Below are 57,671 nucleotides of genomic sequence, written 5' to 3' on the forward strand. Positions count from 1 at the left end.
GTATTTTCCATGAGGCTTTATACAAATCCGTAAATGTTACAAGCGGCTTCAATCCTAATGGCGTCATCTTGGTGAACTCAACTAGAGACTTTGATGCCGTAAAAAAAGATCTCCATTTAGAGTATGGAAAACTTGCTATTGTTGATGCACTGCAAATTGCAGTAAAGGAAAAAACAAAGGTTAATACCGCAATGCTTGGAGCATTATTTCGGATTTGTGATTTCCTTGATCCTGAGGCAATGAGAAATGTAATTAGAAAAACCTTTGAAAAGAAGTACCCTCACCTTGTAGAATCAAACATTCGAACATTTGATAGAGGGTATAACGAAGTAAAATTTCAATCTTATGAAACTCCTCCAGATGCTCACTCATTATTATTTTCACGTCCACGCTCATCACTTGGATATGATACGCAGCCAATTGGCGGTGTTATAACCGCACAAGGAAACAGTCTGCTGAAAGATTTAAGTGGTTCTCGGCAAGGTTTTTTACCCAAATTCGATAAAGAAAGCTGTATAAGCTGTGCTTCCTGTGATGCGGTTTGTCCAGACCTTTGCTTTGTTTGGGATAAAAGAGTAAATAAAAAAGGACGAACAATAATGTCTCTTGCTGGAATCGATTACCAATATTGCAAAGGTTGTTTAAAATGTCTGGAAGCATGCCCAACTAGTGCACTCAGCTCGGTTCGTGAAACTGATGGCTTTGCAGAAACAAATCAAGTAAAGCAGAAATTTCCTTATATAACTTCTGGAGGTGTCTTATAATGTCCATTTTAGAGAATGATTTGCTCGTTAAAAATGCACCCGTACAAGTAACAACATTTGAATCTGGAAATGAAATGGCTGCAATGGCGGCTGCTCAAATCAACTATCATATTATGGGTTATTTTCCTATAACTCCTTCAACAGAGGTTGCTCAATATTTGGATCAAATGAAAACACGCGGAGAACATGATATTAAGCTGATCCCCGCTGATGGGGAGCATGGTTCTGCTGGAATATGCTATGGAGCCGCTGCTACAGGCGCTCGTGTTATTAACGCAACAAGTGCTAACGGCTTTATGTATATGTTAGAACAAATGCCTGTTCAATCAGGCACACGTTTTCCAATGGTATTAAACCTTGTGACACGTGCTATCAGCGGACCACTAGATATTCGCGGAGATCATTCCGATTTATACTATGCTTTAAATACTGGCTGGGTAATTATTACAGCAAGAACACCTCAAGCAGTTTATGACTTGAACATTATGGCATTAAAAATTGCAGAACATGCAAAAGTCCGTTTACCGGTTATTGTAGCGTACGATGGATTTTTCACTTCTCATCAGAAAAGAAAAGTAAATTATTTTGAAGATAAAAAAGTAGTACAAGACTTTGTTGGTCCTTGTCCAACCGATTATCCGGCGATCCGTGATGTGAAAAAACCGGTAACAATCGGCGCTCATATGAATGGAGACGACTTGCTGAATAACCATTTCCAACAATCAGAAGCAATTTATCAGGCAAAAGAGGTTTTTGCAGAGATTTCCAAAGAATTTGAAAAGATATCTGGTCGTTCTTATCCAATATTAGACCTGTATATGATGGAAGATGCGGACGTTGCTTTATTCCTTCTGAATTCAGCTGCTGAGACAGCTAAAGATGTGGTGGATCGCTTACGTAAAAAAGGCATTAAAGCAGGTGTAATCAGTCCCAATATTATCCGTCCTTTTCCATCTGAGGAAATTAGAAACGCATTAAGCAATGTAAAAGCTTTATTAGTAGGGGAACGTGCGGATTCATATGGTGGCAATGGACCAAATTTAACGCATGAAGTGAAATCTGCTATTCAAGAAGATAAAAACAATAAAACAATCGTACTAAGCAGAGTATTTGGTTTAGGCGGAAAAGACTTTTATGCAGATGATGCAGAGAAATTTTTTCAAATGACATTAGAAGCTTTAGATAATGGGTTTGCCGAGAAACCTTTTGATTATTACGGTCATTATATAGGAAAACCTAAAAATGATTTAACTCCTGTCATTGAACCACAATATGGGGACGTCTATAACACAGGGTTAATTCAAGTTACACCTGATGAAGAAAGTGATCAATTAAAAGTAAAAATACCACCATTACGCTCTCTTGCAGCAAAACCAAAAAGGCTTGCTCCAGGACATGGTGCATGCCCAGGATGCGGGATTTTAACTGGTTTAGAATTATTCTTTAAAGGTATTGAAGGAGATGTGGTTGTTTTATTTCAAACAGGCTGTGCCTATGTAGTAACTACTGCCTATCCACATACTTCACATAAACAAACAATGATTCATAATCTATTCCAAAATGGTCCAGCAACTCTTTCTGGAACAGTGGAGGCCTTTTTAGAACTGCAGCGTCGTGGAGAAATAGAAATACAAGAAAACACCACTTTTGTTATGATAACAGGGGATGGCGGTATGGATATTGGAATGGGGTCTGCTATTGGAACAGCATTAAGAAATCACAATTTAATTATGCTTGAATATGACAATGAAGGTTATATGAATACCGGCTCGCAAATGTCTTATTCTACTCCAATTGGCCATATGACAAGCACAAGTGGTGTTGGACGTGCTCAAAAAGGAAAAGCGTTCCATCACAAAGACACTGCTCAAATAATGGCTGCAACCAACATTCCATACGTGTTTACTGCATCAGAAGCTTTTCCACAAGATTTAATTAAAAAAGCAGCTAAAGCACAATGGTATGCACAAAATGTTGGAACCGTGTATGGAAAATTACTTGTAACTTGTCCTCTAAACTGGAAATCAGAGGATCGTTTCGGAACAAAAATAGTAGAAGCAGCTGTAAACTCTTGTTTCTTCCCTCTATATGAAGTGGAAAATGGAATGACTACCATTACTTATGATCCAGAGGCAAAAGAGAAAAGAGTACCTTTAACAGAATGGCTAAAATTTATGGGAAAAACAAAACATCTATTAAAAGAAGAAAATAGCGAAATGTTAAATGATTTTAATAAAGAAGTAGAAAAAAGATGGAATAAGTTAAAAATCAAACATGAAAATCCATTATTATAAAATGTATCTTCCTTCTTTTCACGTAAGGCAAGGGTAATCACTCCCTTGCCTTTTTTATGAGCTCTATAATAAAACGAAATCCCTCTTCTTGTAGATAGAAAACTATATGACCTTTGGTCCTGCTATCACTAAATTCTTTTCATACATATATAATAGAAGAAACTCGGATTTTTTATTGTTAGCTACTCTAACCTATTCATCCCCCTTTCTCTTTTATAAATAAATTCTTATTTTTTTATTCATGAAGTAACCTTCTCTTCGCATACCTATATAATGTGACGCATCCTCTTTAAATGAACACTTGTTGGATAATAATTTAGAATAAAATTCACTATTATGTGATTTCAGTTGAGATGTAATCAATTATTAGAAGAATTTGAGGTGGCAATTTGAGTAATAAAGAAGCTCTCGAAAAGGAAATAGACAAAAGAAAACAGGAATTAATCAAGGAACAACATATAGATGGTTCGTGGAGGTTTCGATTTCAAGGGAGTTTAATAACAGACGCCTTTTTTATTATTACTTGTAGAGCATTAGATTATTCGGAAGAGGAAGAAAACATAAGGCTGTTAGTCAATAGTTTAAAAGCTTCTCAAGATAATAATGGTTATTGGAAAGCTTATTTTGATGAGCCAAATGGGAATTTATCTGCTACTATTATTGCTTATACCGCCCTATTATATTCTGGTTATGTTGATAAAAGCGATGAAAAAATGGAAAAAGCGAAAGCCTTTATTCTTGCTAATGGCGGGTTAGCAAAAGCCCATTTTATGATTCGCTGGATGCTCTCCGTCAACGGCATCTATCCTTGGTCTAATATGATTTATATTCCGATGACATTTTTACTTCTCCCAACTTATCAACCTATTAACTTTTTTCAATTTAGCGCATATGCCCGCATCCATTTTATTCCCATGTTAATTGCATCTAATAAAAAATTTTCCGTTCACTATGAACCTATGGCTGATATGAATGATTTATTTGACAGGAATATCCCACTCTATCCTTCCTTTTCAGCATTAGATGATACTCGCTCGCCATTATCATTTATTTGGAAAGAGATAAAGAAAATGGGGGAGTATCCAGCGTATTTGCATAATCTCGGATATGCATATGCGGAAAAATATATACTGGATCGCCTGGAAAAAGACGGTACTCTCTACAGTTATGCTAGTGCAACATTTTTTATGATATATGGGTTGCTTGCACTTGGCTATAAAAAGAATTCAGTTGTTATCCGAAAAGCAATGTATGGGCTCTCTTCCCTTATTAATAAAAAAGGAGACTATGCACATTTAGAAAATTCTACTTCAACTGTATGGGATACCGGATTAATCTGTTATAGCTTACAAGAAGCTGGAATGTCAATCGATACAACAACTATAAATCGTTCTTTATCTTATCTGTTAACAAAACAGCATACTAAAAAAGGAGATTGGGTTATTCATAATCCGCATATAAAACCAGGAGGCTGGGGATTTTCCGATATTAATACCAATAATCCAGATAATGATGATACCGCCGTTGTTCTGCGTGCCTTAACAGAAAAAGCTACTAGAGATAACAGCATTTATCAATCCTATCAACGCGGTATGAATTTTTTATTGTCTATGCAGAATAGAGATGGCGGCTGGGGTGCTTTTGAAAAAAATACAAACAGGGAGATTCTCCGACATATTCCAATTGAAAATGCAAAAGATGCAGCAGTTGACCCGTCCACAGCAGATTTAACGGGGCGCATATTAGAATACTTAGGTAATTTTGCTGGATTAACTAAATCACACATCCCTATTAACAGGGGGATCGAGTGGTTATTAGAACAGCAGCAAAAAGATGGTTCTTGGTATGGACGATGGGGTGTCTGTTATATATATGGGACATGGGCAGCAGTAACTGGACTACGAGCAGTTGGTGTGAAGCAAACTGATTCTTGCATTATTCAGGCTATTCAATGGTTAAAAGCAACGCAAAGGCAAGATGGTGGTTGGGGAGAATCTTGTCAAAGCTGCGTGAAACTTCAATATATCCCGTTATCTTTTAGTACTGAATCTCAAACTGCTTGGGCAATTGATGCTTTGATTGCAGCTGGGGAGGCACAAAGTGAAAGTGTTTCAAAAGGGATTTCTTTTCTTTTACATGGAACGAGAAATTCTAAAAGTTTCCATTATCCGACTGGAATCGGTCTTCCAGGTCAATTCTATATCCACTACCACAGCTATAATAAAGTATTTCCTTTGTTGGCATTTGCACATTATTTAAAGAGCTTTTCTAATTAATCTATTAATTTAATGGGTATTCCAGTATTACCATACTAGTTAGTTTCCTTCTTTGATAAAGGTTACCCTGAAAAGTGGTTTTTGGCTCTCTTGAATAGTCAGCAGTCAGAATACACTTCGCTTTCCTTGGGCTACGCTTGAGCCTCCTTGGAGCTTTGCTCCTGTGGGATATCGACTATCCCGCAAATCCCACGGGAGTTTTCGTATATTCCATCTGCTCTGCTTTAAACTTAGTTCATAAAACAGAATAGAATGCTGCTTCTTTTCATGGTCATAGTACCAATTTGTTTGTATAGAGTGCTTAGTCTGATAAGCCCTGTTCATAAATGATGCTATCTTTTGAGAGCTTTTTATATTCTTTATGTGTTATGAATAGCTTTTGTTTCTTCCTTCGTTTTTCCAATAATAAATGTTAGCGGCAGTAAAATAAGGCTAAGCAACATTAACAACATAAATACATATCCATTATTATTTGTTGCATCACGGATGATTCCAGATATTATAGGCAGAGTTCCACCTAAGATATATCCTCCTGCTTGCATCATTGCCGTCCATGCACTTGCATCTTCTGCCGTATCTGTCTCATTTAATGGAAACATTAAGGATAATGGGAAAAGTCCTCCTATCCCGATGCCAATTAGAATGGAAGGAAGCCAAGGAGTGGTTAAAGAGAATGCCATAAGGAATAAACCGATAAAGGTAGCTAAAATACTAACAAATAAAAACATATTTCTTCCTTGTAAATAATCTACTATAATAGGAACAATAAAGCTGCATGTCATTTGAATAAAGGAAAAAACCGTAATAAGCGTACCTGCCTCCTTAATAGTAAAACCACTATTTTGAGCTGCTGGAGCAAGCCAAGTAGTAGCAGAATAAAAAATACCTGACTGAATACCAAAAAAGATGGTAATGGCCCATGCCTTTTTTGTTTTTAATGGCAGCTTCACTAAAGTAGTGCTGCCCTTCGACGTCGTCTTTTTCACTCCCTTAATTATGGCAGACCAACAAAATAATGCGAATATTGCTACTCCTCCCCAAATAGCGAGAGCAAGATTCCATGAATTAAAAGCATGCTGAAATTGCACGGTTAATCCAGCACTTACAGATGCACCTAACCCCATACCAACTGAATAAATACCAATCATTAAGCCAATTTTTGATGGAAATTGCTTTTTGATAAACCCCGATAACAGTGGACCTGCAAGTGCAATGCCGATGCCAATTAATAAGGAAGTTAAAAGGAGAAGCCAAGTGAAATAAGCAACACCTCTTATAAAAGTTGCCGTCCCTATTAATAAAATACACCCTGCAATCGCCTTTTCTGTTCCCCATTTTCTTGTCACATAGCCCGTAAATAAAGCAAATACTCCCATGCACAAAACTGGGATTGATGTTAAAAAGCTGACAGTGAAATTGCTTAATTGCAAATCATGACGAATCGTTTCTAATACAGGAGAAATAGAGGTAATTCCTATTCTCAAGTTTAAAGAAACAGCAAAAAAAGCTACTATATATATAAATATGTCCTTCTTTTGTTTCAATGTTTATACACTTCTTTCTATTAATAGCTTCTAAGGGTTGTTCAAAAAGTTCGGTAAAAGTGACATGTTGATGAACTTAACAAGGCTAACATCAACCATTAAATCTTCCCATAATAATAGTATTATAGTATTTACCGTCTGAGAGAATTTTGTCTTTTTTTAATATACCTTCTATTTCAAATCCAAATTTCTGATAAAGTTCAATGGCTTTAGTATTCGTTTCTAAAACATTTAAGGTGATTTTTTTAATGTCGTTGGAATCAGAGTCTGCCCAAGAGATAGATTCTCTCAATAGATTTCCTCCTATACCGTATCCCCAATATTCTTTTAATATGCAAATTCCAAATTCTACTTTATGAGAAAATCTATTCAAGCTATTTCCTTCACATCTTGAAAACCCTACAATCTTTTCATTAACTACCGCTACTAAAAATAAATTCCTGCTATTTTCGGTATCTGTTTTAATAATCCGTTCAAAACCAGGAATATCTATGAAAGCTTCCCCTTTTTCTCTATCTAAATTTTCCGTTTCTCCATCAATCTGCAGTCTTATTTGCGATAAATCTTTTGCATCCATTTTCATTGCAGTTCTGATTATAAGCTTATGCTCATTCACAAAACATTCCTGTTTAATCTTCTTCATCACATACTCCTTTCCTTTATATTAAGCGGATGAAACACACGAGAAATCTGAAGTTCCCTTATAGAAGGAAGCTAGTTCTCCCTTGCTAAATATACATTTACTTCTGATAACCTTAGTCTATCATAGGTTGCAACCGTTTCGAATAAACATCTATTTCATTTAGAATATTTTCTATAAGAATGTTGTTTTTAGGTAGGTGTTGTCATAACGTGAAAACGTTAGAGTCGGCTAAAAAAGGATTTTCGGAAGCTTATAATGAAAAATTAGAAGAAAATGATAACAATCTGTTCTATTTTTTCCATATTAGATTATACTATTGGGCAGAGGTGAAAAAAATGTACAAATTATTATCGCATAATGATTTAGATGGCATCGGTTGTGGAATTTTAGCCAAACTCGCTTTTGGGGAAAAGGTGGAAGTTCGTTATAATTCTATTTCCAGTTTAAATCAAGAAGTAGAAAAGTTCCTTCAACAGGACGGAGAGCATCCTTTTTTATTCATAACAGATTTATCTGTTAACGAAGAAAATACGAAAAGATTAGATACCTTTTATAAAAAAGGCGGCAAGGTACAATTAATTGATCACCATAAAACAGCGTTTCATTTAAATGATCATGAATGGGGCTATGTATCGGTGGAAGATGCTGAAGGAAAGTTAACATCAGCTACTTCTTTATTATACGAATATCTTGTTCAGCATGAACATCTTTCTCCAACGGATAGTATTTCTGAGTTTGTGGAACTCGTCAGACAATATGACACTTGGGAATGGGAAAAAAATAACAATCAACAAGCCAAAAAATTAAATGCTCTCTTCTTCCTTATCTCGATGGGAGAATTTGAGGAAAAAATGATAACTAGACTTCAGAATAATGATCATTTCTTTTTTGATGATCTTGAAGGAAAAATATTGGAAATGGAAGACAATAAAATTGAAAGGTATATTCGCCGCAAAAGACGGGAACTTGTTCAGGCAAAAATCGATGGATACTTTGCAGGTATTGTCTATGCGGAATCTTATCATTCCGAACTTGGTAATGAACTCGGCAAAGATTATCCTCATTTAGATTATATCGCAATCCTTAATATTGGCGGAAAAAGAATGGGTTTCCGTACCATTCATGATCATGTTGATGTTTCCAAGGTTGCCGGGCATTACGGCGGCGGCGGGCACGCTAAAGCATCTGGCTGTTCCTTAACTCCAGAAGCATACAAAAAATTTGTAACAGATACATTCCCGCTTGATTCATTAAGAGAGGATGCTCGAAAAAACACATTCAATATTAAGGAATCTCCTTTAGGTTCTTTATATGAAAATAAAGGGGAAGAGACCTTCTTTCTTTATCCTTTAACGAATAAAGAATGGGCAATTGATTATAAAAGGCAACAGCTTCCTGAAACATTCTCTTCCTTCACAGAAGGAGAAAGCTTCATTAAAAGAAATTATGCTGCATGGCTGGCAAGAGATTATAAATTTACAAGCTATTTAATTTCCTATGTAAAAAATAAAAAATAGTATGAATGCTTTTCAACCCAACTACATGTTCTGATGGGATAGAAAACTACCTTACACAGGTGATTTTTCTTATTAATAGCACCGATTTCGCTATCAAATTAACATTAAAAATGAAGTTGGGACATAAGTATTCCAGCCGAAAATAAACCCGAACAATGATACGAAGATGTAAAAAATATTTCGTATCATTGTTCGGGTTATTTATTCTTGTAAAAAAGAAGGTTTGTGGATATCACCCGCAGCCTGAATACACTTCGCTTTCCGTGGGGCTCGGCTTTAGCCGCTTCGGCCCCTTGGCCTGCAGGGTCTCAGCTGTCTCGCTAATCCCACCGGAGTCTTCGTGTATTCAGGCTGCTCCATTTTCCAATCTATTTCATTTTTTTCTTGGTAAAAGAATTGGTTTTTTGAAAATAGTCTTTAAAAATGAAATGGAACAACATAGTTTTTATACTTAACTATATTAAATAAATAAATAAATAACCAGTTTAGGGAAGTAACCATTTAAATACTACATTAGAGCTTGTTCATCTTTACCTATTATCTATTTAGTTATGTCTCAGCCTCATTTTATGATTTATTTTCAATAAAATCGTTTAGAGAAAAGGATGGTAAAACAGAAAATAACCTATTAAAGTGACAACGATTATGGTTACTAAATAAATCAGTTTATTATTTACTTTTTTATAGAACCAATAGCCTACTATTATTAAACTAATGGAATCAAAAATGACTTGAAACAAAAAGGTATGGTTGTTATATAAATAGATAATAACGCCAATTGTTTCCGCAGCTAATCCGCTTACTGGAAGTGCGTACAAAAAGTTACTCATTTTGTTCTCTTTGTTCCAAAAATAAAGTACATAACTAATAGCACTACATACTAAGGCAAAAACATTATACAGTATAAACAGATTCCATTGAATTCCTTCATTGTAAAACATAGGAACGAACAAGCCAAATAGATATTTCAAAAAGTAAAAACTAAAATTCATACCGAATAGGTACAATAGAACATTAATAGCAGCATTTTTATTTGAAGAACTATAATATATAATTAATGTCACTGTTAGCATCCAAAAGCCAAATAAAGTGGCTATTGAGCTAAAACTCCATAAGTCATCATTTGGGGAAAAATCAGATAATCTAGTTATAATACCCCCAACTAATCCAAATCCAACATAAAGTAAGTAAGATTTAAAATGGACTTGGATACCTTTGTTATGTACTTCTAATGCCATTCAAACTCTCCTTCTTGATATGTAGTAAAATTACAAACAATTTACTATTTCTTTTATAAATTATTTTAACACAATTTTCCATTATCCATTTTTAAAAAATAAGTTCGCTTCATATGAAGCGAACTACCTCAGATAAATTATATCCTTTAAATCAAACTTTTCATCTATAATTCCCAATCATTGTGCAGGCGTCTCCATTATTCTGTTAGATTTAAAGAAGAAATAAATCCATATACGAATTATGCCTCCCATTTGATTGTGATTTAATGTTTTCTCCTCATCAACCGAACCCGTTACTTTTCAACAGCCGTCTCTATTATTAAAAGTTAATCATCGCTCCTCTTTCATCAAAAACAGAGGATGGATTCCAAGCCACTTCCCATACATTATTTTCAGGATCAGCAAAGTAGGCAGTACGCCCACCCCAAAAAGCCTCACTTGGTTCTCTTAATACTTTTCCTCCAATTAATTTTACTTCCTCTATAACAGCATCTACTTGTTCAGATGTATCCACATTAATTGCCAACGTTATATTTTTATATCCTGTTTTCGGTGAAGCGAACTCAACTCCAGCATCTTTCTCTAGTTCTTCTAAAGGAAAAAGCGTCAGCATCACTCCAGCGGTTTTGAAAACCGCATATTGATCAGAACTGATTTCTGTTTCTTCCCATCCTAACTTCCGATAAAATTCGCGCAATAAAGGCAATTGAACTGCCCCTAATGTGATTAAAGATATTCTTTGTGGAATCATCAACTTTCCTCCTGATAAAATTTTTTTTAGTTGCTTGGTAATACACCCTTTCAAGTTATCATAAAAGGGTATAAATAATTTATTATTCTATCTAATCATCTTGATTCCCCGTTATTTTTTTAAGAAATTCTAGTTTACTTTTTGCATTATCACTTGTAATTATATCAACATCACTATCAATATTCTGAATTACTTTCTCCCCATTTATGGCCTTCCAAGCATTTACTGCACTAATATAGCCCATATCATAAGGATTTTGAGAAATAGTAGATTTCAAGATGCCCTTTTCAATTAATTGGACCATTTTTATAATGCCATCTGCTCCAACAACAGGTATATTTATTTTTTTTTCTTGGAGAATCTTCATTACTTCAAGAGCCATAATATCGTCTGTTGCAAATATTCCCTTTAATTTAGGATTCTTTTGCAAAACGCTTGTAAGCATTGGTCTTATTTCAGTCAATTCGGATTGCTCCCTAATTATTGTCTGAACACCAGCATCTGTTAACGTTTCATTTGCTCCATCGATTCGATCTCTGCCGACATGATCAATAGATTTCCAGCCTAAAAGTAATATTTCATCATTCGGTTGTACCATAGATGACAATAACTCCCCTGCTTTTACACCTAATGTACTATTATTTGTGCCGATAAAAGAAGTCTTATCGAATTCTTCCATATCTGTATCAACAAGTAACACAGGAATATTTTCACTATTATACTCCTTTAATATAGATATGGAAGCCTCGGGGTTCTCTGGTGAAAATATTAACGCATCCGGTTTTTCCTCTAATACTCGCTTTAATATAGTTAGCTGCATTTCCTTCGTATTGTCCGTAGCCAATATGCTTCCCTCTATACCATAGTGATCAAAGGCATTTTGGAAACCAGTAATCATCATTTTCCAGTAATCTGGTTTTGTCGCTTTTAAAACTACCATTATTTTTGGTTTTTTTTCATACTTTTCTTTTATCATATAACCTAATATTCCACTAGAAAAAACGATACACACCATTAGGATGAGCCATTTTTTTCTCAATTAATAATCTCCTATCCTCGATATTTGTAATTATACTATTTTAAAATAAATAGAAAAGGTTGTTCCTTTATTACTTGAATTGATTTTAATTGTTGCTTGATGACGATCTGCAATGCTATAGCAGACAGCTAATCCTAACCCTGTTCCATTTTCCTTCGTTGTAAAGAAAGGTGTTCCCAACTTTTCTAAAATCTCTTCCTTAATTCCTTCTCCACTGTCTTTGATTTGTAAAACAACATGTTCATCTTGCTCATATGTTTTTATAAGAAGAAGACCTTCATGAATCATAGATTCAAGTCCGTTTAATGCAATATTTAACAAAAGCTGACGAATTTCTTTTTCATCTAAGTAAAGCATTGGACATGTTTCTAATTCCAGCACCACTCTTTTTCCAGCTAAAAGGGCTTCTGCATTTAAGAGTGGGAAGATAATTTCAATAATTCCATTAAGCGAATGGTATTTTTTATCGCTTGTCTTGTTTTTCGCTAACGTTAAAAATTCTTTTATGATTTTATTTGCCCTATCTAATTCATCGATCATTAAATCCATATGGTCCACTGTTAGCATCTGCTTATCCATCTTTCCCATTTGCAAAAAACCGTGCACCGTTGTCATTGGGTTTCGAATTTCATGAGCAATCCCTGCCGCCATTTCCCCTACTAAATTTAACTGATCCAATTTATACATTTCTTTTTCCATAAGTGTTCTTTCTGTAATATCATTTAATACAAGGAGCACACAATTTCTATTTTCAATCATTATTGTTTCTGTGGACAATAAGGCATCTCTTATTAAGCCGGATTTCGTATGATAGGTTACTTTCTTATTATTCATTGGAGTATTCCATTCATACTCTGTAACGCTTACATATTGCCCATTTTCTTTCTCTTTAAAGATTCTTCCTGAATGATCATCGCCTTTCCACTCCTCCATTTCATACCCCATGCTATTTATCCAATTATTATTGACGGCAATAAATCTTCCTTCTTGTATCGAGCGAATGGCCATTAAACATGGGCTTGCCTCAAAAATCTGCCGAAAGCGTCCTTCAGATAATAGCAGATCGTCCATTACCTTGTTCCGCTCTTCCATTTCCTGTTTTAACTTCTTATTAACCAATAATAAGTCCCTTGTTCTCTCTTCCACTACTTGTTCTAATTTATCTATTTGCAGCTTTCTGATCTGCTCTATTTCTTTACGTTCTGTAATATCACGAATGGTGCATACAAAAATATGATATTTCTCTAACATAACATCACCGATATGAATATCTGCCGGAAACACGCTATCATCTTTTCGTTTTACAACACCTTCACTAATTTTTCCAATACAATGAAAGAAAGAATCCATCATAGAAGTCGTTTTCTTTTCGTCCTTTCCAATTGAACACAGAAGAGAATCTATCTGTTTTCCTATTAATTCTGCTTCGGTATAGCCTAGTATTTTCTCCCCCATTGGATTAACAGATAATATAATACCATCTTCATTAAACGTAATAATAATATCCAGCAATGTATCTTGTATAACCTTTGTTAGTGCCTCTTGTTTAGATAAATCTAATTTTGTAAGATTCAGCTCTAAATTTATCTTTTCTCTTTCGAGGGTGCGATTCTTTTCCATCTCTTTAAGATTTTCTGTATGACGTTCGTATATACTTACAAATTGTTCAACCTTATTCTTTAGTACCTCTGGATTAAATGGCTTTACAATATAATCAATTGCTCCTACTTCATACCCTTCGATAATATGGTTTATGTCGTTACTTATCGCCGTAAGGAAAATAATTGGAATATCCATTGATCGCTTTCGTTTTTTTATCAACTTTGCTGTTTCAAAACCGCTTAATCCTGGCATTTGTACATCAAGAAGGATTACCGCAAAATCGTGTTGCAAGATACATTTTAATGCGTCTTCTCCTGTTTTTGCACTGACTAAATGATATTTCGGAGAACTCAATACCGCTTTTAACGCAATCAGGTTTTCTTGAAGATCATCTACCATTAAAATATTTATGGCCTCTGGTCTTTTCGGTTCATTTGATTTCACAGTATTTTTTTTCTTAAGAATTATATTCTTCATAATGTCCGGCATATTCTGTAAACCGGACCTCCTCTCTCTTGCCCAATCCAAGAAAACCTGATGGAATGAAGCGATTTTATAATAGACCCATAACCTCGAATTTGCAGCAGCTAAATTAAAAACATACACGGCTTCGGCTTTTCTTCAGTTGACGCCATTCAAAAAAGAAAACACCTAACTTCTATACAGCCATACTTGTATTAAAGAATATAGCTGCTCTAAGTTTATTGGTTTTCTTATATAATCAGATGCACCAGCGTCTATACATTGTTCTCGATTATGCTTCATTGCTTTAGCAGTCAAGGCAATAATTGGAATACTTTGAAACTTTGGCATACTTCTGATTTTTGATATCGCCTCCAATCCATCCATTTCCGGCATCATAATATCCATTAAGACAAGATCTATATCATCATGTTCTATTAATTTCGCAATTCCTTCTTTTCCATTCTCTGCGAATAATACGTCTATCTCATACTCTTCTAATGCCGCCGTTAATGAGAAAATATTTCTCATGTCATCATCAACTATTAAAATTTTCTTTCCCTTAAAGGAGGATTCGCTTTGTAAATCTGTTCTACCAACATTTAAACTTTTCTTTCCATCAATCACGTTCTCTTGACCTGTTGCAGATCTTCTTTCTAACAAAACGGGATTCTCTATTTTCTTTTTTTGCTTATATGGCAAATAAAGTGTAAAGGAACTTCCTACTCCTACCTCACTTTTCAGCCTAATTTTGCCCCCCAACAAGCTAGAGATCTGTTTACTTATCGAAAGACCTAGGCCAGTCCCTCCATATTTACGGCTAGTTGTTCCATCTGCTTGATGAAAAGCTTCAAATATAAGCTCTTGTTTATCCAGTGCAATGCCTATTCCAGTATCTGAAACAGTAAACAAGATTACTGAATCTTCATGTAACAATGGGCCAGATTCAAACTTGGATTCCGTTTCAAGTTGTATAAATAATTTCACGCTCCCCTTATTTGTAAATTTAAAGGCGTTAGCTAATAAATTGGTTAAAATCTGTTTTAAGCGATGTACATCTGTGTATATGGATAGTGGTAAATCTTCACTTGCAATCACTTTAAAATGAAGGCCTTTTTTATCAGCCAAGTGTTGAAAATATTTTTCTGCAAATATGCGAATATCTTCAAGCATTACATCCTCTTCCACAATATCCATTTTCCCTGTTTCTATCTTTGCCAAATCTAAAATTTCATTTATTACATGCAGCAAGTCATTGCCTGATGTGTTTATTGTCTGCAAGTATTCTAATTGCGTTGCTGTTAAGTTATCATTCCTCTTTTCTACTAACATCTGTGCAAGTATCAACATACTATTAAGTGGTGTACGAAGTTCATGAGACATATTTGCGAGAAATTCTGTTTTATATTGAGAACTAATGACAAGTTGCTGTGCCTTTTCTTCTAATATCACGCTAAGTTTTTTCAACTCTTCATTTTTTTGCTCAGAGGATTTATATTGTGCTTCCAATTCTTCATTGATCGCTATCAGTTCTTCTTGTTGTACTTGCAGCTCTTCTGACTGGCTCTGCAGTTCTTCTGTGAGCATCTGTGAATCTTCTAGCAATCTTTTCACCTGCATCCGATTCTTCATACTATTGATGGCTATTCCTAAATGTCCAATTACAGTAATTAGTAACTTTTGCTGCATAGGACTGAATAATTTAAGAGAAGCAAACTCTATTACCGCAAGCACTTCTCCTTCATATTCGATTGGCAGAATATAAATATTTTTAGGCATGGATTCTCCTACGCCTGTCTCTATTTTCACATAATCATTGGGAATCTTTGTTATATATATTGGCTTATTATCTAAAGCACATTGCCCTACTAGCTTTTCTCCAAGTAAAAAGCTTTGTTTTCCTTTTTTGTTTATAAATCCATATGAAGCAATTTCATCTAAAGTCTGCTGTTCTTCCAGACCTGCTTTGATATAGAATACTCCATACTGTGCCTCGATTGCTGGGGCAATATGGGCAATAAATAAATTTGCCAACGACTTAAAGTCATCAGCGCATGGATAAGTAGACGTAATATCTGCAATTTTTGAATCAAGCCAGCTCTGTTCCTCTGCTTTTTTCTTTAGCACCGCTTCATGCTTTGAATGCTCTTCTAATGCTAATGCCATTTCATTATAGGCTTCCGCAATTTTCCCTATTTCATCTTTTGCCGTTACTAGTATTCTCGGGAATTGCGTTCCATGATGATAGGCAACACTTGACATGACAGAAGATACCCGATTAAGATTTTGGGTTATTCCTTTTATAATCCAGACTGCTATGGCCACACTAATGAAAATTCCTATAAAAACATAAATATAAATCATTTTCACTGCCATCGTATATGTTTCTTTTGTACGGAAAAGTTCATCCTTCATTTCTTGTTCCTGTAACGTATATAGTAGATTAATAATTTGTAATAGCCGTTCCTTTTCTTGATTAGCAGAAATATTGGAAGAATCCAATTCACTATTCTCATCTCTTTGATACTCTGTTACAATTTCTTCAGCTCCGAGGAGTAAACTTTGATAAAAAAATGTGAAAGATGTTAAAGTAACTTATTCACATGTAAAAATTTACCATTGTCATTTTCGTCCTTTTTACCAAAAAAGACAAGCCAATTTCGTCATTTCCATTGTGAAATTGTGGATAACTACTTTTCTCTTTCCCAACACCACATCCTTTTGTTATAATTATGGCACTAGGTAAATCTAATTTGCATTGGTTTTCCCAGTTGTACTATATCCTCGTTTGTTAGTGTTTGCCCGCGCAAGGCTTCTAACAGTCGCGAGGATATTTCTTTTACCGTTTTTTTGACGCGCTTCAATGCTTTCGACCCTTGCTCATGAAGCACCATTATGATTTCTGTAATCTGGGCCAATAAATAATGATTTTTCATGGCATTGTAATTTTTACTGCTTGCGTGTTGAATGTGATAGCGTAGGTTTTTTTGTCTGTTAAATCCCTCGTTTTCTATTTTCCAACGGCTTCGTCCAGTGTTAACGAGCCTTTTGGCATTCTTTTTTGTGATTTTTATGTTGGTAAGGAAAAGAAACTTTTGTTTTCCCTTTTTCGTCTCCATTTCGTATTCCAGCACACTTTGTTGATGTTCCCTATAAACAATTCCGTTCACCCAAGTAATTCTTCCTTGTTGGCTATCTTCATTTATATTCAAGACATTGTCTTCCATATTTTTTAATACCTGAAACTCACTGGCAATACTTTTGATGCGATCTTCCTTGAATCGAAATAAATAGTTCCACTTATATTTCTTGCATTGGTTAAAGACCTTTTCACACGCATAAAGACTATCGGCAATGATACAGATGGGCAGCCGTTTGAATGTGTCTTTAAGTCTTGTAGCCAATCGATAAAAAGCATTTAGTTCACAATCTTGTTTCTCCACGTCTTCCGATTCATTTTCAATAAATTCTGAGTCAACACTCAGCACCATATCTCCAACAACCAATTTAGCTTCTAGGACGTGATGCATATAGATGGTCTTTGTTTTTTCTTCACCCGTTTCCTTATCCTTTTCCTTGTAATTTCGTCTCAAGCAGTGGTCACAATGCTTTTCATTAAACGTGAAAATGCCTGTACCATCAATGATAACGCCCCAATATTTCCCCTCAATCCGATAAGAATCAAAGCACCTCTTTTTCAATAATTCTTTGATCATGTACGTTCGGATATGTTCAAGTTCTGCTGGTTTCAACCGAGAAAGAAAATTATTGATTGTGTCATAGTGGGGTAATTCTTCCAAATGTTCAATCCCTAAAATTTTTCCTATATTTTCAATGCACTCGTCCTTGTTGAATTCATTCGTCATTTCACGCATGCTTTTTAGATTACAGGTGTTTTTTAAAATAACCATCATCAAAAGGACTTCTGGGTCATAAATGGTATAGCCCTGGTGTCTTGGATCCTTTACTTTTTTAAGCAACTTATTAAAATCTTTAAAAAAGTGTTTCTGCGTTTTCAGAAACTCGAATAAAAAGTTTATCCCTTTTTCTTTATCACGTTTGTCTTTTCTAGTTATCATAAAAAAAATCCTCCCAAATATCAATATAATAGGGTTTTGTATATCCTAATTATCCTATATTTGGCGAGTGTTAGGTGGAATTATCTCGAAAAACTTTTACTCTTCAGAGCTGCAATTTCTTGTCCATTTTGTTCAAAAGTCTTATAAATGGTGAAAAATTTCATGAGCAATTCTTGAGATTGTTTTCGCTTATCCATTTCTTTAAGCATTTCAATGGATGAATTTATAATTATTTTTGATTCTTCCCAATCATTTAATGTATTGGCTACTATTTTTGAAGATGGGTTAGTTGATATTTCAATTACTTCTCTGCTCATATTATTCACTTCATTTTTTATTGTGGCAGTAATTTTGATTCTTTCTGATAACTCATTTACAAGAACATGCATATTATCATTTTGTTGTTTCAACATGTTCATCAGTATCGCTATAAGAATCATGAGTAAAATAAAAATGATTCCTAGGCCACCATAGAGCTTTGTTCGAAATTTCATTTATCCCGCCCTTCCATCCTTTGAAGATGCTAATTATTAAAACTTTTGAATAAGAATAGTAGTTTTGACTTATTAATCAACGTATTACTTTTCCAAGTTCGAACTTTTTAGAAGATGGTTCAGTAAGATTGTCTTATCAAAATTATATTACAAGAAATACTATTCATACAATATTATGTTAATAAATGAAGCAACAATAACTGTGTTATTTTAAGCTACCCTGAAAAGTTGCTTTCGCTCTTTCAATGAGTCCTCAGCAGGTATACACTTTGCTATCTTCTGAGCATGCTCCTGCGGCGGGTCTCGCCTCGCAGATCCCAGAGTATTCTGACTGCTCCCTGCTTCTTTTCATTTGCCATGTTGTTTGCATGGTTGTCTACCTTGAAAATAGGCTCTCATACTTAGTAATTGTTTCTTCTTTTTCATTGCTGCTAGAATGCCAACTGTTGCGACTTTTTCCCAGTTTCTTCTGCTTCTCTTATTATTCTTATATTTGTATCTTATACTGAATTTAAGGAATTCCTTTTATAAAAATTTTAAAAAATGGGGGCTTTACTATGAAAAAGAACTCTGTTGTTATTGCAGGGGGAGGAAGTACTTATACTGCTGGAATCGTGATGATGCTTATTGAAAATCAAGATAAATTTCCATTAAGAAAATTAAAATTTTATGATAATAATAGAGAACGTCAAGATATTATCGCGAAAGCTTGTGAAATTATTATAAAAGAACGTGCTCCTCAAATAGATTTTGTAGCAACGGTTGATCCAGAAGAGGCTTTTACAGATATTGATTATGTAATGGCACATATTCGTGTGGGTGGACTTGCCATGAGAGAACAAGATGAAAAAATCCCTTTAAAAAATGGAGTTGTTGGTCAAGAAACTTGTGGCCCTGGCGGTATTGCCTATGGAATGCGCTCCATTCCTGGAGTAATAGAATTAATTGATTATATGGAAAAATATTCTCCTAACGCATGGATGCTTAATTATTCTAATCCAGCTTCTATCGTAGCAGAGGCAACCCGTATTATGCGTCCTACAGCAAAAATCATTAATATATGTGATATGCCTGTCGCAATAAAAAAATCAATGGCAAATATTTTAGGATTAACATCTGAAAACGAAATAATAGAAAGATACTATGGTCTAAATCACTTTGGCTGGTGGACAGAAATTTATGATAAAGAAGGCAATGACTTAATGCCTAAGCTAAAAGAACATGTAAAGCAATGGGGATATGGTGCCAAAAATGATGGAGTTAATAATCCTTTGCTACAGGAATCCAGTTGGATGGATACGTTCACAAAGGCGAAAGATCTTTATGCTGTTGATCCTGATACACTACCTAATACTTATTTAAAGTATTATCTATTTGCTGATTATGTAGTAGCACATGCGAATCCAAATGTAACAAGAGCGAATGAAGTAATGAATCATCGTGAAAAACATGTTTTTGCTGAATGTAAACGCATTGCAAATGAAGGAACTGCAGCAGGAACAAGTATTGAGGCAGGAGAACATGCAGAATTCATTGTACAACTTGCAGGTGCCCTTTCCTATAATACGTATGAACGAATGCTGCTAATTGTTCCAAATAATGGGTCCATTAAAAATATTGATTCGACTGCAATGGTTGAAATTCCTTGTTTAGTAAGTAAAAGTGGAGTAGAGCCCTTGGCGATAGGAGAAATTCCTACTTTTCAAAAAGGATTAATGGAACAACAAATTGCAGTAGAAAAATTAGTTGTTCAAGCATACTTGGAAAAATCCTATCAAAAGCTATGGCAGGCTCTCACATTATCTAAAACAGTGCCAAGTGCAAAAGTGGCAAAAGATATTCTAGATGAACTAATCCAAGCAAACAAAGACTATTGGCCAATACTTCACTAATGGATTTTCTTTTATGAATATCTTTAAACTTGCAATACAGGATAAATGAACCTAATTTTGTTACACTTAATAGAGGGTTGATTTCATCCTCTATTTTTTGCTTATTTGGAGGGAGTTCATATGAACCTAGAAGAAATAATCAATAAAAACTATGAATATTTAAGCAATACGGATTTCACTATAGCCCAATATGTACTGGCACACAAAGAAGAAATAGGTACAATGGGGATTACCCAGTTGGCCAAACATAGTCTGGCATCCAAGTCCTCTGTTTTACGATTTACACAGAAACTAGGATTTAGTGGTTATAGCGAATTTAAAAACTTTGTTAAATTTCACCATACTGATACGGCAGTTGAACGTCATGATTTATTTAAGCAAGTAATAACAGATGCTACTAAAACACTTGAATACTTAAAGGACGCCGATTTAGAGCCAATTTATGAAGCAATCGAGGCTTGTGAAAATATTTATGTGATTTCAACAGGTATCGCTCAAAGAAATCAAGCAGCTGAATTACAGCGTTTATTCCTTTTAATAGGAAAACCAGTTCAGATTATTCCTGGCATGGTATATGCAAATGAATACCGTCTTATTATAGAAAAATTGACAAGCAATGATTTAATCATTCTTTTTTCTCTGTCTGGAGAAAACCCGAATTTACAAGGGTTGTTGGATATTCCCATTGTAAAAGGAGCAAAGATTATATCGGTTACTAATTTTAAAAGCAATTGGTTATCTGGTCATGCACATTACTGCTTATACGCATCTAGTACCTTCCATTCTGATCCTAAAAATTGGTGGGTTCAATCTGCCGCTTCCTTTTTTCTAGTAGTAGAAGCATTAGCATTCGGTTACATAGAATATGTGAATAAAAGAAAGTAATACAACCTTAGCATATTCCCCCCTTTTCTACATTCTAAAAAAAGAATGAGGGCACATCCTATCCATACACAAGGAAACTTAGAAGCTTTTTAGAAGGGTTGAAAAAGAATTTCGAAGAGTTTCCGAATTTTTATATTTTTCATCAATAATTTCTTGAAGCAATTCCCTTTTGTGTTTAGCTGGAAATTCCAACTGCTTTATTGTTTGTCTTGCTTCATTTAAAAAATCTACATATCGTTCAAAATCATCATCATAGGTAGAGGACCATTCATCTCTGATTTTTTTTGCGAGCATCGGACTTGCACCATTAGTTGAAACTGCAAGCATTAGCTTTCCCTTTTGCAGACTTGCTGGCACATGACAATTTCCTTCTGTAGTAGAAGAAGCAATATTAACAAGCTTTGTTTTCTCTAATTTCGCAGCAATCTTTTTGTTTATGTGTTCATCATTTGTCGCCGCGATGACATAAAAGGCAAACGTAAAATCCTCATCTACAGCTTTCCTTTTGACGATTTTAACTTCCCCCTCTGCCCCTAGCTTCTCTAACTCGGAACAAACTTCAGGACTGATAATCGTAATATTTGCTTTCTCCTTTAATAAAGCAGACGTTTTTCGCAGAGCTACTTTTCCTCCCCCTACAATCACACACTCTTTGTTTTTCATATTAACCATTAATGCATACATAATTATCTTCCTCTATCACTTCCGTTAGTCTCTCCTTTAAAATATCAGCGATAAAAGGATGATAACCTAGATAAGAAGCTAGTTCATACTGTTTTGTTCCATCCGTATATTGCTGCATTGTTTTGGTCATTGAATTTATTAATATCCCTGTAAATAATAAATACGGAATAACCAATATATTCGAATAAACAGAAGACTTCGCAAATTCCAGCCCTTCGATAAAACTAGGATTTGCAGCGGTTAAATAATAATCCTTTACATGGACGCCTGAAAGTCTTTTTTCTGCTAAAGCAGCAATATTTCCTAAATCCAGCTTTACATCTGGATCACTGCTTCCCCTACCTACTAACAATACAAATAAATCCTTCTTTTTAGACAAAGGAGACTCTTTTATTTTTTCCAAAACTATTTCAACCATCTTGTCATGAACACCAATTGGCTTTCCATAACGAATTTCCGTTTTTGGATATTGTTCCGCAAGCTTCTCTAATATTTCTGGTATATCCTTTTTGGCATGAGCTGCAGTTAAAAGCAAAACAGGTATAACATAAACAGACGTTGCTCCTCTTTCTATACATCGTTGAAAGGCTTGTTCAATTGTCGGTTCTGCCAATTCTAAAAAAGAATATTCTTGTATCATCGAGTCTTGCTGGTCCATACATTGCTTTACAAAAGAAATAGCTTGATCGCAAGCATCCTTTATTCTGCTTCCATGGCATATATATAAAACAGCCTCCATTATAAAACTACCTCAGTTGGTAATTTTTCAAGATATGCCTCTTCAAACCAGCTGATTTTTTCTCTCATCTTCACTACCTCTCCCACTATAATCATACAAGGATTATCTATTTTTCCATTTGCCGCATCTTCCACTACTTCACCAAGAGTGGTCACAACGGTTTTTTGGATGCTTGTCGTACCCCAATTAATTAAGGCAACAGGTGTAGATGCTTTTTTTCCATGCAAAAGCAATTTTTCTCGAATAGAAGGAAGGTTTTTTACCCCCATATAAATAGCTAAGGTATCAATATGGCATAAAGCTTCCCATTTAATATGGTCTTCTTGTCCATTTTTTATATGACCAGTGACAAAAGCGAAGGAAGAACCATAATCCCTGTGTGTAACAGGTATGCCAGCATAACTTGGTGCTGCTATACCAGCAGTTATGCCAGGAACTATTTCAAAAGGAATCCCGTTTTTAGCTAACGCTTCCGCTTCCTCTCCCCCTCTGCCAAATACAAATGGATCTCCGCCTTTTAATCTTGTTACAATCTTTCCTTTCTGAGCATGCTTCACAAGACAATGATTAATTACCTCTTGTTTCATGATATGGTGGTTTGGAAGCTTACCACAGTAAATAAGTTCTGCCTTTGGTTTGGCATATGCTAATAAATCTTTGTTTACGAGGCGGTCATAAAGAATAACATCAGCGCTTTTTATACATTTTAACCCCTTCACTGTTATTAAATCAGGGTCTCCGGGACCAGCTCCAACCAAATACACGATTCCCATCTATCTCACCTTCCCTCTCTTGTTGTTTTCCTTTTAAACAAGCAATATATAATGATTCATACTATGAATATATAAGAGGTTGTTCAAAAAGTCAGGTAAAAATGACACATTGAATTTCTTCGTTGGTTTGCTTTTCCGCCTCGAACTTCTCGGTCCTTTTTGAACACGCACTATAAGAATTTTTAAAAGGAAGAAAGAACTGTTTTATCAAAAGAGGCTATTATCTTCTCTTCTAATTGTTCTAAAAACAGTTCTTCTCTTTCCCCTATACTCACAAACACATTATTTACTTATTTTTAATTAAGCAGTAATATAGTAGTCCTTTTCTTTCAAATATTGGACAATTTGTTCTACACAATCTTCAATCGATTTTTTCTCTGTATCGATTACGATCTCAGGCTGTTTCGGCTTTTCGTATGGAGAACTTATCCCTGTAAAGTCCTTAATGATTCCTTTTCTTGCCTTTTCATATAAGCCTTTCGGATCTCTTTGCTCACATGCTTCAAGAGAGCATTTTACATAAACCTCAATAAATTCATCTTCTGCAAGCAATTCTCTTACTTTATCACGATCTTCTCTGAATGGTGAAATAAATGCCGTTAACACCACTTGTCCACCGTCAACAAATAGTTTGCTGACTTCCCCGATTCTTCTGATATTTTCGGTACGATCCTCTTCAGAAAATCCTAAATCTTTATTGATGCCAAAACGAATATTATCTCCATCTAAGACATACGTATTGGTACTATCATCAAATAAACGTCTTGCTACTGCATTAGCAACTGTTGATTTCCCTGAACCAGATAGACCTGTAAACCAAAGGATATAACTGTGATGCTTATTTCTACCCCTTCTTTGCTGCTTCGTAATCGTTTGTTCATGCCATGTAATATTTGTGCTTTGACTCAATGTTTTATCCCCCATTACTTAAGAATGAATCTGTTGTTTTTTTAAGCCGTTGATTAATACCTCAACCACTTCTTTTCTGCTGAATGTGCTTGGTGGTATTTCTCCATCTCTTAGCAGTTTGCGTACTTTGGTACCAGACAAAATTTCATGATGCTCTTTGTCATGTGGGCAAGTTTTTGTAGAAGCCATATTTTCGCATTTTTTGCAGTAGAAGCTATGTTCAAAAAATAATAGATTAATACCTAATTCTTCGACTGTAAAATTAGCAAATATTTTTTGAGCATCATATGTCCCATAATAATCTCCAACCCCTGCATGATCTCTGCCAACAATAAAATGGGTACATCCATAATTTTTTCTGACCATTGCATGAAAAATTGCTTCTCTTGGTCCAGCATAACGCATTGCAGCTGGGAAAACAGCTAAAAATACGCGATCCTCAGGATAATAATTTTTTAATAACACTTGATAGCTTTCCATACGTACATCTGCTGGGATATCATCTGATTTCGTTTCGCCAACAAGTGGATTTAGAAATAATCCATCTACAATCTCCAACGCAGTCTTTTGAATATATTCATGTGCTCTGTGAACAGGATTTCTTGTTTGAAATCCTACTACTGTTTTCCATCCCTTTTCTTGGAATACGGCTCTTGTTTCTTGCGGATCTAGATAAAAGCTAGTAAAATCTTTTTTCTCTATTTTCTTTACTAGTTTAATAGATCCTCCTAAATAAACATTACCTCTTTCATACATTTTCTTCACACCTGGATGTGCTTCATCATCTGCACGATAGACAGATTTCGCTTCTGTAATTTTATCTGGCACATATATATCTTCTACCTGTAAAACACCGTATGTTTCCCCATTATAGTTAAGTTTCACGATATCCTGTACGCTAATTCCTTTAGCATGTGCTTCTGTCACCGGAAGTGTAATCGGTATACTCCATACTGTTCCATCTGCTAAACGCATATTTTCTACAACTGATTCGTAATCTTTTCGTGTTAAAAAGCCAGTTAGTGGACTATATGCTCCATTTCCAAGCAATTCTAGGTCACTTAACGCAATGATATCTATCTCTAATTCTTTTTCTTTTCCAACAAATTTGTAGTTAGGTTCCCATAAATTAATCAATGTTCCGCCATGTGGTATACTTACTGTCATTTTTTGCACCTCATTATTTTTTTGATTATATTATTTTACTAAGAATTAATATTCTACCTTGCTCTATTACCGAATGCCCTGCTCCATCCAACTTTCTATTTATATACCTCCACCTTCTTCGTAAACAGAACGATTGTCGGCTTTAATTGTTTTTACTAAACTAATTAACCCCAGTGTTGCGATGCATACCCCAATTAAAATAAATACAATATACAAATCCGTTTTAATAAACAGCTGCACCAATCCATAAGAGATAACAAGCGATAAAACTGGAGATACAATCCAAACTTTTAAAATTCGGTGAATTACTTGCTTTTTAAATATGCCTAATCCATTTTTTGAAACACCAATTCCGATAATAGCCGTGCTTGTCACCTGTGTTAATGGAACTGGCAATCCATAAATAGACGCGATAATAACTAGGGCAGAACCAGTTCCAGAAATCACGCCGCCTTCTAATTTACTAAAACGGACAATTTTTTTCCCATTTGTCTGCAGTACTCTTCCTCCTAATAAAAAGGCACCCGCGGCGATGGCAAATCCACCTACTAATATTCCTGTATTCATGGAAACAAGCTCTGCCCCAACTAAAGGTCCAATAGCATTTGCCACATTATTCATACCTGCTGAAAAAGCTTCTAGAAAGCCAACGATAATTACAAAAATCGTTAAAATACGCTGGTTTTTTTCTTCTTGCAGCCAACTGAATTTACGCTCCAGTTTTTGGATTAGTTTTCCTGTCGCAAAAGCAATAATAAAGGCGACTAAAGGCACTAACAACCAAAATAAAGCAATCCATAATATATGACCTACAAAAAGACTTTTATACGCTATACCTACTCCGACCACACTTCCTACAGTTATTTCACTAGTTGAAAGTGGGATTCCCATGAGATTAGCAATGAATAAAGCAATAGCTGCAGAAGATAGAATGATTAATACAACTTTTGCATTCAGAATGGAGCTTGGGATAAGTCCTTCTCCAATTGTTTTAACTACTTCGCTTCCGCCAATCACTGCTCCTAAAAGAATGGCTACTGCACATATGGATAAAGCTATTCTTTTACTAGGGATGGCTCCAGATCCATATGCTACCCCAAGACTTGCAGCAGCACCGCTTGCGCCAATATTCATTGCAAAAAACAGGGACATAATACATGCTAAAATTAATATCATTTTTGAGTTCTCCAAATCATTGTAAGTGCAGTCCGCATTCTGTTTTTCCTTTTCCTGTCCATCTTCCCGAGCGCAAATCATCCATATTAAAGGTCGGCTGTGTACATGTTTTACAGCCAATGCTTGGATATCCTTTATCATGCAGAATGTTATAGTCTAATTGCTGCTTATGAGCATATCTCCATACATCTTTCCATGTCCAATAAATAAGCGGGCAGACTTTAACAGATTTAAATCGATTATCTTTATTGATAAATTCAGTATTTTTCCTTGTTTCTGACTGCTCTCTTCTTAATCCTGAGATCCATGCAACTGGATTAGACAGAACCTCATTTAATGGCGTTATTTTTCTTATTTCACAGCATTTGTTAGGATTCGTTTTCCAAAGCTCTTCACCCCACTGTTCTGCTTGTTCCTCTAATGTTAATGCAGGCTTTTTCATCTCAATTTGAAGCTCAGGATACTTTCCCTTTACTTTGTCAATCAGCTCATATGTTTCTTGAAAATGAACATCTGTGTCCAAAAAAACTATTTTTGCATTTTTCTTTACTTTTGATATTAAATCGATTAACACAATCCCCTCTATGCCAAAGCTGCATGCATAGACTACTTGATCACCATACGTATCATAAGCCCACTTTAATACTTCCAATGCTCCTTTCGTATCGTTATCAATCGAAACATTTATCCCTTGAAAATTATCGATATTTTCATAAGTAACTAGCTGACTCAATCTAAAACTCTCCCATCCTTACCTTCATTTTTAGAAAAAAATAAAAAAACAGCTTTAACAATCCCTGTTAAAACTGCCTCTAGTTTTTCTAGTCAGCGGTTTTATTTACCTAGCCTAATTTTTTCATTCTTTTCAATTTGAATCACTTTTCCGTCTTGAACGACTAAAGTGACGGAGCCAAATTTCATGTCTTTTAATATTTGTTCTAATTGGTCCTTTACTCTATCTAGCTGATTTGCTTCCCCCATAAACAAATCCCCTCCCTTAAAAAGGAAATCTCTAAATCAAATAGTATAAAAAAATCCTCCCACAATGAGAAGATAAGGTAATCTTTAACCTTATCTTCCAAAATGGAAACCATCTTGTTGGGGTTAGCACCTTGCTTCAGTGCAGGTTGCTGGACATCCTCGGGCCAATTCCCTCCGTCTCTCTTGATAAGCGATTTAGTTTTCTAAATTTTATCATAATTGTCATTATTGTCAATAAGTTTTTCTAGTTGTTTAGTCGGGATTGATATCATTCTATAATAGAGGCATTAACCCCCTTATGTCTAGCTATTATATAGAGAATATGTAAAACAATAAAAATAGTGCGCTGCAAACTTTATTCTGCTACAACTTATAACATTCGCTTTCCCCTTGTCAGCATGCTGCTATCACAGGCTCTATCGAGAAACTTTCATGAAACCAAATTTGCACCATGAAAAGTGAAAACAGACAATTTGATATGTTGAAACACCGAGGAGGCTCAAGCGTAGCCCCATAGAAAGCGAAGTGTATGCTGGCTGCGGATTTATTGAGAGTGCTGGGAACCCTTTTTTCAGAGAAGACAATCATGCAAACAAAATTTGCACCTTGGGGTATATAAAGAAGCAGCTTTCTATTTTGTTTTATGGCCAAAGTTTAAAGCAGAGAGCAGGTGGAATACACGAAGACTCCCGTGGGAAAGCGAGAAAGACGAGACCCTGCAGGAGCGCAGCGACGAAGCGGCTCGGCGCTCGCCCACAGGAAAGCGAAGTGTATTCCACCTGCGGATTCCTTTTTTCAGGGTAGCTTATTTCCTTAACTTTAACAACGGCTTTGCTATTATTGGTACAAGAACTGCAGATAGAATTGCTTCTGGAATCCCGTTTGTCCCTACAATGCCAAGCAATACAGGCAATATCTCATTTACATCAATCTTATACATATTAGCGTATGGCGTACGATAAAAAAGATAAATAAGTCCAAGTACTAAAATTGTATTGGTTAAAGAACCCACTATTCCCGCGATACTCATTGCAGCTGCATTTTTATTTTTTAACAGCTTATGAAAAACAAACCCAGCAACCACTCCAATTAAGATACGAGGTACTACAGAGACAAGTGGATTCGTAAAAATAATCGGTGCAATTATACTTGTAGGATTTGTAAAAGCTCGTACAAAGGTTATAATCCCCCACACTCCTCCTACTACTGCTCCTTCTGCAGGACCTAATACTATTGCTGCCACAATAACGGTAACGTGAATAAATGTTAAACTGAGTGGTCCAATGGGAATTAAACCAAGAAAAGGGATAGTTGCTTGCAAAAAGATAATGCTTGAAAACATGCCTAATAACACAATTCTTAACGTCCTATTTTTCTTATTCATATAATACTCCTTTAATCAAAATCACTAAATTATTATACGTTAAAAGTTCGATTAAGTCCGAAAAATGGAGTATTTTTGGAATATACTTTTAATGGAGTCTCTATCCTTGCCTCCACCAAATAAAACATAATTGCTGGATTACAACAAAGCCAATGCTTGTAGAAAACAACACCATTTTTTCACTCTTACCTATTCACAAGAAGATTCTTTTCTAACTGAAGCAGCTTCTCCTTCATCTCAAGACCACCTCTATAGCCTGTCAATTTTCCGTTTTTCCCAATGACTCGATGACACGGTACAACAATTAGAATAGGATTTGCCCCTATTGCAGTACCAACAGCTCTTACAGATTTAGGTTTATTTATTTTTGTAGCAATTTCTGCATAACCCATAGTTGTTCCATAAGGAATAGCAGCTAATGCCTCCCATACTGCTTGTTGAAATACCGTCCCAGAATAATCGAAAGCAATGGTAAACGTTTGGCGTGCTCCGCTTAAATACTCGATCAGTTCTTTTTTATAAGGCTCTAAGTAAGCCTCCCCTTCCTCTAGCTCCACGGTCGGATATTTTTTTGCAACCCACTGAAGAAGTTCACTAAAAGGCTGATTCTGTGATCCAACATAACAAAGTCCTTTTTCTGTTGCTGCGATATACATTTGCCATTCATTATTTGACAATAAAGACCAATAGATTTTTTCCATTTTTCATTCTCCTCCTTTTTGGTTGTTTTATTTGTAATCATTTTTTTGATATTATTTCTTCTCTCTATTATCGGGAAATTTTTTCATTAATGCACCAATAAATATCTTCACATTTTTTTTATCACGCATAATAGGTGAATACACATAAGAAAGGGTTCGAATAAAGGCATGATTTTTCACTTGGACAATGGAAAGCTGATGCTGCACTATATCTCTTTCAATAACACTCTTAGATAAAAGCGATAATCCCATTCCTCTTATCAGTGTTTCTTTAATACCTTGATTGCTGCTAATTGTCAGAAATGATTTCGCCTTTAATCCATTCGAACGAATAACATGGTTCAGATATTCTCTTGTCCCTGAACCCACTTCTCTTGTTATCCATGTTTCATTCTGCAGTTCAGCCATTGCCACATCTTCCTTTAACGCAAGTTTATGGGAATTAGAAGAGACAATAAATAACTCATCTTCCATAAAGGCATGAACAGACAAATCCTTTTCATTTGTTTGTCCTTCAATTAATCCTATATCGACTTTATATAGACGCACTGATTGCACGATTTCTTCTGTATTACCAATAATAACCTCTAGTTCTAAGCTCGGATAGTCTGTTTGCAAATCCTGCAATAGTGGCGGAAGAATATATTCACCAATTGTAAAACTAGCACCAATCTTTAATTTTCCTTTTATAGCATGATGATGTTCTAGAATATTTTGTTTTGTCTGATCATAGATTGTAATCATTTGAATAGCACAATCATATAAAATTTCACCAGTAGGGGTGATTTTTAAAAATTTAGGAGAACGTTCAAATAATTTTGTTTGAAATTCCTTTTCTAGATTTTTTATATGCAAACTAACACTTGGCTGAGACATGAGAAGAATTTCAGCTGTCTTCGTAAAGTTTTTTACTTCTGCAAGAGTTACAAATGTTTTTAAAGCATCATAATGCAATAGAATCTCCCCTTTAATTATTAATAATACTAATAGTTGTAATAAGTTATATGTATTTTACTAATTCTACTTCTTCCAGTAAAGTACATATATAAAGTGAAGCATCAGAAAATCTAGCGCATACTCTCGCTTTTCACCCTATTCCCAATATATTGTTATCCAGCTTAATGACATTGGGGAATTACTGCCAATTTAGAATAAAAAAAATTCAGGCATAGACTTTACAAGAAAAGCGCAAACGCCTTGTTCAGCTCCAAAGAAAAATGTTCTCTTGACTCAAAAAGTCTTCTTTACTTTTAGAGGCAAGAGGTTATACTCATAGGAGCTAGGCGCTGGCCGGCGAAGCTAGACACTCTTCAAATTTCAAAAATTTTATACTTTCTTATCTATTAAAAAAAGCTTAAAATGTAGGATAACCACTCTTTTACGTAAGAAATGAAAAATTTTTTGTTCCTAATTCCGATTTGTCAGATTGGATTAATAAAAAAACAAAATTCCCAACGTAAAACCGGTTTTCTATCAACATGCATTACTTCCTTTCATCAGGTTGATAAATGCTTATATTTCTTTGTGAGGTGATCATATTGCAGCTTCAAGTAACAAATAGTCCATTTAGTCAAGAACAAACAGATCTTCTTAACCAGCTATTACCAAATTTAACTGAGACACAAAAAATATGGTTAAGTGGTTACTTACTAGCAACTCAAACTTCTGATTCATTAGATCAGGTTGGGAAACAGCCAATCGGAAGCGTTCAACCCTCCGTTTCTAAGGAGGTTACAATCATTTACGGATCACAAACCGGCAATGCAGAAAGTCTAGCTGAAAGTAAAGGAAAGCAATTAGAAGCTCAAGGCTTTAATGTTACCGTTTCTTCCATGAATGATTTCAAACCAAATCATTTAAAAAAGGTGAAAAATCTACTCGTCATTGTAAGTACACACGGAGAAGGAGAGCCGCCAGATAATGCCCTTTCTTTCCATGAGTTTCTTTATGGAAGACGTGCCCCTAAATTGGATGATTTGCATTTCTCTGTATTAGCTCTTGGCGATAGTTCGTACGAGTACTTCTGTCAAACGGGTAAAGAATTTGATCAGCGGTTAGAAGAATTAGGCGGCATAAGGCTGCATCCTAGAGTTGATTGTGATCTCGATTATGATGAACCAGCAGAAGAATGGATCTCAAGTGTTTTATTACAACTAAGTGAAGCAAAAAGTGAAACAGTTTTGACTACTTCTTCACCTATCTCAGCTTCCACTGAATCTGTGTATTCCCGCACAAATCCATTTCAAGCAGAAATTCTAGAGGTGATTAATTTAAACGGACAAGGGTCCAATAAAGAAACACTTCATTTGGAATTGTCGCTAGAAGGTTCTGGACTTACATACCAACCAGGAGACAGCGTCGGCATCTATCCTAACAATGATCCTATTCTTGTAGAGATGCTTCTTAACGAAATGAAATGGGATCCAGAAGAAATTGTTACGGTTAACAATAAAGGAGATGTTCTTCCGCTGAAAGAAGCACTGACTTCTTACTTTGAAATTACCGTTTTAACGAAACCGCTCCTTGAACAGGCAGCACAGTTCACAGCAAATGAAGATTTGCAGGAGCTTTTATATCCAGATAGTGAAGACGAATTAAAGGCATATATTAAAGGACGGGATTTATTAGATTTAGGTCAGGACTTTGGACCATGGGCAGTGCCTGCACAGAAATTTATCAGTATTCTTAGAAAAATACCTGCTCGTCTATATTCCATTGCGAGCAGTTATGCAGCCAACCCAGATGAAGTACATTTAACAATAGGTGCTTTACGTTATGAGTCGCATGGAAGAGAAAGAAAAGGAGTATGTTCTATTCTTTGCTCAGAACGCCTGAATCCAGGAGATAAACTGCCTATCTATATTCAGAAGAATCAAAACTTTAAGTTACCTGAAAAACCAGAAACACCTATTATTATGATTGGACCTGGAACAGGTATAGCACCTTTCCGCTCCTTCATGCAGGAACGAGAGGAAGCTGGGATAAGCGGTAAGTCTTGGTTATTCTTCGGAGATCAGCATTTTGTAACAGATTTCCTTTACCAAACAGAATGGCAAAACTTATTAAAAACAGGTGTACTTACAAAATTAGATGTAGCTTTCTCTCGAGACAGCAATGAAAAAGTTTATGTTCAGCATCGTATGCTGGAACATAGCAAAGAATTATTCGGCTGGCTGGAAGAAGGAGCCGTTGTCTATATTTGTGGAGATGAAAAGCATATGGCACATGATGTTCATCAAACATTAATTGATATTATTGAAACAGAAAAGAATACAAGCAGAGAAAAAGCAGAAGAATATCTGGCAGCTCTGCAGCAAGAAAAACGTTATTTGCGAGATGTCTATTAATATTCTTTCGAAAGGAGTTTTTTATAAATGGCTAAACCTATATTAACAGCACCAGATGGTTCACCAAGTGATGTGGAACGAATCAAAGAAGATAGCAATTATTTACGCGGAACGTTAAAAGAGTCCATGCTGGAACCGATTAGTTCAGGTATTTCTGAAGATGATAATCGCTTAATGAAATTTCACGGCAGCTATTTGCAAGATGACCGTGATTTACGAAATGAACGCCATAAACAAAAGCTAGAGCCTGCCTATCAGTTTATGCTGCGCGTCCGCACACCCGGAGGCGTCTCCACACCTGAACAATGGCTTGTAATGGATGAATTGGCAGAAAGATACGGTAATCATACGTTAAAACTGACTACACGCCAAGCATTCCAAATGCATGGAATTCTTAAATGGAATATGAAAAAAACGATTCAAAGCATTCATCATACTTTATTAGATACAATAGCTGCATGTGGTGATGTGAACAGAAACGTTATGTGCAATCCTAATCCATATCAATCTGAAATACACGCAGAAGTGTTTGAGTGGTCCAAAAAATTGAGTGACTACTTATTACCTCGTACAAGAGCTTATTATGAACTATGGCTCGATGAAGAAAAGGTCTCATCTATTCCAGATCAAGAAGAAGTTGAACCAATGTATGGTGCGCTTTATTTGCCAAGAAAATTTAAAATTGGAATTGCTGTTCCTCCGTCCAATGATATTGATGTGTTCTCACAAGATTTAGGATTAATTGCCATTGTAGAAGAGGACAAACTAATCGGATTTAATGTTGCAATCGGCGGGGGCATGGGCATGACTCATGGAGATAAAGCTACCTATCCTCAGCTTGCAAAAGTAATAGGGTTCTGTACACCTGATAAAATTCTTGAATTAGCAGAAAAGATTATTACCATTCAGCGTGATTATGGTAACCGATCTGTTCGTAAAAATGCCCGCTTTAAATATACGGTTGACCGACTAGGATTAGAAAATGTAGTAGAAGAATTAGAAAATCGACTAGGCTGGAAACTAGAAGAAGCAAGGGGTTATCATTTTGAGCATAACACCGACCGTTATGGCTGGATAAAAGGCATCAATGGAAAATGGCATTTCACCTTATTTGTCGAAGGGGGACGCATCGCTGACTTTCAAGATTATAAATTGAAGACAGGATTGCGTGAAATTGCTAAAATTCATAAAGGTGACTTCCGCTTAACTGGTAATCAAAATTTAGTCATAGCCAATGTATCCAGCCAGAAAAAGAAAAAAGTAAACGAGCTGATTGATCAATATGGTTTAACAGACGGCAAACATTATTCAGCACTTCGCCGCAGTTCTATTGCATGCGTTTCTCTTCCAACATGCGGTTTAGCAATGGCGGAAGCGGAACGATACTTGCCATCATTAATCGATAAAATTGAAACCATTGTAAACGAAAATGGCTTGAGAGATGAAGAAATCACGATTCGCATGACAGGGTGCCCAAATGGCTGTGCACGTCATGCTCTTGGTGAAATTGCCTTTATCGGTAAAGGACCTGGAAAATACAATATGTATCTCGGTGCTGCATTTGACGGCAGCCGTCTAAGCAAATTATATCGAGAAAATGTAGGGGAAACAGAAATATTAGATGAATTAGGTGTTCTCCTTCCACGCTTTGCTAAAGAACGACTTGATAATGAACATTTTGGTGACTTTGTTGTACGCCAAGGCATTGCTAAAGCAGTAACAGACGGTACCAATTTTCATGATTAAATAAGCAAGGCGTGAAAAAATTTATACTTGCTTATAAAAGGGCTATCTCTATGGAATTTCATTTCCTTACGAGATAGCTCTTTTTTCTATAGAAACTCCACCTTTTCTTATCCTAAAAATAACCTCTTTCTTGTATTCATAATTCTTTCCGTTCATGTATATATTTAAATGGAAGTATGAAGCATAAATCTTTTACACGAAGAAATTCTAAACATACATCAAACACATAAGTGCTTGTCTTCTGTCATATAGACCAGCGAAACTCCAAGCCCTTTTACACCTACTATCACCAACATCATGAGGAGGCTATTACATGAGTTATGATCCATACTCCCCTTCATTTCAACTTTTTGGCGATTCTACTAAAGTTGTTAATTATCAACGGGACGCTCATAATTACATTACCCAATTATTTGCAAGTCAGTTGCCAGCCGTCCAAACAAGCTTCTTTAATGTCCATATGAGTCAAGGTATTATCGTTCAGCCACATTGGCATACAAATGTAACAGAGCTCGTTTTTCTTATTAGCGGAGAAGTAATGGCCTCTGTATTTAATCCCTATTCACGTAAATTAATGACCTATAAATTAAAGCCAGGGCAAGTCTCCCAATTTCCTAAAGGATGGTTCCATTGGATTATCGCTTTAACTCAGAATGTTCACTTGCTTACCATCTTTGATCAGCCAACTCCGGATATTGTTTATGGATCAGACTTTCTCCGATTCGTACCAACAGAAGTTTTAAATAGAGCCTACTGTGTGCAAGAAGATTATTATGAAAAAGCAGTTGCACCTCTTAACGAATCGGTTATTCTAGGTCCACCAATTGGATGCGAGCAAACAAATAAACATGCGGCCTCGCCACCTTACAGAGAAACGCAAACCTACCAGCCGCCACCTATTAACCCGGTCAATATAGCTACTTATCCTTACTGGCCACAATCTTGATAAAAAGCTGATGTTCCTATTTTTCAGAAAACCATAATTAGATGTGTTTCATTCTCATAAGAAAAGCGCAAGCGCCTTGTTTAGCCCCGAAGAAAAATGTTCTCCTGACTCAAAAAGTGTTTTTTTTACTTTTAGAGGCAGGAGGTTATCTTTCACAGGGGCTAGGCGCTGGAGCTAGACAGACTTCATATTTCAAAAAATTTATACTTTCTTACCTCATGAAAAAAAGAGCAGAATGAATAACTCTGCTCCTTCTTACAAGATAAAAAGTATACGTTTTTTGAAATGATGTCTAGCTTTTGCACCTCGTATCAAATCCTCTTGCCCATTTAAAAATCTGATTGATATGCCCCGGATTTGTCTGGCAGCACCCTCCAATTAACTTTGCTCCATCATTATGCCATTTTTTTGCTTGTTGTCCATAATGATTTTCCTCTTGTTCTGAAGTCCAAGATTTCGTTTCTGCATCATATGTTCCACCTGCATTTGGATAAATAACAATTGGTTTAGAAGTTGCCTCTCTCAAAATAGGAATAATAGCCGAAATATGGGAAGCGGCTGTACAGTTAACCCCGATTCCGCAAATATTGGCGTATGCATTAAAATAAGCTACCGCTTCCTTTAGCGGTGTTCCATCGCTTATATGCCCTTGATCTGCAACGCTGAACGACAGCCAGGCATAATCATTTGGAAAATGAGCTGCTAACAAATCCGCCAGCACTTTTCCTTCTTCAAAGTTTGGAATCGTCTCAAATGCAAATAAGTCTACTCCAGCCTCTTTCATCAGCTGCATGCGCGGTAAATGAAACTCCTTCCATTCTTCCTCTGTTAAATGATAATTCCCTGTGTATTCTGCTCCATTTGCCAAATATGCTCCGTATGGTCCGACGCTTCCAGCTACAAGCGGAAACGGTCTTTCCTTGTTATTTAAGTTGTCTAACTCTACTCTATTCTCCAAAAACTCGTCACGAGCTTCTTTTGCTAACGCAACGGTAGCTCTGATTAAATTTTCTGCTTCTTCTTTTGCCCATCCCTCTTGGACAAATCCTTTAATACTAGCCTGATATGTATTGGTTGTAGCAATATCTGCTCCCGCTTCAAAATAGTCAGCATGAACTTGTTTAATGCTATTCGGATTATCAATAACAGCTTTAGCAGACCATAATGAATTTTTTATATTTACGCCTTTTTTTTCTATTTCTGTCGCCATTGCACCATCTAAAATAACTAGGTTAAATTGCTCTATAATTTTTTCAATAGGATTAGACATAATCCCCCTCCTCTAGCCTTAAAATGAACCGCATCTATCAAATCATATCTGTATGTTCAATTTCCCAATGTTTTTTTATCAATTGCTCCAACTTATCTGTTTCTTTGCTTTTGAAGCATTGAATTATCTCTTTATGATCCTTATTCATTTGCACAGATGCTGCAAAAAGCTTCTCTGTATCATCACTTAAATAAACTTGTCTCACAAAACTGTTTTCTAATGTCTCTAACATGCCTGTGAGAGCCATATTATTGCATTTATTCATATAAACATGATGGAATTTCTTCTGATATTTTTGATAGTCTTCATAATTTTTTTCCAGAATAGAAAGATCGATTATTTTTGTATAATCTTCCATTTTTTCTATATCTTCTTCTGTTATATTTGCCATCGCTGTAACTGCTGCCAGCGCATCCAATACACCAACTACTTTAAAAACATCCAGCTTTTTTTTAATATCAAGTTCTTTGACAATAAAACCACGTCTTGGCAAATACTCTAATAAATTTTCTGAAGCAAGCTGTATTAGTGCTTCTCTAACTGGAGTTCTGCTTACTTCTAACTTTTTACTTAGTGCCACTTCATTAATTTTATGATTAGGAAGCAGTGTACCCTTTTGAATTTCATTGGCTAAATAATGATACACATGATCTTTTAATGACTGATATTTTTTGATAATAGTTCCTCCTTGCTCTAGAACATAATGACATGAAATTTTACCAGATTGACAAAAAATAAAAAACGTTGATTCGACAAAAAAACGGCTAAATTATATTTTCATTATACATTAGGAAACGAAGACCATTACAATATCCTCCATAAAGTCGCCAACTTTGTTGAGACATTGGGATGTTACAGGCGGTATTATCGTTTTATATAAAGAACAGAATTAGTCTAGCCTCCGCTTCACCGCTATATAATTTGTTTAAAGTATCTATATTATCAAATGCAAATACGGAACTCATCGTAAGCGGGATATTTTCTGGAGGAGATGCAGACTTTCGATTCCAGCTTCCTAATCTTGTTAATAAGGATTTAAATTCTAATTCATAGAAGATATTTTCTTCTTACTTCACTTTCTCTTAAAATTGCATATTGTATAATTAAAATACTATCTCTCATTCTACTAATGTTTTTCATTTTACCTTGATTTATTCCTATTCTCAACCAAATATCCACAAATAATATTGCACAGCAATTAAACTTATGCTAAAAATATAAATATACAATATGCAATATATTTTTTATTACATTATTTATTATCAGAAAATATTTTATTTTTAGAACTCTAAGGTAACTCATGTCACTGCACATAAAGGAGAATAATTACATGGAAGATTCAAACAAGACAAAGGAAAATCGTCTGCATCGTTCGATGAAAAGCAGACATTTATTTATGATTTCTCTTGGTGGTGTAATAGGAACAGGACTTTTTCTAAGTTCTGGCTACACGATAAATCAAGCAGGTCCAATAGGAACCATACTCGCTTACTTGCTAGGAGCGGTGATTGTCTATCTAGTTATGCTTTGTTTAGGGGAATTGACTGTAAAGATGCCCGTAACCGGCTCCTTCCATACATATGCAACAAAATTTATTGGTCCTGGTACAGGATTTACGATGGCATGGCTTTATTGGCTAACATGGACAGTAGCTCTAGGGTCTGAATTTACTGCTGCTGGTTTAATTATGAAAAGCTTCTTTCCATCCATTGCTGTACCAATTTGGAGTGCCATCTTTATCGTTTTGCTTTTTGTGATTAATGCATTTTCAGTTCGTTTTTTTGCAGAAACCGAATTTTGGCTCTCCAGCATAAAAGTGATTGCAATAATAGTATTTATCCTTATTGGAGGATTAGCTATATTTGGAGTTATTCCGATGGCAGGAACAAAGGAAGCTCCTCTGTTTTCCAACTTAATAGCGGACGGGCTTTTTCCTAATGGATTTAGTACAGTGTTTTTAACGATGCTTGCCGTTAACTTTGCCTTTTCAGGTACTGAATTAATCGGCGTTGCTTCTGGAGAAACCACTGAACCGGAAAAAGTGATACCTAAAACGATTCACACTACACTTATACGGCTTATTATCTTTTTTATTGGAAGCATTACGGTTATCTCTGCTTTAATTCCCTGGAAAGAAGCAGGGGTTGACCAAAGTCCATTTGTATTGGTTTTCAACAGTATTGGAATTCCATATGCTGCAGCAATTATGAATTTTGTCGTATTAACTGCTATTCTGTCTTGTGCAAATTCTGGTTTATACGCAGCAACTCGTATGCTTTGGTCCCTTTCCAACGAAAAAATGATTTCCAAACACTTTCGTAAAGTAAATAAAAATGGCGTTCCAATGAATGCCCTACTATTAACTATACTTGGTGGGATTTTATCTCTTATTTCAAGTATCATTCCTGCTCAAACTGTCTATATAGTATTAGTGTCTATTTCTGGACTGGCAGTAGTAATCGTGTGGATGGGTATTGCAGCTTCTCAATTTATGTTTCGGCGAGTTTATTTAAAAGAAGGAAATAAACTGGAGGATCTAAAATTCAGGACACCTTTTTATCCCGTTGTCCCAATTGCAGCATTTATCTTATGCTTCCTATCTTGTATATTAATTGTATTTGATCCATCTCAAAAAATAGCACTATTTTACACTATTCCCTTTGTTGCCTTTTGTTATATTTTTTATTATACAAAAGAGAGGATTAAGAAAAAGAACAGTCTAAAAGAACAAATGAATATAAAAGAGTACTAGATATAAAAAAGCGCATATAACAAATTAAGCGAAACCCGCAATGGTTTAGACATAATTGCAGGTTTCGCTTTTTTATACAGTTGTTGCTTATTTATTGTACTGTTCAACTTTCAGCTCTAAGATTGCTAATTTTGACCAAACAATGGTTTGACTCAGAAACTAGCATCTGATTAATTAATCAAATCTCTTCTCGCAATAAATTAATCAGCTAATTTTATCCTTTTAATCCTCTGAATCTCCTAATAAGACAAATTCAAAAATAGTTACCAGCTTACTCGATTTGAGCAACCCCTAACTCTTTTTCAACTTTTGTCGTTAAACCATTAATACTAATTTTAATAGATGGCGATTGTGCAGGAGCATACACAACTTGTCCATTTTCATTTAAAACATCTCCGGCAAATCCAATAACATTATAATTCGGCAGGACTAGCCATGCATATGCTTGATGGTCATATCCATGTGGATTGCCAATTACAAGACCACTTTTATTCAAAGGAGTATATTTGCCAAACAAACTATTATTACCTTGATAAAACAAAAAAGCATTCCACATATTAGATACACTGTAACTAATATGTGAAATTGCCCTTTACTACTAACACCCTTCATCATCAGCAACATTAGTAACTTCTTTATTATTACGGATATGTTATTTGCCCTTGTTCAAGTATCTTGTCATGGTTAACTGTAGTCGTTGATCCTTGAATATTGATTAAGAAGCTTGGAGCAAATGTTGTACGTCTTGTTAAATGTTCTCCTCGATTTGTCATATAGCTTGTTACTACGACATCATTACCCAGTTTTTGTGGGATAGCGTAATGTGCATAGGTGAATGTTACATCACTTTTCGGAAGATTCATATAAAGTACGAGTCCAGTGTCATTTAATGGTTTATATCCTCCTGTTAATGAATCAGAAACATATCCTAGCATATAGATATCCTCTCCAGTAATTCCATCAACAGCCATTTTATTCCCTCTAGAACTTGTGAATAAATACCATTTTCCGTCTAGTTTAAAGACGTTTGCTCGTTCGATTTCATCTGTTACTGTATTAGAAGTGATTAGTGGATTCAATACATTTTTCAGTGTGAAATCATCATTTATTTCGATAATACCAAGTACACCATTAGCTAAAGAAGCCAGTTGTTTTTTACCATTGTTAAATAGCTTTGTTTGCGTTTCTAAATAGTAGTTATCATCGCCACCATAATAAGCCTTATTATAAAGGGACTTATCTCCATGATAACCAATCTCTGTTCCTGTATTTGCTTCAAATACTAGATATTTATGACCATTATCCTCGATATAATGAGGGTCTCTTAATGTATGATTATCGCCCGTACCATAAGCACCTTCATCAATAAACTGCTGCACATTTTGATAGATTTTACCATCTCCATCAAAAATGGACTTATGATCCTCTACACCTTCAATCTTAATCGCTTCATCATCAGCTTCTGACACATTTACTTGAGCCGTAGCTAACGTTTGTTTACTGTAATGATTAGAAAAGCTTGTATAGAATAAACGAATTTCACCATCTATTAACATAGCAGATCCTGACCATTCTTGTGTTTCTTGTTTTAAAATCGGATCATTTGCCGTAAACTTATCACTATCTTTAAATACTCTTCCAGCTAGCTTCCAACTATCAATAGATTTTTCGCCAACTTTTTGATAGAACATATAGACTTTCGTATCATCTGCGTCATTTGGATCCCCTGCTAAACCGAAAACAATATTATAGCCTTTATATGTTGCTACTTGCCCATTTGCATCTTGTAATGGCCATGTATCCCAAACATCTAAATCAATCAAATTGTTGAACTTATCTTCGCCTTTTGCAGAAGAAATATTTCTTATTGCATTTTGATCAAATACTGGCACTTTAAATTGACTGCTATTTTGCTGTTTTGGTAATTGTTCCATTTGGGCTTGTGTAATATGGAAAATTCCATAATCCTCAGTAAAAGAATATGGTTTTGTAACTGTATCTGTTGCATGAACAAAGCCTTTTTTATCATTATAAAGAACCTCATACATCGTTTCTGACACTGCGCTTGTAGTTATAAATTTTGTATTAGTAGGTACTTCAGTAAGAATATTATTTCCTTCATCATATACAGGAACAAAAACCGGTTCCTTCGATGAGTTGAATTTTGCGGCATATATTGTATATTCCTTACCTTCTGTTGCAAGACGGCTTGTATACACAAACCCTTTTTTACCCTTATACGTTACTTCTACCATTTTATCTGATAATGGACTTGTTGTTGTTAATTTCGTATTGATATCTAAGCTTGCTATTTTTTTCTTTTTACTAGAATCATAAAGATTGGATTTTGTTGTTATATATCGCGTTACTTCCGTTGGATTGCTAGAAAGACGGCTCGTATACACATAGCCCTTTTTCCCATTGTATGTTACTTCTACCATTTTATCTGATAGTGGACTTGTTGTTGTCAATTTTGTATTGATATCAACGCTTGCAATTTTTCTCTTTTTTGTAAAATCGTATAGATTTGATTTTTCCTTAATATATCTTGTAATCTTTGTTTGTTTACTAGAAAGACGGCTTGTATACACATAGCCCTTTTTCCCATTGTATGTTACTTCTACCATTTTATCTGATAGTGGACTTGTTGTAGTTAATTTTGTATTAATATCCACACTTACCAGTTTTTTCTTTTTGCTACTATCATATACATTTGATTTTTCTTTAATATATCTTGTTACTTTTGTTTGTTTTGTAGAAAGGCGACTTGCATATACATAGCCTTTTTTTCCTTTGTATGTTACTTCATACATTTTGTTATATTTAGACGTTTTTGTCGTCAATTTTGTATTAATATCTATTACGCTAATTTGCTTTTTTTTACTTGAAGTACCATCATAAAAATTTGCCGTTTTAGCGACATAATATGTTGTGCTTTTTGTTGTGTTACTTGCTTGAGCATATTGATGCATATTTCCAAATATAAAGAAACTTAAAACTATCGCACAAGCGATTTTAAACCAATTTTTCATTTTTCTCCTCCTTATTTTTTATACACAGACCACTATACCTTAAATTTACAAAATAAACTAGGTTTATATTTTGTTAAATTACCCCCTTTTGGTGAAACCATTGTGAATCTAATCTCGTAAATATTATTATTGGGTCTTTAGCACTCCTATGATATGTTTAAATCTATAGTTAGTAATTTACTGGAAATATACTACTTTTTTACTTGAATGAGCTTACTATTACTTATACATTTGCATAGAGCAATCAATTGATTGCGCTATGCAAAATAATATTATACTCATAAATAACTAGTTCCTAAGATTTATTTTTTTTATTAAAAGTAAAGAATACATCATATAAATTTGTCTAAAGACACTGTATCTACTTATTTATTAGATAATACATTCTTTTTGAGTTTTTTACAGAAAACTTAAAAATAGGAAATTCACCAAAATAATTCTTACCGTTTTCCTATTTTTTATGTATTAAGATTCCTGCTTCTCCTTTTCCCCACCAAGCTTAAAAACAAAAATACCTCCCGCAATGACCAGCACACCAACCAGCTGCTTCCAAGTAAAAGGAACTTTTGCTAATCCCAACCAGCCTAGTGTGTCAAGCAGCATCGCAAAACCAAGCTGGGAAATTAAAATGATGGAGATAGCATAGGTTGGTCTTAAGTGCTTCATTCCTTGAACAATACAAGTCACCACTCCAACACCAATCAAACCACTGAACCAAAACCATGGCTGCATATTTTGCAAGGAAAATAAGCCTTTTCCTTCTACTATGATTCCAATTGTTAATGAAGCCAAAAACCCCATACCTAAAACCAATGTTGTGGTTGACCACGATCCAGCTCGTTCATTCACCTTGCTGTTGAAAATATTCTGCAATCCTACAAGTACCCCGGCAAGAAGAGACATGACTATTCCTACTAGCATTCTTTTACACTCCTACTTTTTTCAAATTTGCTTCTTATTCATAAATACTTCTACTAGCCACTTTTCTTAAACCTTCTCTACTTTTAATAAAAATAGTGCCTTTGCTGCGTCCAATTAAGTCTTCTGCAACAAACTTTTGAATAATCCTGTTCAGGTGTCGATAGCTTGTTCCAATAAAATTGGCTGTGTCCTTCACATTGATTTCGCTTGCTTCATCAGTAAATAATGAATCCGTTTCATCAAAAGAGACGGATAGTAAGTAGCTTGCCAATCTTACTTCCACTGGATACAGCAAATTAAAGCTTAAAGAATTGGATTTCACATGAAATTTTCGTGTAATAATATCCAGCATAAAATTTAGCAAAGGGGCATAACTACTTCCATATTGCTGCAACATACGGTATGGAATGCCAATCATCTCCACTGCAGATACAGCCTGAACATTATTGATAATATCTATATCCCTTATATATTCGATATCCCCAATTATTTCAAGAGGTGTTTTAAAAGATAGAATTAATGTTTTTCCTTCTGCAGAGGTCATATAAATTTTTATTTTCCCCTTAACAAGGATATACAAGTATTCAGATGGATCCCCCTGCGAACAAATGAAATCGCCTTCATTGAAGAGGTACAAATTTGCAAATGCCATTAATTCGTCGTTAAATATAGCATCTATTCGATGTTTTCGTAAATGAGATTGAATTTGCTCCCTATCTTTTAATTCTCCCACTTTGTTTCCACCTCTATTCTTTTCCTTTCTTGAAAATCCTTTTCTATTAGAGGTTGTTCAAAAAGACACCAAATGATACGCGTCGAATCTCTTCGTTGGTTCATTTTTCCGTTGCTCACGTATCCATACCATACGTTGTGCTACTCAAAATTTCACCGTCTCGATCTTCTCGCTTCTAATTCGGCACTTTTTGAACACGCACTATTAAATACTTAAAATGACAATACCAATAATCATCATGGCCACTCCTACAAAATGTGGTACTCTCATCTTCCGTTTTTGCACACCAAACCATCCGTAGCTATCAATAATAAATGTAATACTTAGCTGAGCGATTAAGACAACAGCTATCGTAATGGTAACACCTATCTGTTGAATCGCCAGAACATTACTATAAATAATGATTGCTGCCAAAGCCCCGCTAGTTAAATAAAGTGGGTTTACCTGCTTAAATCCTTGCCATTTTCCATCCCGAACAAACAAAAGAATAAGCAAAGCAGCAAGAAATCCTGTTAACTGGGTAAGCGTTGCAGCCTGCCATGTACCAATACTCTGGCTAATTCTTGTATTAGCAACACCTTGTATAGTGATAAAAGCTCCACCTAAAAACGCAAATATAATACCTTTCATTTTTGCACACTCCAACATAAATTTCTTTTTGCAAGAAAGAAGATTTTCCACATTACCATGTTTTTGAATTACGATACTATTATTAAATAATAAATCTTTTCAATTAGAAAGGACATATGTCCCTAAATCTTTCTTTTTCATTTGGAAATTCTTCTTGCTTCTATTAAACTGTTCATACATATGTAGAAAGTAGTACAATCAAGTTAAATGAAAAACTAATTCTCTCTAAATCAAATGGATTAATTAATTTTACAGGAAATGGAGAGAACTTTAAATGATCGATTACATAAACCTTCCGACAGAAGAAATTGCCAAGCGGCTTTTAGGCAAATTACTAATTCATAAAACAGACTCTTGTTTATACAGCGGCTATATTGTTGAAACAGAAGCATACATTGGAGAGATGGATATGGCTTGTCATAGCTTTGCGGGGAAACGTACACCAAGACTTGAATCTATGTATAAAAAAGGAGGAACTGTTTATATTTACACAATGCATACACACCACATGCTAAACATCGTGACCAAAGAAATCGGTGATCCACAAGCTGTCCTTATTCGAGCAATAGAACCAATCGCAGGCATAACACAGATGGAAGTAAACAGGAATAACTATGGGGTTTTGGTAAGCAATGGTCCAGGAAAATTAACAAAGGCAATGGAAATAACAAAAACTTTAGACGGTATCACCTTAAATGAGAGAGATTTATTTATTGATGAAGCCAAAAGTAAAGTGCCAAAAGAGATTATAACAACACCCCGCATCGGCATACCAAACAAGGAAGATTGGACACTAGAACCATTGCGTTATTATGTAAAAGGAAATCCTTATGTATCGGGTATAAGAAAGAGGGATTGTTTGTTAGATTGTTGGAATTAAACTCTACTAAGAAATGATGCATAGACTGACTCTGCCCCCAATATCACCTAACCAAACTTCAATATAATGAAAAATAAACAAAAAGCGGAAGTATGGGTTATTTTTTCAATATATTATAATTGACGGAATCTTAAGTTAATGACATTCATCCTGTCCCTCCTGATAAAAATATCCTGCCTATAGTTCGTAACGGTTCTTTTAACTTTCAAGTATGAAAAGATAAAAACTCTCTTCTAGATTCTCACATCTAAAAAGAGAGTTTTCGATTATATTTTCTTCACAAATTCAGACTTTAATTTCATTGCTCCAAAGCCATCGATTTTACATTCGATATCATGATCTCCGTCTACCAAACGGATACTTTTTACTTTTGTTCCAATTTTTAATACAGAGGAGCTTCCTTTAACTTTTAAATCTTTAATAATGGTAATAGAGTCACCATCATTTAACACATTTCCATTTGCGTCTTTAATCTGTGCTGTTTCCTCGCTCGCTTCTGATTCAAGTGTCCACTCATGAGCACACTCCGGACAAACAAACAGACTTCCATCTTCATACGTATATTCAGAATTACATTTAGGACAATTTGGCATTTCAAGCATTCTTTTTCCTCCACCTACTATTTTTTTATATATAAATTATTCAGGTTCTTATTTTATCTTAAAAGTACGTAATAAAACATTGCTAATTTAAAAAAACATAAATATGTCAAACATTGAATGGAGTGCGATTTTTCCGTAAATCCCCTCATGCCTCCTTCTAGGTTTGTTTCTGCCTATTTTACAAAAGTGAAGTCTCGTGGATTCTCTTCTTCAATTACCAATCATCTATTTAAAAGGAAATTGCTTCCCCATCATCTGGTACTAAGATTGTCTTGGAAAGATCTTTTTCATTTATATATTGTTTCAATTCTTTTCTTGTTAATAAGCAATGATTAACTGCTTCCATATGGGAAACAAGTATTGTTGCTTCTGGTGCTTCTTTATATGTTTCGTATATATCCTCTTTTGTCATGGTAATAGGATCCCCTTGAAGAAATTGTGCCGCTCCTCCATTTACAATAATTACCTCCGGATGATAATTGGAAATGGTATGTTGAACATCACTGCACCATATCGTATCTCCTGCGATATATAGCGTTTTTTCATCTGGATGCTGAAAAACAACTCCTGAAACATCGCCCATTAATTTTCTAATGATCCCCGTCCCATGCTTACCACCAGTTCTTATTAATCGAATATCTCCAACTGTCGAAACAGCCGTCAAAGATTCTACATTTTGAAAACCTTCTTTTTTTATTGTTTGTGCATTTTTTTCTGACTGTGCAAAGATACTTATATCTTTAGGCAATGCCTCGATAGCAACAGAATCGAAATGGTCTAAATGCAAGTGGGTAACAAGGACGACATCCACATTTATTAGTTCTTCTATTGAAATAGACAAATCTACTGTTGGATTAAATTTATTTTGATTCTGAGTATTTCGAAAAGGTGGATATGTCCCTTTTTTTGCTAGAAAGGGATCAATTAAAAACCTCTTTCCTCCATAATTTAATAGAATGGTTGCATGACGTATTTGCTGGATATTCACCACTCATTACTCCTTTCGTTTGCTTCTAATATAGGATAATATGGAAACAAACGCACTGTACATAATGAAAATCAAGTGTTTATGGCAGAATACTTGATTACTGAAAGAGGTTGTTAGAATGCTTGATCATACCGACAAAAAAATCGTTGAAGCATTACAAAAGAATGGCCGCATCACTATGAAAGAACTAGGCGAGAAAGTTCATTTAACAGGCCAAGCTGCAGCGTCCAGAGTAGTTAAATTAGAGGAAGCAGGTGTAATAAATGGTTATACGATTCAATTAAATCATCAAAAATTAGGTTATCCTGTCCATTCCTTCATTAATATTTTTATAAAAGGCATTGACCATCATCCCTATTTATCCTTTTTAGAAGCGCAGAAAGAATATATAATACATAATTATAAAATAAGTGGAGAAAGCTGTTACCTTCTCGAATGTAGATTTCCATCCACAGATGAACTCGACTTATTTTTAATGAAATTAAATAAATATGTTAATTACCAATTGTCGATTGTTATTAAGGAAACCACGAAAAAAGATATATACTAAGGTCAGCTCACCATTACATGTTGGAGGTTGTTAATTTGCATATTCAATGCATTTACAAAGAACAAACATGGGAAATACGACATAAAGTTATGTGGCCAGATAAACCCATTGACTATATTAAATTGCCAAATGACGAGACAAGTATTCATTATGGCTTGTTTCAAGGAGAAAAACTACTATCAATTATTTCCCTCGAAATAGAGCAAGACGAAGCTCAATTTAGAAAGTTTGCCACTCTAAAAGAAGAGCAAAGAAAAGGGAATGGCAGCAAATTGCTGGAATATGTTATTACAGAAGCAGCACAAATGGGAATTAAAAAACTTTGGTGCAATGCACGTCAAAACAAGATGGGCTTCTATCACAAATTCGGTTTAACAGAAACAAATCAAGTGTTTGAAAAAGATGGGGTTTGCTATGTGATTATGGAAGTTTTGTTATAAAATAGCTTTTCGATTCTGTTTTTTTATGATTGCTTAAGGTGATTTAGATTTTATTCATTGGAGGTTTCTCCTATGCTAAAACCAGCCACTAATTTCAAAATCATAACTGTTTCCAGAGATGCTCTTGGGAGTTTTATGAAAATTACATTACCTCTTATTGAAGGTGATTTTATTATTCGTTGGGCATTAGATGATTTTTCATATCTTCAAATAAAACAATTAGTCTCTACTAAATATTTTGATTCTCTCGCAAAAGGATACAGATATGAGCTTGTTTCATATTATAGTAGTCATCTCGAAAATCTAGGAGCTGAAATGATTCATAAAGGTTACATACGGTGTATCTTGCCTGATCGTGGAAAAAACATTCCCTTTCTTTGCTCCCCCCAATTTGCTGGGAATATGGAGTGGTTAACTCATGTAGCAAAAAGCCGTCATGAAATAGAGCATTTGGATTGGAAAAATTTCTTGTCCTAAATATCCTCTAGGCACAGTTATATTCGATTTTAATGTATATGTTCCATTATTTTCTTGATCAAGAATAGTAAATTTATGTTCATTTAAGCGTTTCTTTAATACAATAAGTTCATTATTTTTTGGTGTGTTCAATATAAAATGTGTCCCATGTTGGGGTTCGATTTGTCGCTGATTTGATATAAGCCAAATCTCTGAGTTTAAAATATACGATTTCAGTGTATTAAAATATTGAATGTTTGTATACTCATTAGGTACCTTTTTTTCGTCAACATTAACTCCTATAATAGCCGTTTTCTCTTGCCCTTCTTGCCATTTCCCCTTTATGGGTGGAATCCTTATATTATCACCTATCGTTACATATTTTATATTTGGATTTTCTGGATTATATTGCAACAAGAGATAGTCAGTATTGCCTAACGAGATATTTTTTTCTTCCTTCATTACAAAGAATATAGCTTCTTTATTTACATAGCCGTTATTTATCATATTTGTAAAATCCAAAAAAGAAAGCGAAAAAAAACATTATCATAGGGCTAACATATGTATACTAAAAAAAAGAATATAATATTTCACACGATTAAATACCAGATTATATCTCTTCACATTTTCCCCTTTTATGTAAAAAGAGATAATCGGTTAGATTATCTCTTTAAAGTTCACCAAATTATGTCATCTTACCGGATATGTTCTAGCGTTATCTCCTACTGGATCGTTCCAATTAATTCTTACATAATACCTACCCAATTTCACCGTATATCAAATAACGCTTTTCCGAAACCCACATTACGGCAATCAGTGAACATATCATAAGTTGAACACCTGGTCCCCAGTGCTTTAAAGTATTACGGAACGGTGATCAGGCTTCAAAATTTTAGAACATGAAAAGAACCATCCTTTTATTATTGTTCTATTCGAGGACAGTACATAAACCCAAGTTTGTTTGGCTCAATATTTGTTTTGATATTTATCTCTAATTGCTTTTGAGAAATTATAATAATTATAGCTTTTCTACTTTCTCAAGTTTTAAATTATTTATTCTATAAACTTCATCGCAGAGAAGCTTGATGTCCTCTTGATTGTGACTTGTAAGTATGATGGTTCTACCTTCTTCTCTAAATTTTTGAAGCAACTTGCGAATATTTTCAACACTATCTATGTCAAGTGCATTAAAGGGTTCATCTAAAATTAGAGTTTGCTGATCTTCCATAATTGCTTGAGCAATTGCAAGCTTTTGTTTCATACCAAGAGAGTAATTTTTCACTTTTTGTTTTGCTTCCGGTTGTAATCCTACCATTTCCATTGTCTGCTTTATTTTGTCATCGTTAATCTTGTTTTCAATCATTGCAAGTGCTTTTAAATTTTCAAAACCTGTTTTTCCGGCAATGTATCCGGGTCGATCAATTATAATTCCAAAACTATTTGGAAATCGTTTATTTGTTCCTAACTCTTCCCCATTTACAATAACTTTTCCGGATTTTGGAAAAATAAATCCACATATTAGCTTGAATAATACCGACTTACCAGAACCGTTATGACCAATAATTCCATAAATTTTTCCTTTTTCTACCCTAAAATTTAGATTTTCAAATATTTTTACTTCTTTGAATGACTTGCTAACTTGATTAATCTCTATATATGACAAATTTCCCACTTCCTTTTTAAAAGTCTATATCTTTTTTATTAAAGATATATAAAATAGCTACAATTTCCATGATAATCCATATAGATAGAACCAAACTTATATAATAAGTTGAGTGGCCGTTTAGCATATACCCCATACTGTTCAATCCATAAGGCATAATTAGTTTCGCATTTAGGCCTGGAAACATAAAAATTGAAAGTATACTTATGCTGACTAGACTATAAAATGTTTCTTTGCACAACCAAGCAATAATAAATACGAATAATGTGTAGAATAGTAGTTGTAAATAACCGTTAACGAAGAAATGATAGAACATTTCATATATCGTACTAGAGTTATCTATAGTTATATAAATACTTAAAGAAGAACCTGCTAAGAAAGAAAATAATGAAAGTGATAATAAATAGAGACCAATGTAAATAAATATTTTTCTAAACCAGCTCCAAAACCACTTATTTACCGAGTTATAACGCAAAAGATTATAGTATCCAATTTCTCTTAATGATCTTTGTAAGTACATTTGAATTAAATATATGAAACCCACATAAATAATAAAATAGGATAAAAAAGCTTTTAGATTAAATACGTTTTGTGAACCACCAAAAAAGTTTATTATAAATTGATCCCAAATAGTCTTGGCTGATCCCTCTTGAGAACCTAACCATAAAACTATTAAAGTAAGTATTGCAAATAAAATATACATCCAGTTAAAAGAAATTCTTTTAAAAATAAATTGATTTAAATCAATTCTCCCTAAAATCCAAATAAGGAAAAGTAAGATCCCCACTACAATAACAAAAGGAATCCATATATTACCAAAACCTGTTGCTCCCCAATGTAATATTAAATAATTGGATAAATCAAAGAAAAAAGCGCTCTCGGGCAGCACTCTAAATGATGCAACACTATATAACCATATTATAATACCTATAGATATTACAATTCCTTTTCTTTTTGACATAACATAGATTAAAGATATGCTGAAGTGAATACAGATTAAACTTAGCGTAAATAAAATAAACTGTAAAAGTATCCCTAAGAAAGGTGTAATTGCGAACTTTTCTAATATTTGTGATTCACTTAATGATTCGTTTAGTTGACTGAACGGGCTCCATCCAGTAAATGGAGGAGTTCCAATCAATAAGATGAGAATAACTAATCCCCAAACAGCAATTAAAACACTATACGTTTTTAAAAATTTTTTTAATGTTTGATAAATCCACTTTCGGTAGGACCCTAATCTAATTAAAATAATATATTCAAAATCAGAAATAACTATAGAGACTGACCGGAATAATAAAATCGGCAGAATAACATATATAATTAGATAAATATTACTTAGCAAAGTATATAGTAAATCCCACTTATTGATTAAAAGCTCAGTCTGGATCGAAAAATAATATAATTGTTCTTTACTTCTTGAACCAAACGCATACAAAGCAACTCCTAATATTATCCACTTAATCTTAAAAACTTCATCTATAAAACTTTTAAAATTATTTTTCAATAAACTACTCATAGCGTTTATGCATATTCTCCTTTAAATATAAACATAATATGATAATGACAATGCATAATAATGTAAATGGAACAAACACTGTCCATAAAGGTTGTTGCGATATACTAAATGGAAAAATAGTGTAAGAGGGGGAAAATCTATCAAACCCTAGTGCTTGTGTAATAAAATTTGCAAGCAAATAATATATAAATGGAATTGAAAGAGCTATAAAAGGTTTTTCTAGTATCATAAGAAGCAATAAAGCTATCGTTGCATACATCATTCCATTAAGCCCTACCCATAACGAGTAAAGTATTCCATATGGTAAAGTTCCCAAGAAAAGAAGTTGCTCAAATGTTGTATATGGAATAGGATTCCCTTCTGTAGGATACAACTTTACTATACCTAGCAATGGTTCGATATACATTGAAAAGACAAAAGGAATAAATGTTATTAAAAATGCTATCAAAAAAGATAAAACAGCATTAATTAGTAATTTACTAGATAAGTAAGTAGATATAGGAATACGTATACGAGCGTATTGAATAAAATGGTTTTTTTGTTCTCCAACAAAATTAATTGTATTAACCAGAATCACTATTATAGGAAAAAGCAATGGAACAAAATTAGAATTCAATCTCAGATAAAGGTCTAATTGTCTATAAAAGACATAGTTATCTTTAATCAATAGAAATTGAATAGTTGGAAGTACCACTATTAATAACATCCAAATAATAATCTGTCGCCACCCTATTACTCTTTTAAATTCAGCTTTAAGTTGATGTCCTAACATTTTAAAATCTCCTTTACAAAATACCCAATCGTTTTCATAAAAGAATCAGTCAAATAGTCTGACCGATTCTTTTTGTAGAAATTACTTAGTTACTTCTCCATTCGCCCTTTACTCTAGCATCAACTAATTGATTAAAATCTGAGCTAAATTGAACTCTAGTATCGCTTCCCGATTTAATTGTATTAGGCAATTTAAAAGGACCGCCAACTGTTGAAATACGTACCCAAGCTCCTGTTCCTCCACTGTATGAATGCGCCCTAGCATCCATTGCTTTACCAAGTGTACTGACCTTTAAATCAGATGACGCATTACTTGTAGTCTTTGTTTGCTGTGGGGAAAATGCGTTACCATTAAACCCTGGGACGATTACATCATACCCGGAATAATTTGTTCCAGCCTGAGCCATTCCTCCAGTAGTTACAAGTCCTGCTGCTAATACCATTGCTGCTAATTTCTTTTTCAACTTTATGTATCCTACAATATTATTCTTACATATAAGCTATTAAACTTCATCGTAAATCAAATTGCGGTTTACCGAAATCTACATTACGGTAATCAATAAATTATTGTATTAGGAGAAAGGCAAATAAGCATATATTCCTTTCTTAATACTGTATAGACTCCTTGAGTGTCTCATCCCTACTCTTATAACCGCAAACTACTTCACAATATTCCGCAATACAGCAAACTTAAAGGAGCTAGAAAATAATAGCTAGCTCCATTTGATTATTGTTTATTCATGATTTACTAACTGTCGAGATAACAGCCCAAACTCTTTTGCCTTTATAAGTGCTTCAACTCTTGAACTAACCCCAAGTTTTGAAAAAATCTTCGTTAAATTATATTCAATCGTCCTTTGACTCATAGACAGTTCAATTGCAATCGCCTTGTTTGTTAAACCCTTGGAAACTCCATCTAGTATTTGCTGTTCTTTACTTGATAGTGTAATATCCCCTAAACTTTGTTGTCCTTCATCGGTTGAAGGTCTAGCATCGACTCTCCTTAGTTGTTTTAATAGCTGAAGTGGAACCACTACTTCTTCTCTCAATGCACATCGGATGGTGGTGATTAGTTGTTCTTGTGTTGCAGTCTTACTAATAAACCCCGCAACTCCTGCCTTCATTAATAAATTATAATGTGAAGCCAAGTCAAAACCTGTATAAATGATTATGGTTGCATCTGGATCCACTTGTAAAATCATTTTTGTCAGTTCAATGCCATTTACTTTTGGCATATATAAGTCTACTAAATAGATATCATATTTATGTTCTTTCACAATAGCGACTACTTTATCAATATCTGTGATAACATTCGCCTTCATATCTTCTTCTTGCTCTATAATAATCCTAGTTCCTTCACCAACAGCAGGATGATCATCTACAATTATTACATTAATCATATTCATTTCCTCCTGTTTTTATTTCAATAAGTACCTGCATCCCTTTTCCAAGAGATGAATTAATGTCAATTGTTCCACCAACACTTGTAATCCGTTCTTTCATTCCAAAAATACCCATTGTATGAAAAGAATCATTTAATTCTTTCCTATCTATTCCTTTTCCGTTATCTTCGTATTTTAAAGAAATAGTTTGATTATTCTTCCAAAGTGTTATCTTGACTTCAGAGGCAAATGAATGCTTCATCGCATTGTTTAACAGCTCTTGCACCACTCGATACAAAGTTAATTCATATTCCTTATCCAGCATTTTAATTGATAGATCTAATTTCGATTTTAAAATAAAATTGCAGCGAATCTTTGTCTGTTCAATTAAGTGTTGAATACATTGAATGATTCCCAATTCATTCAAAAGAGGCGGTCTGAGTTCATTGCATGTTTCCCTAATTAGATGGATGTTGTCGAGCATTCTTTCCTTAAGATTCAATAAATCGTTTTGGATAGATTTATCGGTAATTTCACCTTTTATCTTTTCCACTTCTCTTAAAAGCTGTAATTGATCCTGAAGCACTGAATCGTGTAAATCAATAGATAAATTTGCTCTTTCCTTTTCTGATAAGGAGAATAATAACCTCGAAAGCCAGTAAGGATATTGGGTGTTTTGCCGCTCTCCCATCTCCTTGTAGTCTTCCATTTTTTCAACAAGATTTTCGATTAACTGAAAATTCTCCAATAGTATACTCGAAAAATACGACAGTGTTTCTAACCAAACTTTTTCTTGTATATTTAAATTTGTTTTCCATTTCTTCATTCCAAAAAATATAATACCTTTATTTGCAGCCTCATCTCGAATAACTAATCCAAATCCATCTGCTACTTCCAGTAAAGAACCAACATGATAGTTATTCCAATTTAATTGTTCTACCTTTTCTATGAAATGTTTGGAATAACTCTTCCGATCTTTTATTGTCCAATTGTCTTCCTTATTTTTAGGAAGCATTTATATATATAAAACTTGTTTGACCTTTAGTACATCCTTTATTAAATTCATTAGGTAATTAATCAAACTATCCACCTTTGTTTCATCTTTTGCCCGCTGAAAAAAAGTATATAAACTTGTTTCAAAATTACTTTTTTGTAAAAATGCAGTATGTCTCCATTTATAATCTATAAATTCTTTTATATACAAAAAGAAAGTGGTACCTATAAAAAGAAGTAGAAAGATACTCATTGTCCTAGCAGACATAACGTTCATTTTAAGTAAAAGCTTTATTAGGAATGTAACAAAAATACTGAACGGCAAAGATAAAATAGAATAATATCGCAGCCTATTCAATAAATAGCCTATATCAAATAGCTTTTCTACCAGTTGCAAATAGACAAAAGAAATTGGAATCACAATTAAGAAAATGGCAGTAATCTCTGCAGAAATTAACTCTTGTTTAAAGATAATAAGTGGAATCACATAAAAGCAGATAAAGGGACTGAAAGCTATAAATATAGTTATCCAAAAAATCGTTAAAACGTTATTCTTTTCGGATTTCTTATTTTTTATATAAAACCAAATAAAGTGAAGAAATAAATAACCTATTAAGCCTAGTAAAAAAAGCAACTGAATTGTTTTAGTTTGGAAAGTTAGTAATTTAAAAAGATCACTGCTAACCATAAATAATAAATAAATGAAATACAATGTATATAGTGTGATTAATGTTTTATTACTTAGAAATACTAAATCAAACCTTTTTAAATATTGCTTGATAAAGTGAGAAAAAAGGATAAAAGAACTTGGCAACGTTATGGTGGTTAAAAGCCTTCCGAGAATGTCCCCCCTTGCAGATCCTGATGCACTAAGATAACTTATACTTACAGAGAGTAAAAAATAAATTAAGATAATTGCGGAAGCATCTTCCTTTTTCTTTCTATAAAGAAAAATACTTAATGCTATCACAGTGACTATAAACAAAAAAGGAAACAACAAATAAATGAAATACTGTGCATCGAAATGCCTATACGATATGGAATATGTTTTTATTTGACCATTTTTCTCTAAAATAGTAATAGAATTCGCCATTTCCACTCGATGATAACGTTTCACAGTAGTATGCTGATTTGGTTGTCCACCATTAACAAGCTCAATAATTGATCCTTCTTCTATCCCTTGACTCGATGCCCACCCTCTGTTATATACTTTTTCTATCACCCATCGTTTATTCTCTTCCTTCACTTCCAATCCAACTAATGGATAATGGATGACCGTTATTGTAAAATAACAGGTGATACCAATGGAAAACAGGATAATCCATAAACAAATAGTATGATTCCGGAACAACTTCCTCATTTTAACTCCTTTCGATTATGCTCGTATAGTTTACTGAATTTAATACAGTTAAACCAACCCTTTTTCTATAAAAAAACCGGGATTAATTAAATTCCCGGTTTTTATTCTTATTCCCAATAATAAGCCTTAGGTGTCATTTTTCCATCAAAAAACACTTCTAATATTGCTTTCTGCTCTTCTGGATTCACTCCAATTAGACTCGCTGTTCCTTCTTTTACTTTCATTAATACATCAGCATTATGAATCAAAAATTGAATAACTTCCTGCATTTTTTATTCTCCCGCTCATTATTACATATATTTTAATAATAAATCTATATAATATGGATTTATTTCCAGCTTATTTATTTCAGCTATTGCTTTATTTTGATAAATTTTTTTTATTACTTCTGTGTATGCAATGGCTCCTGTCTCCACAAACTTTGTAGAAATCAACATTTGACTCTTAAGTACCTCATTTTTTTCTATCTTGTTCTCGTAATAATCATGGATCAACGCGAGTTCTTGATCCTTGCAATTTAATAGATAAATAACAGGGAGACTGAACTTTTTATTTAAAAAATCATTCTTTCCATCCCATGATTTTATATCAGCTAAGTCATTATTCATTTGTCCAACCAAACCCATGTATTTAGCATAAATTTCAATTTCAACTGGATAATCACTTTTTGCGAGTACTGTGCCAACTAAGCAAGCG

Annotated in this window: 53 protein-coding genes and 1 riboswitch (2 of these 54 cut by a window edge); of the genes, 14 read left to right on the plus strand and 39 right to left on the minus strand. The window is 34.4% G+C overall.

What is annotated here, in order from left to right:
- The 3 genes from AC5LWL_RS22530 to shc form a co-directional block, all read left to right on the plus strand.
- Positions 1 to 764: the 3' portion of a 2-oxoacid:acceptor oxidoreductase family protein gene (locus AC5LWL_RS22530; RefSeq protein ID WP_493436379.1), read on the plus strand. 253 nt of this gene lie to the left of the window's left edge; only the last 764 of its 1,017 coding nucleotides appear in the window; its start codon lies off the left edge, out of view; its stop codon occupies positions 762 to 764.
- Positions 764 to 3,058, plus strand: a complete 2,295-nt coding sequence (locus AC5LWL_RS22535; RefSeq protein WP_493436380.1) for a thiamine pyrophosphate-dependent enzyme — start codon at positions 764 to 766, stop codon at positions 3,056 to 3,058. Before AC5LWL_RS22530 ends, AC5LWL_RS22535 begins: the two co-directional genes overlap by 1 nt.
- Positions 3,059 to 3,447: 389 nt before the next feature.
- Positions 3,448 to 5,334 carry a squalene--hopene cyclase gene (gene shc / locus AC5LWL_RS22540; RefSeq protein WP_493436381.1) on the plus strand — a complete coding sequence of 629 codons (1,887 nt, stop codon included), beginning with the start codon at positions 3,448 to 3,450 and terminating at the stop codon, positions 5,332 to 5,334.
- A gap of 359 nt (positions 5,335 to 5,693) precedes the next feature.
- On the opposite strand, the gene AC5LWL_RS22545 is transcribed toward shc, so the two are convergent.
- On the minus strand, positions 5,694 to 6,878 hold the full coding sequence (locus AC5LWL_RS22545; RefSeq protein ID WP_493436382.1) for an MFS transporter: 1,185 nt from the start codon (positions 6,876 to 6,878) through the stop codon (positions 5,694 to 5,696).
- Positions 6,879 to 6,969: 91 nt separating this feature from the next.
- Positions 6,970 to 7,521: a GNAT family N-acetyltransferase gene (locus tag AC5LWL_RS22550; protein ID WP_493436383.1), complete on the minus strand. Its 552-nt coding sequence runs from the start codon at positions 7,519 to 7,521 to the stop codon at positions 6,970 to 6,972.
- 335 nt (positions 7,522 to 7,856) lie between these two features.
- Here AC5LWL_RS22550 and AC5LWL_RS22555 point away from each other — a divergent pair, with 335 nt between their 5' ends.
- The gene (locus tag AC5LWL_RS22555; protein WP_493436691.1) at positions 7,857 to 9,038 is read left to right on the plus strand and encodes a DHH family phosphoesterase; all 1,182 of its coding nucleotides are present in this window, start codon (positions 7,857 to 7,859) and stop codon (positions 9,036 to 9,038) included.
- Between the two features lie 593 nt (positions 9,039 to 9,631).
- On the opposite strand, the gene AC5LWL_RS22560 is transcribed toward AC5LWL_RS22555, so the two are convergent.
- The 7 genes from AC5LWL_RS22560 to AC5LWL_RS22590 all read right to left on the minus strand — a co-directional run bounded on the left by AC5LWL_RS22560 (position 9,632) and on the right by AC5LWL_RS22590 (position 18,703).
- Positions 9,632 to 10,276: a hypothetical protein gene (locus tag AC5LWL_RS22560; RefSeq protein ID WP_493436384.1), complete on the minus strand. Its 645-nt coding sequence runs from the start codon at positions 10,274 to 10,276 to the stop codon at positions 9,632 to 9,634.
- 319 nt (positions 10,277 to 10,595) lie between these two features.
- Complete coding sequence (locus AC5LWL_RS22565; protein WP_493436385.1) at positions 10,596 to 11,027, minus strand: VOC family protein; 432 nt, start codon at positions 11,025 to 11,027, stop codon at positions 10,596 to 10,598.
- Positions 11,028 to 11,118: 91 nt separating this feature from the next.
- Complete coding sequence (locus AC5LWL_RS22570; protein WP_493436386.1) at positions 11,119 to 12,066, minus strand: sugar ABC transporter substrate-binding protein; 948 nt, start codon at positions 12,064 to 12,066, stop codon at positions 11,119 to 11,121.
- A gap of 30 nt (positions 12,067 to 12,096) precedes the next feature.
- Positions 12,097 to 14,145, minus strand: coding sequence for a PAS domain S-box protein (locus AC5LWL_RS22575; protein WP_493436387.1), 2,049 nt, complete (start codon positions 14,143 to 14,145; stop codon positions 12,097 to 12,099).
- Between the two features lie 174 nt (positions 14,146 to 14,319).
- Complete coding sequence (locus AC5LWL_RS22580; RefSeq protein ID WP_493436388.1) at positions 14,320 to 16,632, minus strand: response regulator; 2,313 nt, start codon at positions 16,630 to 16,632, stop codon at positions 14,320 to 14,322.
- 236 nt (positions 16,633 to 16,868) lie between these two features.
- On the minus strand, positions 16,869 to 18,209 hold the full coding sequence (locus AC5LWL_RS22585; RefSeq protein WP_493432582.1) for a transposase family protein: 1,341 nt from the start codon (positions 18,207 to 18,209) through the stop codon (positions 16,869 to 16,871).
- 80 nt (positions 18,210 to 18,289) lie between these two features.
- The gene (locus AC5LWL_RS22590; protein ID WP_493436389.1) at positions 18,290 to 18,703 is read right to left on the minus strand and encodes a hypothetical protein; all 414 of its coding nucleotides are present in this window, start codon (positions 18,701 to 18,703) and stop codon (positions 18,290 to 18,292) included.
- A 557-nt stretch (positions 18,704 to 19,260) separates the two neighbouring features.
- Between AC5LWL_RS22590 and AC5LWL_RS22595 the strand changes: the two genes are divergently transcribed.
- Together AC5LWL_RS22595 and AC5LWL_RS22600 are read left to right on the plus strand one after the other, a co-directional pair.
- Entirely contained in the window at positions 19,261 to 20,595 is a 1,335-nt protein-coding gene (locus AC5LWL_RS22595) for a 6-phospho-alpha-glucosidase (protein ID WP_493436390.1), read from the plus strand.
- Between the two features lie 120 nt (positions 20,596 to 20,715).
- The gene (locus tag AC5LWL_RS22600; RefSeq protein WP_493436391.1) at positions 20,716 to 21,480 is read left to right on the plus strand and encodes a MurR/RpiR family transcriptional regulator; all 765 of its coding nucleotides are present in this window, start codon (positions 20,716 to 20,718) and stop codon (positions 21,478 to 21,480) included.
- Between the two features lie 78 nt (positions 21,481 to 21,558).
- On the opposite strand, the gene AC5LWL_RS22605 is transcribed toward AC5LWL_RS22600, so the two are convergent.
- The 11 genes from AC5LWL_RS22605 to AC5LWL_RS22655 form a co-directional block, all read right to left on the minus strand.
- Positions 21,559 to 22,164, minus strand: a complete 606-nt coding sequence (locus tag AC5LWL_RS22605; protein WP_493436392.1) for an NAD(P)-binding protein — start codon at positions 22,162 to 22,164, stop codon at positions 21,559 to 21,561.
- Positions 22,145 to 22,903 (minus strand): sirohydrochlorin chelatase, encoded by a 759-nt coding sequence (locus AC5LWL_RS22610; RefSeq protein WP_493436393.1) that lies wholly within the window; start codon positions 22,901 to 22,903, stop codon positions 22,145 to 22,147. Before AC5LWL_RS22610 ends, AC5LWL_RS22605 begins: the two co-directional genes overlap by 20 nt.
- Positions 22,903 to 23,676 (minus strand): uroporphyrinogen-III C-methyltransferase, encoded by a 774-nt coding sequence (cobA, locus tag AC5LWL_RS22615; RefSeq protein ID WP_493436394.1) that lies wholly within the window; start codon positions 23,674 to 23,676, stop codon positions 22,903 to 22,905. Before cobA ends, AC5LWL_RS22610 begins: the two co-directional genes overlap by 1 nt.
- A gap of 300 nt (positions 23,677 to 23,976) precedes the next feature.
- Complete coding sequence (cysC, locus tag AC5LWL_RS22620) at positions 23,977 to 24,585, minus strand: adenylyl-sulfate kinase (protein ID WP_493436395.1); 609 nt, start codon at positions 24,583 to 24,585, stop codon at positions 23,977 to 23,979.
- Between the two features lie 18 nt (positions 24,586 to 24,603).
- Positions 24,604 to 25,752: a sulfate adenylyltransferase gene (sat, locus tag AC5LWL_RS22625; RefSeq protein WP_493436396.1), complete on the minus strand. Its 1,149-nt coding sequence runs from the start codon at positions 25,750 to 25,752 to the stop codon at positions 24,604 to 24,606.
- 99 nt (positions 25,753 to 25,851) lie between these two features.
- Positions 25,852 to 26,928 (minus strand): sulfate permease, encoded by a 1,077-nt coding sequence (cysP, locus tag AC5LWL_RS22630; RefSeq protein WP_493436397.1) that lies wholly within the window; start codon positions 26,926 to 26,928, stop codon positions 25,852 to 25,854.
- 16 nt (positions 26,929 to 26,944) lie between these two features.
- The gene (locus tag AC5LWL_RS22635; protein ID WP_493436692.1) at positions 26,945 to 27,634 is read right to left on the minus strand and encodes a phosphoadenylyl-sulfate reductase; all 690 of its coding nucleotides are present in this window, start codon (positions 27,632 to 27,634) and stop codon (positions 26,945 to 26,947) included.
- A 128-nt stretch (positions 27,635 to 27,762) separates the two neighbouring features.
- Positions 27,763 to 27,909, minus strand: coding sequence for a YezD family protein (locus tag AC5LWL_RS22640; protein WP_493436398.1), 147 nt, complete (start codon positions 27,907 to 27,909; stop codon positions 27,763 to 27,765).
- Positions 27,910 to 27,996: 87 nt separating this feature from the next.
- Positions 27,997 to 28,102, minus strand: a riboswitch (SAM riboswitch).
- Between the two features lie 612 nt (positions 28,103 to 28,714).
- The gene (locus AC5LWL_RS22645; protein ID WP_493436399.1) at positions 28,715 to 29,293 is read right to left on the minus strand and encodes an ECF transporter S component; all 579 of its coding nucleotides are present in this window, start codon (positions 29,291 to 29,293) and stop codon (positions 28,715 to 28,717) included.
- A gap of 185 nt (positions 29,294 to 29,478) precedes the next feature.
- Positions 29,479 to 29,994 (minus strand): methylated-DNA--[protein]-cysteine S-methyltransferase, encoded by a 516-nt coding sequence (locus tag AC5LWL_RS22650; protein ID WP_493436400.1) that lies wholly within the window; start codon positions 29,992 to 29,994, stop codon positions 29,479 to 29,481.
- A 51-nt stretch (positions 29,995 to 30,045) separates the two neighbouring features.
- The gene (locus AC5LWL_RS22655; RefSeq protein ID WP_493436401.1) at positions 30,046 to 30,948 is read right to left on the minus strand and encodes a LysR family transcriptional regulator; all 903 of its coding nucleotides are present in this window, start codon (positions 30,946 to 30,948) and stop codon (positions 30,046 to 30,048) included.
- 584 nt (positions 30,949 to 31,532) lie between these two features.
- Here AC5LWL_RS22655 and AC5LWL_RS22660 point away from each other — a divergent pair.
- From AC5LWL_RS22660 to AC5LWL_RS22670, 3 genes are all read left to right on the plus strand, one after another.
- Positions 31,533 to 33,341: an assimilatory sulfite reductase (NADPH) flavoprotein subunit gene (locus AC5LWL_RS22660; protein WP_493436402.1), complete on the plus strand. Its 1,809-nt coding sequence runs from the start codon at positions 31,533 to 31,535 to the stop codon at positions 33,339 to 33,341.
- A gap of 27 nt (positions 33,342 to 33,368) precedes the next feature.
- Entirely contained in the window at positions 33,369 to 35,087 is a 1,719-nt protein-coding gene (gene cysI / locus AC5LWL_RS22665) for an assimilatory sulfite reductase (NADPH) hemoprotein subunit (protein ID WP_493436403.1), read from the plus strand.
- A 313-nt stretch (positions 35,088 to 35,400) separates the two neighbouring features.
- Positions 35,401 to 36,033, plus strand: a complete 633-nt coding sequence (locus tag AC5LWL_RS22670; protein WP_493436404.1) for a cupin domain-containing protein — start codon at positions 35,401 to 35,403, stop codon at positions 36,031 to 36,033.
- 292 nt (positions 36,034 to 36,325) lie between these two features.
- On the opposite strand, the gene mmuM is transcribed toward AC5LWL_RS22670, so the two are convergent.
- Together mmuM and AC5LWL_RS22680 are read right to left on the minus strand one after the other, a co-directional pair.
- Positions 36,326 to 37,303 (minus strand): homocysteine S-methyltransferase, encoded by a 978-nt coding sequence (gene mmuM / locus AC5LWL_RS22675; protein WP_493436405.1) that lies wholly within the window; start codon positions 37,301 to 37,303, stop codon positions 36,326 to 36,328.
- Positions 37,304 to 37,340: 37 nt separating this feature from the next.
- Entirely contained in the window at positions 37,341 to 37,949 is a 609-nt protein-coding gene (locus AC5LWL_RS22680) for a GntR family transcriptional regulator (RefSeq protein ID WP_493436406.1), read from the minus strand.
- A 684-nt stretch (positions 37,950 to 38,633) separates the two neighbouring features.
- Here AC5LWL_RS22680 and AC5LWL_RS22685 point away from each other — a divergent pair.
- Positions 38,634 to 40,055 (plus strand): amino acid permease, encoded by a 1,422-nt coding sequence (locus AC5LWL_RS22685; RefSeq protein WP_493436407.1) that lies wholly within the window; start codon positions 38,634 to 38,636, stop codon positions 40,053 to 40,055.
- A 271-nt stretch (positions 40,056 to 40,326) separates the two neighbouring features.
- On the opposite strand, the gene AC5LWL_RS22690 is transcribed toward AC5LWL_RS22685, so the two are convergent.
- The 5 genes from AC5LWL_RS22690 to AC5LWL_RS22710 form a co-directional block, all read right to left on the minus strand.
- Positions 40,327 to 40,596, minus strand: a complete 270-nt coding sequence (locus AC5LWL_RS22690) for a glycoside hydrolase family 68 protein (RefSeq protein WP_493436408.1) — start codon at positions 40,594 to 40,596, stop codon at positions 40,327 to 40,329.
- Positions 40,597 to 40,696: 100 nt separating this feature from the next.
- On the minus strand, positions 40,697 to 42,103 hold the full coding sequence (locus AC5LWL_RS22695) for a glycoside hydrolase family 68 protein (protein ID WP_493436693.1): 1,407 nt from the start codon (positions 42,101 to 42,103) through the stop codon (positions 40,697 to 40,699).
- A 1,449-nt stretch (positions 42,104 to 43,552) separates the two neighbouring features.
- Positions 43,553 to 44,008 carry a DMT family transporter gene (locus AC5LWL_RS22700; protein ID WP_493436409.1) on the minus strand — a complete coding sequence of 152 codons (456 nt, stop codon included), beginning with the start codon at positions 44,006 to 44,008 and terminating at the stop codon, positions 43,553 to 43,555.
- A gap of 34 nt (positions 44,009 to 44,042) precedes the next feature.
- The gene (locus AC5LWL_RS22705) at positions 44,043 to 44,741 is read right to left on the minus strand and encodes a Crp/Fnr family transcriptional regulator (RefSeq protein WP_493436410.1); all 699 of its coding nucleotides are present in this window, start codon (positions 44,739 to 44,741) and stop codon (positions 44,043 to 44,045) included.
- Between the two features lie 204 nt (positions 44,742 to 44,945).
- Positions 44,946 to 45,371, minus strand: coding sequence for a DMT family transporter (locus tag AC5LWL_RS22710; RefSeq protein WP_493436411.1), 426 nt, complete (start codon positions 45,369 to 45,371; stop codon positions 44,946 to 44,948).
- 277 nt (positions 45,372 to 45,648) lie between these two features.
- Here AC5LWL_RS22710 and AC5LWL_RS22715 point away from each other — a divergent pair, with 277 nt between their 5' ends.
- Positions 45,649 to 46,251: a DNA-3-methyladenine glycosylase gene (locus tag AC5LWL_RS22715; RefSeq protein ID WP_493436694.1), complete on the plus strand. Its 603-nt coding sequence runs from the start codon at positions 45,649 to 45,651 to the stop codon at positions 46,249 to 46,251.
- A 266-nt stretch (positions 46,252 to 46,517) separates the two neighbouring features.
- Here the strand turns inward: AC5LWL_RS22715 and AC5LWL_RS22720 are convergent, their stop codons facing one another.
- Both AC5LWL_RS22720 and AC5LWL_RS22725 read right to left on the minus strand, forming a co-directional pair.
- Positions 46,518 to 46,853, minus strand: a complete 336-nt coding sequence (locus tag AC5LWL_RS22720) for a zinc ribbon domain-containing protein YjdM (RefSeq protein ID WP_493436412.1) — start codon at positions 46,851 to 46,853, stop codon at positions 46,518 to 46,520.
- A gap of 229 nt (positions 46,854 to 47,082) precedes the next feature.
- Positions 47,083 to 47,841, minus strand: coding sequence for an MBL fold metallo-hydrolase (locus AC5LWL_RS22725; RefSeq protein ID WP_493436695.1), 759 nt, complete (start codon positions 47,839 to 47,841; stop codon positions 47,083 to 47,085).
- A gap of 118 nt (positions 47,842 to 47,959) precedes the next feature.
- Between AC5LWL_RS22725 and AC5LWL_RS22730 the strand changes: the two genes are divergently transcribed.
- The 3 genes from AC5LWL_RS22730 (at position 47,960) to AC5LWL_RS22740 (ending at position 49,308) form a co-directional block, all read left to right on the plus strand.
- Positions 47,960 to 48,391: an Lrp/AsnC family transcriptional regulator gene (locus AC5LWL_RS22730; RefSeq protein WP_493436413.1), complete on the plus strand. Its 432-nt coding sequence runs from the start codon at positions 47,960 to 47,962 to the stop codon at positions 48,389 to 48,391.
- Positions 48,392 to 48,426: 35 nt separating this feature from the next.
- Entirely contained in the window at positions 48,427 to 48,831 is a 405-nt protein-coding gene (locus tag AC5LWL_RS22735; protein WP_493436414.1) for a GNAT family N-acetyltransferase, read from the plus strand.
- A gap of 72 nt (positions 48,832 to 48,903) precedes the next feature.
- On the plus strand, positions 48,904 to 49,308 hold the full coding sequence (locus tag AC5LWL_RS22740) for a hypothetical protein (RefSeq protein ID WP_493436415.1): 405 nt from the start codon (positions 48,904 to 48,906) through the stop codon (positions 49,306 to 49,308).
- Here AC5LWL_RS22740 and AC5LWL_RS22745 read toward each other — a convergent pair.
- The 10 genes from AC5LWL_RS22745 to AC5LWL_RS22790 form a co-directional block, all read right to left on the minus strand.
- A complete protein-coding gene (locus AC5LWL_RS22745) occupies positions 49,243 to 49,794 on the minus strand; it encodes a hypothetical protein (protein WP_493436416.1) in 552 nt (183 codons plus the stop codon). The genes AC5LWL_RS22740 and AC5LWL_RS22745 overlap by 66 nt on opposite strands.
- A 511-nt stretch (positions 49,795 to 50,305) precedes the next feature.
- Positions 50,306 to 50,950 (minus strand): ABC transporter ATP-binding protein, encoded by a 645-nt coding sequence (locus AC5LWL_RS22750; protein WP_493436417.1) that lies wholly within the window; start codon positions 50,948 to 50,950, stop codon positions 50,306 to 50,308.
- A 16-nt stretch (positions 50,951 to 50,966) separates the two neighbouring features.
- On the minus strand, positions 50,967 to 52,457 hold the full coding sequence (locus tag AC5LWL_RS22755; protein ID WP_493436418.1) for a permease: 1,491 nt from the start codon (positions 52,455 to 52,457) through the stop codon (positions 50,967 to 50,969).
- Between the two features lie 4 nt (positions 52,458 to 52,461).
- Complete coding sequence (locus AC5LWL_RS22760) at positions 52,462 to 53,241, minus strand: ABC transporter permease (protein ID WP_493436419.1); 780 nt, start codon at positions 53,239 to 53,241, stop codon at positions 52,462 to 52,464.
- Positions 53,242 to 53,326: 85 nt separating this feature from the next.
- On the minus strand, positions 53,327 to 53,704 hold the full coding sequence (locus tag AC5LWL_RS22765) for a hypothetical protein (RefSeq protein ID WP_493436420.1): 378 nt from the start codon (positions 53,702 to 53,704) through the stop codon (positions 53,327 to 53,329).
- A 270-nt stretch (positions 53,705 to 53,974) separates the two neighbouring features.
- Positions 53,975 to 54,640 (minus strand): response regulator, encoded by a 666-nt coding sequence (locus AC5LWL_RS22770; protein WP_493436421.1) that lies wholly within the window; start codon positions 54,638 to 54,640, stop codon positions 53,975 to 53,977.
- Positions 54,633 to 55,637: a sensor histidine kinase gene (locus AC5LWL_RS22775; protein WP_493436422.1), complete on the minus strand. Its 1,005-nt coding sequence runs from the start codon at positions 55,635 to 55,637 to the stop codon at positions 54,633 to 54,635. Before AC5LWL_RS22775 ends, AC5LWL_RS22770 begins: the two co-directional genes overlap by 8 nt.
- Positions 55,638 to 56,975 carry a hypothetical protein gene (locus AC5LWL_RS22780; protein ID WP_493436423.1) on the minus strand — a complete coding sequence of 446 codons (1,338 nt, stop codon included), beginning with the start codon at positions 56,973 to 56,975 and terminating at the stop codon, positions 55,638 to 55,640. It lies immediately after the preceding gene.
- 107 nt (positions 56,976 to 57,082) lie between these two features.
- The gene (gene comX, locus AC5LWL_RS22785; RefSeq protein ID WP_493436424.1) at positions 57,083 to 57,244 is read right to left on the minus strand and encodes a competence pheromone ComX; all 162 of its coding nucleotides are present in this window, start codon (positions 57,242 to 57,244) and stop codon (positions 57,083 to 57,085) included.
- Positions 57,245 to 57,265: 21 nt separating this feature from the next.
- On the minus strand, positions 57,266 to 57,671 hold the 3' portion of the coding sequence (locus tag AC5LWL_RS22790) for a polyprenyl synthetase family protein (RefSeq protein WP_493436425.1). It continues 305 nt past the right edge of the window; the window shows 406 of its 711 coding nt (coding positions 306-711); the start codon falls outside the window, past its right edge; the stop codon is at positions 57,266 to 57,268.

It is taken from the genome of Niallia sp. WK069_GA_01, from assembly GCF_983173855.1.

What these genes read in the sequence shown, in the direction of transcription:
- cysP (WP_493436397.1), bottom strand. Translation starts at nt 26,928, where the DNA reads ATGATATTAATTTTAGCATGTATTATGTCCCTGTTTTTTGCAATGAAT.
- AC5LWL_RS22685 (WP_493436407.1), top strand. Translation starts at nt 38,634, where the DNA reads ATGGAAGATTCAAACAAGACAAAGGAAAATCGTCTGCATCGTTCGATG.
- AC5LWL_RS22550 (WP_493436383.1), bottom strand. Translation starts at nt 7,521, where the DNA reads ATGAAGAAGATTAAACAGGAATGTTTTGTGAATGAGCATAAGCTTATA.
- mmuM (WP_493436405.1), bottom strand. Translation starts at nt 37,303, where the DNA reads ATGTCTAATCCTATTGAAAAAATTATAGAGCAATTTAACCTAGTTATT.
- AC5LWL_RS22770 (WP_493436421.1), bottom strand. Translation starts at nt 54,640, where the DNA reads ATGATTAATGTAATAATTGTAGATGATCATCCTGCTGTTGGTGAAGGA.
- sat (WP_493436396.1), bottom strand. Translation starts at nt 25,752, where the DNA reads ATGACAGTAAGTATACCACATGGCGGAACATTGATTAATTTATGGGAA.
- AC5LWL_RS22555 (WP_493436691.1), top strand. Translation starts at nt 7,857, where the DNA reads ATGTACAAATTATTATCGCATAATGATTTAGATGGCATCGGTTGTGGA.
- AC5LWL_RS22700 (WP_493436409.1), bottom strand. Translation starts at nt 44,008, where the DNA reads ATGCTAGTAGGAATAGTCATGTCTCTTCTTGCCGGGGTACTTGTAGGA.
- AC5LWL_RS22670 (WP_493436404.1), top strand. Translation starts at nt 35,401, where the DNA reads ATGAGTTATGATCCATACTCCCCTTCATTTCAACTTTTTGGCGATTCT.
- AC5LWL_RS22730 (WP_493436413.1), top strand. Translation starts at nt 47,960, where the DNA reads ATGCTTGATCATACCGACAAAAAAATCGTTGAAGCATTACAAAAGAAT.
- AC5LWL_RS22720 (WP_493436412.1), bottom strand. Translation starts at nt 46,853, where the DNA reads ATGCTTGAAATGCCAAATTGTCCTAAATGTAATTCTGAATATACGTAT.
- AC5LWL_RS22565 (WP_493436385.1), bottom strand. Translation starts at nt 11,027, where the DNA reads ATGATTCCACAAAGAATATCTTTAATCACATTAGGGGCAGTTCAATTG.
- AC5LWL_RS22605 (WP_493436392.1), bottom strand. Translation starts at nt 22,164, where the DNA reads ATGTATGCATTAATGGTTAATATGAAAAACAAAGAGTGTGTGATTGTA.
- AC5LWL_RS22710 (WP_493436411.1), bottom strand. Translation starts at nt 45,371, where the DNA reads ATGAAAGGTATTATATTTGCGTTTTTAGGTGGAGCTTTTATCACTATA.
- AC5LWL_RS22595 (WP_493436390.1), top strand. Translation starts at nt 19,261, where the DNA reads ATGAAAAAGAACTCTGTTGTTATTGCAGGGGGAGGAAGTACTTATACT.
- AC5LWL_RS22575 (WP_493436387.1), bottom strand. Translation starts at nt 14,145, where the DNA reads ATGAAGAATATAATTCTTAAGAAAAAAAATACTGTGAAATCAAATGAA.
- AC5LWL_RS22590 (WP_493436389.1), bottom strand. Translation starts at nt 18,703, where the DNA reads ATGAAATTTCGAACAAAGCTCTATGGTGGCCTAGGAATCATTTTTATT.
- AC5LWL_RS22740 (WP_493436415.1), top strand. Translation starts at nt 48,904, where the DNA reads ATGCTAAAACCAGCCACTAATTTCAAAATCATAACTGTTTCCAGAGAT.
- AC5LWL_RS22775 (WP_493436422.1), bottom strand. Translation starts at nt 55,637, where the DNA reads ATGCTTCCTAAAAATAAGGAAGACAATTGGACAATAAAAGATCGGAAG.
- AC5LWL_RS22760 (WP_493436419.1), bottom strand. Translation starts at nt 53,241, where the DNA reads ATGTTAGGACATCAACTTAAAGCTGAATTTAAAAGAGTAATAGGGTGG.
- AC5LWL_RS22560 (WP_493436384.1), bottom strand. Translation starts at nt 10,276, where the DNA reads ATGGCATTAGAAGTACATAACAAAGGTATCCAAGTCCATTTTAAATCT.
- AC5LWL_RS22600 (WP_493436391.1), top strand. Translation starts at nt 20,716, where the DNA reads ATGAACCTAGAAGAAATAATCAATAAAAACTATGAATATTTAAGCAAT.
- AC5LWL_RS22645 (WP_493436399.1), bottom strand. Translation starts at nt 29,293, where the DNA reads ATGAATAAGAAAAATAGGACGTTAAGAATTGTGTTATTAGGCATGTTT.
- AC5LWL_RS22650 (WP_493436400.1), bottom strand. Translation starts at nt 29,994, where the DNA reads ATGGAAAAAATCTATTGGTCTTTATTGTCAAATAATGAATGGCAAATG.
- comX (WP_493436424.1), bottom strand. Translation starts at nt 57,244, where the DNA reads ATGCAGGAAGTTATTCAATTTTTGATTCATAATGCTGATGTATTAATG.
- cobA (WP_493436394.1), bottom strand. Translation starts at nt 23,676, where the DNA reads ATGGGAATCGTGTATTTGGTTGGAGCTGGTCCCGGAGACCCTGATTTA.
- AC5LWL_RS22780 (WP_493436423.1), bottom strand. Translation starts at nt 56,975, where the DNA reads ATGAGGAAGTTGTTCCGGAATCATACTATTTGTTTATGGATTATCCTG.
- cysI (WP_493436403.1), top strand. Translation starts at nt 33,369, where the DNA reads ATGGCTAAACCTATATTAACAGCACCAGATGGTTCACCAAGTGATGTG.
- AC5LWL_RS22745 (WP_493436416.1), bottom strand. Translation starts at nt 49,794, where the DNA reads ATGATAAATAACGGCTATGTAAATAAAGAAGCTATATTCTTTGTAATG.
- AC5LWL_RS22695 (WP_493436693.1), bottom strand. Translation starts at nt 42,103, where the DNA reads ATGTATGAGGTTCTTTATAATGATAAAAAAGGCTTTGTTCATGCAACA.
- AC5LWL_RS22585 (WP_493432582.1), bottom strand. Translation starts at nt 18,209, where the DNA reads ATGATAACTAGAAAAGACAAACGTGATAAAGAAAAAGGGATAAACTTT.
- AC5LWL_RS22610 (WP_493436393.1), bottom strand. Translation starts at nt 22,903, where the DNA reads ATGGAGGCTGTTTTATATATATGCCATGGAAGCAGAATAAAGGATGCT.
- AC5LWL_RS22535 (WP_493436380.1), top strand. Translation starts at nt 764, where the DNA reads ATGTCCATTTTAGAGAATGATTTGCTCGTTAAAAATGCACCCGTACAA.
- AC5LWL_RS22640 (WP_493436398.1), bottom strand. Translation starts at nt 27,909, where the DNA reads ATGGGGGAAGCAAATCAGCTAGATAGAGTAAAGGACCAATTAGAACAA.